The sequence below is a fragment of the Domibacillus sp. PGB-M46 genome (assembly GCF_022668875.1).
In the GTDB taxonomy this organism is placed as follows: Bacteria; Bacillota; Bacilli; order Bacillales; family Domibacillaceae; genus Domibacillus.
Map to the genome: position 1 here is coordinate 57672 of NZ_JAKGCR010000004.1, position 55907 is coordinate 113578.

Annotated in this window: 63 protein-coding genes (2 of these 63 cut by a window edge); 42 read left to right on the top strand and 21 right to left on the bottom strand. The window is 46.0% G+C overall.

The features are described from left to right. A protein-coding gene (gene trpA / locus L2D08_RS06145) for a tryptophan synthase subunit alpha (RefSeq protein WP_242232874.1) crosses the window boundary here: on the top strand, positions 1–470 show its 3' portion. Its footprint begins 295 nt before the window's first position; the window shows 470 of its 765 coding nt (coding positions 296–765); its start codon lies off the left edge, out of view; the stop codon is at positions 468–470. Between the two features lie 70 nt (positions 471–540). Here the strand turns inward: trpA and L2D08_RS06150 are convergent, their stop codons facing one another. Next, positions 541–1329: an ABC transporter ATP-binding protein gene (locus tag L2D08_RS06150; RefSeq protein WP_242232875.1), complete on the bottom strand. Its 789-nt coding sequence runs from the start codon at positions 1327–1329 to the stop codon at positions 541–543. 500 nt (positions 1330–1829) lie between these two features. Between L2D08_RS06150 and L2D08_RS06155 the strand changes: the two genes are divergently transcribed. Further along, positions 1830–4649 carry a 2-oxoglutarate dehydrogenase E1 component gene (locus L2D08_RS06155; RefSeq protein ID WP_242232876.1) on the top strand — a complete coding sequence of 940 codons (2820 nt, stop codon included), beginning with the start codon at positions 1830–1832 and terminating at the stop codon, positions 4647–4649. 72 nt (positions 4650–4721) lie between these two features. Next, complete coding sequence (gene odhB, locus L2D08_RS06160; protein ID WP_242232877.1) at positions 4722–5978, top strand: 2-oxoglutarate dehydrogenase complex dihydrolipoyllysine-residue succinyltransferase; 1257 nt, start codon at positions 4722–4724, stop codon at positions 5976–5978. Positions 5979–6018: 40 nt separating this feature from the next. Here odhB and sda read toward each other — a convergent pair whose 3' ends face one another. Next, positions 6019–6156 carry a sporulation histidine kinase inhibitor Sda gene (gene sda, locus L2D08_RS06165; protein ID WP_242232878.1) on the bottom strand — a complete coding sequence of 46 codons (138 nt, stop codon included), beginning with the start codon at positions 6154–6156 and terminating at the stop codon, positions 6019–6021. A gap of 192 nt (positions 6157–6348) precedes the next feature. Here sda and L2D08_RS06170 point away from each other — a divergent pair, with 192 nt between their 5' ends. From L2D08_RS06170 to L2D08_RS06190, 5 genes are all read left to right on the top strand, one after another. Further along, positions 6349–7797 (top strand): NAD(P)H-hydrate dehydratase, encoded by a 1449-nt coding sequence (locus L2D08_RS06170; RefSeq protein ID WP_242232879.1) that lies wholly within the window; start codon positions 6349–6351, stop codon positions 7795–7797. Further along, positions 7794–8003 carry a DUF6501 family protein gene (locus tag L2D08_RS06175; RefSeq protein ID WP_242232880.1) on the top strand — a complete coding sequence of 70 codons (210 nt, stop codon included), beginning with the start codon at positions 7794–7796 and terminating at the stop codon, positions 8001–8003. The genes L2D08_RS06170 and L2D08_RS06175 overlap by 4 nt, the downstream gene beginning before the upstream one ends. Positions 8004–8032: 29 nt before the next feature. After that, a complete protein-coding gene (locus L2D08_RS06180; RefSeq protein WP_242232881.1) occupies positions 8033–8485 on the top strand; it encodes a Rok-like winged helix domain-containing protein in 453 nt (150 codons plus the stop codon). An 88-nt stretch (positions 8486–8573) separates the two neighbouring features. Further along, on the top strand, positions 8574–9449 hold the full coding sequence (locus L2D08_RS06185; RefSeq protein ID WP_375337568.1) for an ATP-binding protein: 876 nt from the start codon (positions 8574–8576) through the stop codon (positions 9447–9449). 1 nt (position 9450) lies between these two features. After that, on the top strand, positions 9451–11337 hold the full coding sequence (locus L2D08_RS06190) for a vWA domain-containing protein (protein WP_242232883.1): 1887 nt from the start codon (positions 9451–9453) through the stop codon (positions 11335–11337). Between the two features lie 53 nt (positions 11338–11390). Here L2D08_RS06190 and L2D08_RS06195 read toward each other — a convergent pair whose 3' ends face one another. From L2D08_RS06195 to yidC, 4 genes are all read right to left on the bottom strand, one after another. After that, the gene (locus tag L2D08_RS06195) at positions 11391–11579 is read right to left on the bottom strand and encodes a hypothetical protein (protein ID WP_242232884.1); all 189 of its coding nucleotides are present in this window, start codon (positions 11577–11579) and stop codon (positions 11391–11393) included. A 352-nt stretch (positions 11580–11931) separates the two neighbouring features. Continuing rightward, positions 11932–13113 (bottom strand): toxic anion resistance protein, encoded by a 1182-nt coding sequence (locus L2D08_RS06200; RefSeq protein WP_242232885.1) that lies wholly within the window; start codon positions 13111–13113, stop codon positions 11932–11934. Continuing rightward, positions 13058–13759 (bottom strand): 5-bromo-4-chloroindolyl phosphate hydrolysis family protein, encoded by a 702-nt coding sequence (locus tag L2D08_RS06205; protein WP_242232886.1) that lies wholly within the window; start codon positions 13757–13759, stop codon positions 13058–13060. Before L2D08_RS06205 ends, L2D08_RS06200 begins: the two co-directional genes overlap by 56 nt. Before the next feature lie 150 nt (positions 13760–13909). Beyond that, positions 13910–14671: a membrane protein insertase YidC gene (yidC, locus tag L2D08_RS06210; protein WP_242232887.1), complete on the bottom strand. Its 762-nt coding sequence runs from the start codon at positions 14669–14671 to the stop codon at positions 13910–13912. Between the two features lie 173 nt (positions 14672–14844). Between yidC and bioB the strand changes: the two genes are divergently transcribed. The 6 genes from bioB (at position 14845) to L2D08_RS06240 (ending at position 18708) form a co-directional block, all read left to right on the top strand. After that, complete coding sequence (bioB, locus tag L2D08_RS06215; RefSeq protein ID WP_242232888.1) at positions 14845–15837, top strand: biotin synthase BioB; 993 nt, start codon at positions 14845–14847, stop codon at positions 15835–15837. Positions 15838–15916: 79 nt separating this feature from the next. Beyond that, positions 15917–16312 (top strand): FAS1-like dehydratase domain-containing protein, encoded by a 396-nt coding sequence (locus L2D08_RS06220; RefSeq protein ID WP_242232889.1) that lies wholly within the window; start codon positions 15917–15919, stop codon positions 16310–16312. Beyond that, a complete protein-coding gene (locus L2D08_RS06225; protein WP_242232890.1) occupies positions 16305–16655 on the top strand; it encodes a MaoC family dehydratase in 351 nt (116 codons plus the stop codon). Before L2D08_RS06220 ends, L2D08_RS06225 begins: the two co-directional genes overlap by 8 nt. Continuing rightward, on the top strand, positions 16652–17020 hold the full coding sequence (locus L2D08_RS06230; RefSeq protein WP_242232891.1) for a CidA/LrgA family protein: 369 nt from the start codon (positions 16652–16654) through the stop codon (positions 17018–17020). Before L2D08_RS06225 ends, L2D08_RS06230 begins: the two co-directional genes overlap by 4 nt. Beyond that, positions 17017–17688, top strand: coding sequence for an LrgB family protein (locus L2D08_RS06235; protein WP_242232892.1), 672 nt, complete (start codon positions 17017–17019; stop codon positions 17686–17688). The genes L2D08_RS06230 and L2D08_RS06235 overlap by 4 nt, the downstream gene beginning before the upstream one ends. A 177-nt stretch (positions 17689–17865) precedes the next feature. Continuing rightward, a complete protein-coding gene (locus tag L2D08_RS06240; protein WP_242232893.1) occupies positions 17866–18708 on the top strand; it encodes a formate/nitrite transporter family protein in 843 nt (280 codons plus the stop codon). Positions 18709–18721: 13 nt separating this feature from the next. On the opposite strand, the gene L2D08_RS06245 is transcribed toward L2D08_RS06240, so the two are convergent. Both L2D08_RS06245 and L2D08_RS06250 read right to left on the bottom strand, forming a co-directional pair. After that, the gene (locus tag L2D08_RS06245) at positions 18722–20065 is read right to left on the bottom strand and encodes a TrkH family potassium uptake protein (protein WP_242233169.1); all 1344 of its coding nucleotides are present in this window, start codon (positions 20063–20065) and stop codon (positions 18722–18724) included. 34 nt (positions 20066–20099) lie between these two features. Next, complete coding sequence (locus tag L2D08_RS06250; protein WP_242232894.1) at positions 20100–21263, bottom strand: aminotransferase class I/II-fold pyridoxal phosphate-dependent enzyme; 1164 nt, start codon at positions 21261–21263, stop codon at positions 20100–20102. 164 nt (positions 21264–21427) lie between these two features. On the opposite strand from L2D08_RS06250, the gene L2D08_RS06255 reads away from it, so the two are divergent. From L2D08_RS06255 to L2D08_RS06295, 9 genes are all read left to right on the top strand, one after another. Then, a complete protein-coding gene (locus tag L2D08_RS06255) occupies positions 21428–21982 on the top strand; it encodes a biotin transporter BioY (RefSeq protein ID WP_242232895.1) in 555 nt (184 codons plus the stop codon). A gap of 32 nt (positions 21983–22014) precedes the next feature. Beyond that, entirely contained in the window at positions 22015–23418 is a 1404-nt protein-coding gene (locus L2D08_RS06260) for an AMP-binding protein (protein ID WP_242232896.1), read from the top strand. Next, positions 23415–24479, top strand: a complete 1065-nt coding sequence (locus L2D08_RS06265; RefSeq protein WP_242232897.1) for an acetyl-CoA C-acyltransferase — start codon at positions 23415–23417, stop codon at positions 24477–24479. The genes L2D08_RS06260 and L2D08_RS06265 overlap by 4 nt, the downstream gene beginning before the upstream one ends. A gap of 71 nt (positions 24480–24550) precedes the next feature. Then, on the top strand, positions 24551–25990 hold the full coding sequence (locus L2D08_RS24260) for a phospholipase D family protein (protein WP_242232898.1): 1440 nt from the start codon (positions 24551–24553) through the stop codon (positions 25988–25990). A gap of 99 nt (positions 25991–26089) precedes the next feature. Then, positions 26090–26449 (top strand): replication termination protein, encoded by a 360-nt coding sequence (locus L2D08_RS06275; protein ID WP_242232899.1) that lies wholly within the window; start codon positions 26090–26092, stop codon positions 26447–26449. Positions 26450–26703: 254 nt separating this feature from the next. Beyond that, positions 26704–28029 (top strand): CitMHS family transporter, encoded by a 1326-nt coding sequence (locus tag L2D08_RS06280; RefSeq protein WP_242233170.1) that lies wholly within the window; start codon positions 26704–26706, stop codon positions 28027–28029. 93 nt (positions 28030–28122) lie between these two features. After that, positions 28123–29406, top strand: a complete 1284-nt coding sequence (locus L2D08_RS06285) for an ATP-binding protein (protein ID WP_242232900.1) — start codon at positions 28123–28125, stop codon at positions 29404–29406. Then, positions 29403–30083 (top strand): response regulator, encoded by a 681-nt coding sequence (locus L2D08_RS06290; protein ID WP_242232901.1) that lies wholly within the window; start codon positions 29403–29405, stop codon positions 30081–30083. The genes L2D08_RS06285 and L2D08_RS06290 overlap by 4 nt, the downstream gene beginning before the upstream one ends. After that, the gene (locus L2D08_RS06295; protein WP_242232902.1) at positions 30080–31027 is read left to right on the top strand and encodes a tripartite tricarboxylate transporter substrate-binding protein; all 948 of its coding nucleotides are present in this window, start codon (positions 30080–30082) and stop codon (positions 31025–31027) included. The genes L2D08_RS06290 and L2D08_RS06295 overlap by 4 nt, the downstream gene beginning before the upstream one ends. 29 nt (positions 31028–31056) lie before the next feature. On the opposite strand, the gene trhA is transcribed toward L2D08_RS06295, so the two are convergent. Continuing rightward, entirely contained in the window at positions 31057–31713 is a 657-nt protein-coding gene (gene trhA / locus L2D08_RS06300; RefSeq protein WP_242232903.1) for a PAQR family membrane homeostasis protein TrhA, read from the bottom strand. A gap of 151 nt (positions 31714–31864) precedes the next feature. Between trhA and L2D08_RS06305 the strand changes: the two genes are divergently transcribed. From L2D08_RS06305 to L2D08_RS06315, 3 genes are read left to right on the top strand one after another with little or no spacing between them, the layout of a single operon-like run. Beyond that, on the top strand, positions 31865–32146 hold the full coding sequence (locus L2D08_RS06305; protein WP_242232904.1) for a GNAT family N-acetyltransferase: 282 nt from the start codon (positions 31865–31867) through the stop codon (positions 32144–32146). Next, positions 32143–33465, top strand: a complete 1323-nt coding sequence (locus L2D08_RS06310; RefSeq protein ID WP_242232905.1) for an FAD-dependent oxidoreductase — start codon at positions 32143–32145, stop codon at positions 33463–33465. The genes L2D08_RS06305 and L2D08_RS06310 overlap by 4 nt, the downstream gene beginning before the upstream one ends. A 17-nt stretch (positions 33466–33482) precedes the next feature. After that, positions 33483–33902, top strand: a complete 420-nt coding sequence (locus L2D08_RS06315) for a universal stress protein (protein WP_242232906.1) — start codon at positions 33483–33485, stop codon at positions 33900–33902. Between the two features lie 36 nt (positions 33903–33938). Here L2D08_RS06315 and L2D08_RS06320 read toward each other — a convergent pair whose 3' ends face one another. Further along, a complete protein-coding gene (locus tag L2D08_RS06320) occupies positions 33939–35561 on the bottom strand; it encodes an ABC-F family ATP-binding cassette domain-containing protein (RefSeq protein WP_242232907.1) in 1623 nt (540 codons plus the stop codon). Positions 35562–35754: 193 nt separating this feature from the next. Between L2D08_RS06320 and L2D08_RS06325 the strand changes: the two genes are divergently transcribed. The 9 genes from L2D08_RS06325 to L2D08_RS06365 all read left to right on the top strand — a co-directional run bounded on the left by L2D08_RS06325 (position 35755) and on the right by L2D08_RS06365 (position 42300). Beyond that, positions 35755–36474 carry a phosphoadenylyl-sulfate reductase gene (locus tag L2D08_RS06325; protein WP_242232908.1) on the top strand — a complete coding sequence of 240 codons (720 nt, stop codon included), beginning with the start codon at positions 35755–35757 and terminating at the stop codon, positions 36472–36474. A 72-nt stretch (positions 36475–36546) separates the two neighbouring features. Further along, positions 36547–37686 (top strand): sulfate adenylyltransferase, encoded by a 1140-nt coding sequence (gene sat, locus L2D08_RS06330; protein ID WP_242232909.1) that lies wholly within the window; start codon positions 36547–36549, stop codon positions 37684–37686. Positions 37687–37700: 14 nt separating this feature from the next. Continuing rightward, positions 37701–38297: an adenylyl-sulfate kinase gene (cysC, locus tag L2D08_RS06335; RefSeq protein WP_242232910.1), complete on the top strand. Its 597-nt coding sequence runs from the start codon at positions 37701–37703 to the stop codon at positions 38295–38297. Between the two features lie 86 nt (positions 38298–38383). Continuing rightward, complete coding sequence (gene cobA, locus L2D08_RS06340) at positions 38384–39157, top strand: uroporphyrinogen-III C-methyltransferase (protein WP_242232911.1); 774 nt, start codon at positions 38384–38386, stop codon at positions 39155–39157. Next, positions 39154–39903 carry a sirohydrochlorin chelatase gene (locus L2D08_RS06345; RefSeq protein ID WP_242232912.1) on the top strand — a complete coding sequence of 250 codons (750 nt, stop codon included), beginning with the start codon at positions 39154–39156 and terminating at the stop codon, positions 39901–39903. Before cobA ends, L2D08_RS06345 begins: the two co-directional genes overlap by 4 nt. Next, positions 39888–40508 (top strand): precorrin-2 dehydrogenase/sirohydrochlorin ferrochelatase family protein, encoded by a 621-nt coding sequence (locus L2D08_RS06350; protein WP_242232913.1) that lies wholly within the window; start codon positions 39888–39890, stop codon positions 40506–40508. Before L2D08_RS06345 ends, L2D08_RS06350 begins: the two co-directional genes overlap by 16 nt. Before the next feature lie 17 nt (positions 40509–40525). Beyond that, positions 40526–41410 (top strand): sulfite exporter TauE/SafE family protein, encoded by an 885-nt coding sequence (locus L2D08_RS06355; protein WP_242232914.1) that lies wholly within the window; start codon positions 40526–40528, stop codon positions 41408–41410. A gap of 85 nt (positions 41411–41495) precedes the next feature. Next, positions 41496–41729: a hypothetical protein gene (locus L2D08_RS06360; protein ID WP_242232915.1), complete on the top strand. Its 234-nt coding sequence runs from the start codon at positions 41496–41498 to the stop codon at positions 41727–41729. Beyond that, positions 41716–42300, top strand: a complete 585-nt coding sequence (locus L2D08_RS06365; protein ID WP_242232916.1) for a nucleotidyltransferase — start codon at positions 41716–41718, stop codon at positions 42298–42300. Before L2D08_RS06360 ends, L2D08_RS06365 begins: the two co-directional genes overlap by 14 nt. 161 nt (positions 42301–42461) lie before the next feature. Here L2D08_RS06365 and L2D08_RS06370 read toward each other — a convergent pair whose 3' ends face one another. Next, positions 42462–42839: a DnaJ family domain-containing protein gene (locus L2D08_RS06370; protein WP_242232917.1), complete on the bottom strand. Its 378-nt coding sequence runs from the start codon at positions 42837–42839 to the stop codon at positions 42462–42464. Positions 42840–43203: 364 nt separating this feature from the next. Between L2D08_RS06370 and qoxA the strand changes: the two genes are divergently transcribed. The 4 genes from qoxA to qoxD are packed head-to-tail and all read left to right on the top strand — an operon-like array spanning position 43204 to position 46998. Next, the gene (gene qoxA / locus L2D08_RS06375) at positions 43204–44133 is read left to right on the top strand and encodes a cytochrome aa3 quinol oxidase subunit II (protein WP_242232918.1); all 930 of its coding nucleotides are present in this window, start codon (positions 43204–43206) and stop codon (positions 44131–44133) included. Between the two features lie 30 nt (positions 44134–44163). Then, entirely contained in the window at positions 44164–46110 is a 1947-nt protein-coding gene (qoxB, locus tag L2D08_RS06380; RefSeq protein WP_242232919.1) for a cytochrome aa3 quinol oxidase subunit I, read from the top strand. Continuing rightward, on the top strand, positions 46110–46706 hold the full coding sequence (qoxC, locus tag L2D08_RS06385) for a cytochrome aa3 quinol oxidase subunit III (protein ID WP_242232920.1): 597 nt from the start codon (positions 46110–46112) through the stop codon (positions 46704–46706). The genes qoxB and qoxC overlap by 1 nt, the downstream gene beginning before the upstream one ends. A gap of 4 nt (positions 46707–46710) precedes the next feature. Next, positions 46711–46998 carry a cytochrome aa3 quinol oxidase subunit IV gene (gene qoxD, locus L2D08_RS06390; RefSeq protein WP_242233171.1) on the top strand — a complete coding sequence of 96 codons (288 nt, stop codon included), beginning with the start codon at positions 46711–46713 and terminating at the stop codon, positions 46996–46998. A 30-nt stretch (positions 46999–47028) separates the two neighbouring features. On the opposite strand, the gene L2D08_RS06395 is transcribed toward qoxD, so the two are convergent. From L2D08_RS06395 to L2D08_RS06410, 4 genes are all read right to left on the bottom strand, one after another. Then, positions 47029–47259 (bottom strand): hypothetical protein, encoded by a 231-nt coding sequence (locus L2D08_RS06395; RefSeq protein ID WP_242232921.1) that lies wholly within the window; start codon positions 47257–47259, stop codon positions 47029–47031. A gap of 132 nt (positions 47260–47391) precedes the next feature. Continuing rightward, positions 47392–48030, bottom strand: coding sequence for an MOSC domain-containing protein (locus tag L2D08_RS06400; protein ID WP_242232922.1), 639 nt, complete (start codon positions 48028–48030; stop codon positions 47392–47394). A 12-nt stretch (positions 48031–48042) separates the two neighbouring features. Continuing rightward, the gene (locus L2D08_RS06405; RefSeq protein WP_242232923.1) at positions 48043–48504 is read right to left on the bottom strand and encodes a GNAT family N-acetyltransferase; all 462 of its coding nucleotides are present in this window, start codon (positions 48502–48504) and stop codon (positions 48043–48045) included. A gap of 71 nt (positions 48505–48575) precedes the next feature. Then, positions 48576–49148 (bottom strand): spore coat protein, encoded by a 573-nt coding sequence (locus L2D08_RS06410; protein WP_242232924.1) that lies wholly within the window; start codon positions 49146–49148, stop codon positions 48576–48578. Between the two features lie 158 nt (positions 49149–49306). On the opposite strand from L2D08_RS06410, the gene L2D08_RS06415 reads away from it, so the two are divergent. Beyond that, the gene (locus tag L2D08_RS06415) at positions 49307–49615 is read left to right on the top strand and encodes a hypothetical protein (RefSeq protein WP_242232925.1); all 309 of its coding nucleotides are present in this window, start codon (positions 49307–49309) and stop codon (positions 49613–49615) included. A 21-nt stretch (positions 49616–49636) separates the two neighbouring features. On the opposite strand, the gene L2D08_RS06420 is transcribed toward L2D08_RS06415, so the two are convergent. Then, positions 49637–50602 carry a cation diffusion facilitator family transporter gene (locus tag L2D08_RS06420; RefSeq protein ID WP_242232926.1) on the bottom strand — a complete coding sequence of 322 codons (966 nt, stop codon included), beginning with the start codon at positions 50600–50602 and terminating at the stop codon, positions 49637–49639. Positions 50603–50950: 348 nt separating this feature from the next. Here L2D08_RS06420 and L2D08_RS06425 point away from each other — a divergent pair, with 348 nt between their 5' ends. After that, positions 50951–51685 (top strand): hypothetical protein, encoded by a 735-nt coding sequence (locus tag L2D08_RS06425; protein ID WP_242232927.1) that lies wholly within the window; start codon positions 50951–50953, stop codon positions 51683–51685. A 75-nt stretch (positions 51686–51760) separates the two neighbouring features. On the opposite strand, the gene L2D08_RS06430 is transcribed toward L2D08_RS06425, so the two are convergent. The 4 genes from L2D08_RS06430 to L2D08_RS06445 all read right to left on the bottom strand — a co-directional run bounded on the left by L2D08_RS06430 (position 51761) and on the right by L2D08_RS06445 (position 54344). Then, positions 51761–51928 (bottom strand): hypothetical protein, encoded by a 168-nt coding sequence (locus tag L2D08_RS06430; RefSeq protein WP_242232928.1) that lies wholly within the window; start codon positions 51926–51928, stop codon positions 51761–51763. 347 nt (positions 51929–52275) lie between these two features. Continuing rightward, positions 52276–53061, bottom strand: a complete 786-nt coding sequence (locus L2D08_RS06435; RefSeq protein ID WP_242232929.1) for a glucose-1-dehydrogenase — start codon at positions 53059–53061, stop codon at positions 52276–52278. 22 nt (positions 53062–53083) lie between these two features. After that, positions 53084–53941: a GRP family sugar transporter gene (locus L2D08_RS06440; protein ID WP_242233172.1), complete on the bottom strand. Its 858-nt coding sequence runs from the start codon at positions 53939–53941 to the stop codon at positions 53084–53086. Between the two features lie 208 nt (positions 53942–54149). Beyond that, on the bottom strand, positions 54150–54344 hold the full coding sequence (locus L2D08_RS06445) for a hypothetical protein (RefSeq protein WP_242232930.1): 195 nt from the start codon (positions 54342–54344) through the stop codon (positions 54150–54152). Between the two features lie 194 nt (positions 54345–54538). On the opposite strand from L2D08_RS06445, the gene L2D08_RS06450 reads away from it, so the two are divergent. After that, a complete protein-coding gene (locus L2D08_RS06450; protein ID WP_242232931.1) occupies positions 54539–55237 on the top strand; it encodes a hypothetical protein in 699 nt (232 codons plus the stop codon). Between the two features lie 36 nt (positions 55238–55273). Here the strand turns inward: L2D08_RS06450 and L2D08_RS06455 are convergent, their stop codons facing one another. Continuing rightward, on the bottom strand, positions 55274–55907 hold the final stretch of the coding sequence (locus L2D08_RS06455) for an ABC-F family ATP-binding cassette domain-containing protein (RefSeq protein WP_242232932.1). It continues 1244 nt past the right edge of the window; the window shows 634 of its 1878 coding nt (coding positions 1245–1878); its start codon lies off the right edge, out of view — the gene reads right to left on this strand; it ends in the stop codon at positions 55274–55276.

Sequence of the window (55907 nt, forward strand, 5' to 3'; positions counted from 1 at the left end):
TGATTATGACCTATGCAAATCCAGTGTTTAAAGTAGGGGCAGAGCGTTTTGCCGAATTGTGCGAACAAGCAGGTGTGTCAGGCGTGATTATTCCGGACGTGCCAATGGAGGAAGAAGCGGAGTTTCGGGAGCCGCTGGCGAAGCGGGACATCGCGATGATCCGCTTTGTGACACTAACCAGCTCGGACGAGCGCATCGCCCAAACGGTGAAAGATGCAGAAGGGTTTATTTACGCGGTCACCGTTAATGGCATTACCGGTGCACGTGCCGGCTTTGCAGACGATCTCAGCGTTCACTTGTCCCGTATTGCGGAGCAAAGCCCTGTCCCGGTTCTGGCCGGATTTGGTGTATCGTCCAAAGAACAGGCAGAAACGCTGGGCGCAGCATGCGGCGGCGTCATCGTCGGCAGTAAAATTGTCCAGCTGCTTCATGAAGGAAAAGGCGAGGAAATCAAACAGCTCATCCCTTAAATCCCTTTTTAGAAGCAGGACAGCACGCAATCAAAAACCACCCTTTTTCGGAGGAAAAAGGGTGGTTTTTTTAATTGGACAGCACTTTCAGCCAGCACCGCTCGTTCTGCCATTCAAGCTCAACCGGCAGGCCGAATGCCTCGGAAAGAATACGGCTGGTAAGCACCTTTTTTTTCTCGCCCGCTGCGAGCATTCTTCCTTCTTTTAAAACAGCAACGTGTGTAATGGCCGGAAAAATTTCCTCAATATGATGGGTAACGTATAAAAGAGACGTCTTGTGCCGTCCGGCCTGTTGTTCGAGCGCCGTGAGAAGCTCTTCCCGCGCCCTTACATCCAGGCCGGAGCATGGCTCATCTAAAATCATGGCATCAGGCTCAGCCATAAAAGCACGGGCAATCAGCACCCGCCGCTGTTCTCCCTGGGACATAAACCGGTACGGCTTGTCCGCTAAATAAGATAAACGAAGCGATGCCAGCAGTTCATCTGCTTTTTCCCAATCCGCGGCTTCTGTTTTTTCATAAAGGCCGATGGAATTAAAACGGCCGCTCACGACAATCTCCCGGGCGCTCTCCGTATTCAGCGTTTCTAAAAAACGGTTTAATGTATTGCCGACGAAGCCGAGGCGCTTTTTCACATACTCCCAGTTATAACGCCCATATTCGTGACCAAAAACCCGAATCGTGCCGCTTGTAGGGAATTCGTACCCGCCCATCATATTCAGCATCGTTGACTTGCCTGATCCATTTAACCCTAAAACAGCCCAATGCTCGCCCTCTTTTACGGTCCAGTTTACATTGTTTAAAATGACTTTGTCCTGCCGGACGAAACGCACTTGCTCATATGAAATTAATTCTGTCATTATGTATCACTCCCACTTTTATTGTAACAGAAAAAAATAGATGCTATAAACGGTAAAAAAAGAAACCCGGTTATCTCATATAGGAATTTTCAAGATACTTTGACATGCTGTTTCGGCATCGGTTTGATGCCAAAACTGAAAGGGTTTTAGTATAAGATTTCACTAATGAACAGAGGGTATTCTATAACACTTTTTTATCGGTTTGAGGTGAAAAAAACCGCATAACGGCGCGTATTGGAGCGTTTTCATAAAATATGAAAAATAATTAAGTAAATTTGCAAAAAAGCTTGGTTTTTTGAAAAAACAGTAGTAAGATTGTACTTGAAAAAGGCAGTCTCCAGTCAACTGGAACTCATCAACAGAATCAGCCTTTTTCGTTTAAATTGCATTCAGAGTGGTAAGGATGTTCTGAAAGCGTTTTTAGATTTTTTTGTACATATTTTGGTAAAAGCGAACGTATACACGAAAATCAAATGGGCAACAAGTGGAGGTTTTTCAGTATGAACATGCAGATTAGCCAGGGAAACCCGTGGAAAAACTTTTCGGGTCCAAACCTTGGGTATGTAATGGAAGTGTACGAACAATACTTGGCCGATCCAGATGCAATCGACCAGGAGCTGCGCCAGTTATTTGATCAATGGGGTCCCCCGGAGTCGTTAACTGGAAATACAGCGCAGCATACCGCATCAGCGGGTGATCTTGATAAGCTGTTTCGTGCCGTGAAGCTTGCAGACAGCATTCGTATTTATGGTCATTTGGCAGCAGATATTAATCCGCTTGATGACAGCAAAAAAGACACACGCCGTATTGATCTTGAAACATATGAGCTCACAGAAGCAGATCTTCGCCAAATACCGGTAGAGTATATTTGCCCAGGCGCCCCGGCACACGTTCAAAACGGATATGACGCCATTATGCACTTGAAAAAAGTGTATACAGATAAAGTTGCTTTTGAATTTGCACAAGTACATGATCTGGAAGAAAAACAATGGCTTCGCCAGCAAATCGAATCGACAGATTACTATCCGACGTTTACAGACAGTGACAAGAAAAAGCTGTTAAAACGCCTTACACAGGTTGAAGGATTTGAGAAATTCATTCATAAAACATTTGTCGGCCAAAAGCGCTTTTCTATTGAAGGCTTAGATGCCATGGTGCCGCTTTTAGATGAGCTTGTTCACCATTCGGCTGTAAAAGGCGCCCAAACGATTAATATCGGGATGGCTCACCGCGGCCGCTTAAACGTCCTTGCCCACATTCTCGGCAAACCGTACGAAATGATTTTTGCGGAATTTGCTCACGCACCAAGCAAAAAAATGCTGCCTCTTGGTTCTATGAAAATGAACTATTACGGCTGGACAGGTGACGTAAAGTATCACCTTGGTGCAGATCGCAGCTATAAAGAAGAAGATACACAAACAGCGCGTATTACCCTTGCGAACAATCCGAGCCACCTTGAGGTAGTTAGTCCAATTGTCGCCGGTTACACACGCGCCGCACAGGAAGACCGTACACAAAAAGGAAAACCAGCGTTAGATGTTTCTAAAGCGATGTCGATTATCATTCACGGAGACGCAGCATTCCCTGGACAGGGAATTGTCGGTGAAACGTTCAATATGAGCCAGATTAACGGCTATAAAACGGGCGGATCGATTCATATTATTGCGAATAACATGATCGGCTTTACAACGGAAAGCTATGATTCACGTTCTACACGGTATGCGTCCGATGTAGCCAAAGGCTTTGAAGTGCCAATCGTCCACGTGAACGCGGACGACCCGGAAGCATGTGTGGCTGCGGCATTTATGGCGGTCAACTACCGGTCACGCTTCGGTAAAGACTTTGTCATTGACTTGATTGGATACCGCCGTTTCGGCCATAACGAAATGGACGAGCCGATGACAACAAATCCAAACATGTACAATATTATTCATAAACATAAAACCGTTCGTGAACTGTATGCACAAAAACTCGCTGACCGTGGAGTTATTGAAAACGGATATGCAGATCAAGTGTACCAAGAAAACGAGCAAAAGCTGAAAGACCTGTTTGAAACGGTTCCGAAAAAAGACGATAATCCGGATATTATTATGAATCCGCCGCAAGTCGTGGAGCAGGACCTGCCGTGCCATAAAACAGGTGTAAGTGAAGAAGACTTAAAAGCGATCAATCAAGAGCTTCTTCAATGGCCGGAAGGATTCCAGCCGTTTAAAAAGCTTGAACGGATTTTAAAACGCCGTGAGCAGCTGTTTGAGGAAGACGGCCAGGTTGATTGGGGTCATGCTGAAACACTGGCATTTGCTTCTATCCTAAAAGAAGGCACACCAATCAGACTAACTGGTCAAGATTCACAGCGCGGAACATTTGCGCACCGTAATCTTGTTTTGCATGATGAAAACAATGGCAAAGAATATAATACGCTGCACGGGTTAAGCAACGTATCGGCTTCATTTGATGTCATTAACTCGCCTTTAACAGAAACAGCTGTTGTGGGATTTGAATATGGCTATAACGTATTTTCTCCGGAAACACTCGTTCTTTGGGAAGCGCAGTTTGGAGATTTTGCCAATATGGCCCAGGTAATGTTCGATCAGTTTGTATCCTCGGGACGGGCAAAATGGGGTCAAAAATCAGGCTTGGTTATGCTTCTGCCGCATGGCTATGAAGGCCAGGGACCTGAGCATTCAAGCGGCCGCATCGAGCGCTTCCTGCAGTCTGCAGCTGAAAACAACTGGACGGTAGCGAATTTGTCATCAACGGCTCAATATTTCCATATTTTGCGCCGCCAGGCTTCCATCCTGCAAAAAGAAGAAGTTCGCCCGCTTGTCATTATGACACCGAAAAGCTTGCTTCGTCACCCGCTGGCTGCATCTAAAGCTTCCGAGTTTTCAAATGGAAACTTCAATATTATTGTGGAAGAGCCGAGAACAGGCAGCAAGCCGAAGAAAGTAGAGCGCATTGTGCTTTGCAGCGGAAAAGTGTCGATTGACCTTGCTGAGCAGATCGAGAAGTCAGAAGAAAATCTTGATTGGCTTCACGTATTGCGGGTAGAAGAGTTATATCCGTTCCCGAAAGAAGAAATTACGGCTATTCTTGAACGCTTCCCGAATGTAAAAGAAGTGATCTGGCTTCAGGAAGAACCGCAAAATATGGGTGCGTGGACATATATGGATCCAAGACTGCGTGATACAGTTCCAGAAGGCGCAACCGTCCGTTACGTAGGCCGCCGCCGCCGTTCTAGTCCATCAGAAGGTGATGCGATTGTTCATAAGAAAGAACAAGCCCGCATTCTGCGTACTGTATTAACGAAAGAACAGTAAAAATAACCGGCTCCACTCTGGGGCCGGAAATGTACATAAAACGACATGGAAATTACTGAGGAGGATTTTATCGTGGCTGAAATTAGAGTTCCTGAACTAGCAGAATCAATTACAGAAGGTACAATTGCGCAATGGCTGAAACAACCGGGTGATTACGTTGAAAAAGGCGAATATATTGTTGAGCTTGAAACGGATAAAGTCAATGTAGAAGTTATCTCTGAAGAAGCAGGAACCATCAAAGAATTGCAAGCGGCAGAAGGCGACACGGTCGAGGTAGGCCAGGTAATCGCTATCGTAGAAGCGGGAGCGGGCAGCTCTGCAGGAACGTCTGCACCAGCTGAAACGGAAGCTGCGCCTGTTCAAGCAGAGGCGAAAGCAAAAGAAGATATCGTAAAAGAAGAGCCTGCTCAAAAGCAGGAAGAAGCAGCAGGCCGTACGGTTGCTTCACCAGCTGCTCGTAAGCTTGCCCGTGAAAAAGGCATCGATTTAAATGCTGTTAAAACGGTTGATCCACTTGGACGTGTACGCGTGCAGGATGTAGAATCACATCAAAACACACCGGCTTCTGCACCAAAGCAGGCTGCTCCACAAAAACAAGCGGCTTCCGCACCGAAAGCACAGGACAGCGGCAAACCGGTTGAGCGCGAGCGCATGAGCCGCCGCCGCCAGACGATTGCAAAACGCCTGGTGGAAGTACAGCAGACAGCAGCAATGCTGACAACGTTTAACGAAATCGATATGACGAATATTATGGACCTTCGTAAACGTAAAAAAGACAAATTCTTTGATGATCATGATGTTCGCCTTGGCTTTATGTCGTTCTTTACAAAAGCAGTTGTAGCTGCGCTGAAAAAGTATCCATATGTAAATGCAGAAATTGACGGAGACGAAATTGTCTTGAAGAAGTTTTATGATATCGGCGTTGCCGTATCAACAGACGATGGCTTAGTTGTACCGGTCGTGCGTGACTGTGACCGCAAAAACTTTGCAGAAATCGAAGGCTCTATTATGGATATGGCTTTGAAAGCACGCGACAACAAGCTGGCGCTTGGTGACCTGCAGGGCGGTTCGTTTACAATCACGAACGGCGGTGTATTCGGTTCCCTTCTATCAACACCAATTTTAAACGGCTCGCAAGTGGGTATTCTTGGTATGCATACGATTCAAAGACGCCCGGTTGCGATTGGTGACGCGGTCGAAATCCGTCCGATGATGTATGTGGCTCTTTCATACGATCACCGCATTATTGATGGAAAAGAAGCGGTTGGATTCTTGAAAATGGTTAAAGAGTTAATTGAAAATCCAGAAGACCTTCTTCTTGAAGGATAAGAAAAAACCCGCAGCGCCTGCTGCGGGTTTTTCTTGTTTATTAGCTTTTTTCAAGTTTAGGAGAAAGACCTCGCTTATTCACTTCTGTTTTTAATGTTTCAATTTCAGATTTGTTTCGGTCCTGTTTCAATGCATCCCTGTAAGCAGCCACCAGCATCTCGTCACTCATAATTTTCATTTTATGACCTCCTTGGATATGGTGTTTTAAATAAAGAGAAAAAAGTTTCCCTTTATTTTCTGATTATTATACTAGCAATAGAATAAAAGGCAAATGATAACAGTGAAAGAACAAAAAACGATATAATATTCCTAAATAATATACTAGTTTTTGAAAATTTTTAAGTAAAATCATGATAAAGGAGGTATTTTGTTGTATATTTATAAGAGTAGTGATATAAGCAAAACAGACCAGTTGGCTGATGAAAACGGGATGTCTTCTTTTACGTTAATGGAGCTTGCCGGAGCCGGTTTATGGCAAAAAATAGCTTCTTCTTACAAAATAAGTGATCATTCATTTCTTATTTTAGCCGGGAAAGGAAACAACGGCGGTGATGGTATTGTGCTGGCACGTTATTTGAAACGGGCCGGGGCTGCCTGTCATCTTTTCTTTCCAGACGGACTGCCAGAAACGGGCGCGGCAAAGCAGCATTTAGCGTATTACAAAACATGCGGCTGCTCCTATGAAACAGGTCTGCCGGATACTTCGGCCTCTATTGTCGTCGATGCGCTTTTAGGCGCTGGCACGCGGCTGCCGCTATCAAAAGCAATCAGGGATTGTGCGGATTGGATAAATGCGCAAAAGGCCCATGTTATCTCGATTGACCTGCCGACGGGTACAGCTTCTGATAATGGGGACTGTGATGAATCCGTTCTTCATGCACACAAAACGTACGTCCTTCATGGGTATAAGCCGTCCCGATTTTTATACCCTGCGGCGGCTTGTTATGGAGAAACTGAAATGGTCGACATTGGACTTATACACACATCAAATTGGAAGGTGTACGAGCCGGCTCCTCGTTCCCGTTCTTTTTATCATCTTGCGCATAATACCCATAAAGGCACATTTGGCCATGGCCTTCTGGTGGCCGGAACCGGTGAAATGCCTGGGAGTGCGGCGCTTGCTGCATTAGGAGCTGTGTCATGCGGAGCAGGTAAGCTGACTGTGCAGACGGATCAAGAAGCCGTCCCGGTCATTGCTTCTCATGTGCCAGAAGCAATGTACAATTTTAAAAAAGGAATAGACGACAATCATCCATACGAGGCGGTTGCTGCCGGCTGTGGCAGAGCAGCAGACGGAGAAATGGAAGAGGTCGTTCAGCATTTATTGCAGCAGGAGAAGCCGGTCATTTTAGATGCAGGTGCACTGGGGCCGCGGAGCTACAAGGAAGCAAGGTGCCCGGTAATAGTAACGCCGCATCCTGGTGAGTTTGCGCGGATGACAGGAAAACCAGTTGGCTTTATTCAAAAAAACCGGCTGCAGGAAGCCTCGGCCTATGCAGTCGAACACGGCGTAACGGTTGTGTTAAAAGGGGAATATACCGTCATCGGATTCGCGGATGGAAGCGGCTTTGTTAATCAAACAGGAAATGAAGGGTTGTCTAAAGGCGGAAGTGGCGATACACTGACAGGTGTGATGCTGGCGCTTATCATGCGTAATCCTGATCTTAAGGCCGCTGTCGCGGATGCTGTTTATCTGCACGGAAAATGTGCGGATCATTGGAAACAGCTTCGTCCGGCCCAAGCGATGCGCCCCCTTGATATTCACGGGCTGATTCCGGATGCAATAAATGACATAATAAAGGAGACCAACGAAACATGATTCATTTAAACTGGGACAAAACAAAAACGATTAAACAGGTAAAATGCGTTCATACAGACGCCAAAAAGTATGTGGTTGAAAATGCGCTTACAAAAGGAAACGTTTATGAGGTAAAAAACGAAACCGAGGAATTTTATTTTGTATTAGATAATAAAGGCCGTGTTTCCGGCTTTTACAAAGATTATTTTGAAGAAGTAACGGGATAAACGAATGTTAGCTGTAAGGGGGCAGGAAAATGTTTAACGAGCGCATGGCCTTAAAGATCAGGCTGGATCAATTAGCGGATGCGGAAGTTCGAGTCATGCAGGAATTTAAAAAAGAACGGGAAGCGATTTTTGCGCGGCTTCAGGAGCTGGATGAAACAGAAGAGAATCACACGCCTGGCATAACAGCTGCTGCTGACATAACAGCTGCGGCCGATATAACAGCTGTTGCGACAGTTGGAGCACCGCCAAAAGTACGCAGAGGACGACGGAGCGAAGGGTTAACAGAGCTTCGCGATACAACCATCCGCATTTTGAAAAAGCAGAATACGCCTATTCGCGGCATCGAGCTGCAGCGTTATGTAGAGGAGCAGTCCGGCAAGAAAATTGCAAACATGACCACTTTTATGAATAGCCTTGAGCGCGAAAATGCACATGTCCGCAAGCTTGGGCGGGGTCTTTACATTTACGAATATGATTTATAATGCAAAAAAGCGGACGGACAGTCCGCTTTTTTGCGTTGTATGCCTTTTCAGGTGTATGATAAAGCGTGCACAGTTATGAGAAAGGAAGATTTATTTGAACATTACAACCTTGCCAGAATCGATTCAGTCGATCATTCATGAAAGAAAAAAACAGTTTGGACTCGAAGAAGATACACAGTCCACTTCTTATATAGCCCAAAGTGAGGAGATCGTATCAGATACGGTTATTTCTTTAGCGCTTGGCAAAAACATTTTGCTGAAAGGGCCAACAGGTTCCGGAAAAACAAAACTGTCAGAATCACTTGCTGCATTTTTTGGCCAGCCGGTTCACAGTATTAACTGTTCCATTGATCTGGACGCCGAGGCGATGCTTGGCTTTAAAACGATTGTCGAGGCAGAGGGCAAAACGCAGATTGATTTTGTGGAAGGTCCTGTTATTCAAGCGATGAAAAAAGGACATCTTTTATATATTGATGAAATTAATATGGCAAAGCCGGAAACGCTGCCGATCTTAAACGGTGTATTGGACTATCGCCGTCAAATCACGAATCCGTTCACAGGAGAAGTCGTGACTGCAAAGCCGACATTCAGTGTTATTGCCGCTGTGAATGAAGGATATGCAGGTACAGCGCCGATGAATGAAGCGCTGAAAAACCGTTTTATTGTATTTGAGATTCCGTACATTTCAGGAGATATCCTGCTGCAGGTATTAAAGCAGCAGTCTGTTCTCCAGGATCAGGCGATGCTTGAGAAATTCGTTTCTCTGTCCGGTGACTTAACGACACTTGTCGAAAGCGGCCGTCTGCCGGAAGAAGCTTCTTCGATCCGCGCACTGGTGGATGCATGCGACCTGGCTCTTTACATGCCGCCAATGCGGGCCGTGGAAAGCGCGATTGCCGGCAAGCTTGACGATGAACGCGAAAAAGCCGCAGTCCTGAACGCGGCGGAAACATGGTTCGCCTAACATGGAACGGTTCATACAGTTTAATGACGAAACAGTCAACTCCGCTTTTTGGATGGAACTGTCTGACCTTGCTGCGGCTCTGTCTCAAAATCCGGATTTAAAAGTGGAATTTGGCCCGCTTGCTTATTTGCAAAAAACGCCGGCCGTTTTGTTTGCCAGCCATTTCTGGCACCATCGTTCCAAAGAAGAAGAAACAGCGGGATTAAAAACGGACGTTTATCTGCGTGCACTTGGCACGATTCAGTGGACGGACGAAGCGGTCATCCGGTCATTCATGGCTCGGTTTAAAGGGGATTTCGCCCGGCAGTTGCTTGCAGCTGCCGAGGATATTCGCTTAGAGCCTATGTGTATGGGGGCGCGCCCTGGAACGAAAAGAGCTTTTCATATCCGCCGCCAGGTGCTGCGGCGTTACCATGAAGTACAGCTGTCGGTGAATCAATCCAAAGGCTTTTACATGGATGCCGTTTTTAATGCTCTGTTTGTTCTGTGGCAGGCAGATGCACCTTTTGAATGGCCGGCTATTCATCCAGCTGTAGACCGTGCCGTGCCGTTTATCGATCGTACTGCCAGAGAGCTGTTTGATGCACGGTCGACAAAAGATGCAGCCAGAGTGGCCGGGGAGATCGCTGAGGTATTAGAAGAGCTTGAGCTGCGCAGCATGGTAAATAAGTACAGCCATCTTCCGGATTACCGGGAGCCGTCGGCGGATGAAGCCGTGGTGGATCCAGGAAAGCGGCAGGATCCGCTTGTAAATGACGATGAGGCAGACGAAAAAGAAAACGAGCAGTTTGACGAACAGTTCTCTACCTGGCACCGCGAATCAGAGGAAACACGCGGTACCTTTATGCAGTTTGATCTTGACCAGGGAACGAAAACACCGATGATGGGCAACACAGCCCGTGAAGGAGACGAAGGAGATGCAGCCCTTGCTTCCGTGCAGGGACGCTCTAAGAAGTCCTCACGTGAGCAATATAACAGGCTGCTTGCCGAGCGGCGTGACGAAGAAAGCAAGGCAGATGAAGCGCATTACGGAAAAGAAAACATTGGCGCCAAAGCGATTTACGAAAAGCCGCGTACAGCAAGTGATACAGAACGGGAAGAGTACCGCCGGATGAGAGATGAAACGGCACCCGTTGTCCAGACGCTGAAGCGGATGATTCAAAAATCCATTGAAAAGAAAAAAACAAGTCCGCGTACGGATTTGTTAACAGGACGCCTGGGACGTAAGCTGACACGCTATTTTACCGATGAGAATCCACGGCTTTTTTACAAAAAGCAGGAGCCGTCCCGTGAAATTGATGCTGTTTTTTATTTGTTGATTGATAGTTCTGCGTCTATGTACGATAAAATGGATGATGTGAAAAAAAGCGCCGTACTGTTTCATGAAACATTGTCCTCTCTTCGAGTGCCGCATGAAATTACCGGCTTTTGGGAGGATACGTCTCCTCTTTCAAAAGAAGTGAAACCGAATTACTTCTTAACGGCTGTGCCTTTTCAAGCATCCCATCAAAAGGATGCAGGCTATGCCATTATGCAGCTTCGGCCTGAAGAAGATAACCGGGATGGCTTTGCCCTCCGTTTGGCCATTGAAAAAATGGAGCGCCGGAGTGAAGCGCGAAAATTTCTTATTGTTTTCTCAGACGGAGAGCCGTCCGCTGCTGATTACGATAAAAACGGTGTACTTGATACCCATGAAGCCGTAATGATGGCACGCAAAAAAGGGATGACCGTGTTTAATCTGTTTATTGGAGAAGAGGCGCTTGATGAAGCACGCCGCCAGACAATGAAGACCATTTACGGGCATGGCTCTATCATGGCCCCGGATGTATCAGAGCTTCCTCACGTGTTAACCCCGATTTTAAAAAAGCTGCTGTTTGAAAGTATTTAAGCGATCATTGGACTAAAATTCAACAAAAAAGATGTTCCATTGCGGAACATCTTTCAGGCGGTTGACAAATTATATTGATAACCGTGCACATGAATGGGATGGATCAGCGGCGTCCAGGCAGCTCCGCTTTCCATGGGGCAGGCGCTGAGCCCGACCTCGCCTGGCGGCTCCACCTGTCTCAGCTGCCCGCTAGTCCCATAGGAGTCTGCGCCGCCCTCCCGCCGCCAAGTGGCTCGCGTCAAGATTGTATAGAGCTAATAAGGGTCATATTTTTCTGTTTAAAAAAGAGAAAATCTCAATTCGGTCCTTGCTTATTGGTCTTCAATACTACTTAGCGAAGCCTGCCGGACGAAGACTCCTGCGGGAAGTACAGTGAGTCGGGAGACCCCGCAGGCGCAGCCGAGGAGGCTTCCGCACTGCCCTAAGGAACACGAAGTCCGGCAGGCTTCACTTATCGGCTCTTTTTAAGAAAGAATGTTTCCCGAAAAGTCTCCTGCCTGTTTTCGACGGTAAAACTTTCATAAAAAAAAGACTGACGACTTTGTCGACAGTCTCAAGCTGCTCCATTGTGGAGCAGCTTTTTTGTATTTGAATCTATTGTTTTAAACGCAGCAGCTGTTGTTTTAAATCGTCTTCCATCACAAGCAATTCGTCTTCCGCTGCTTTTCGTTTTGCACGCCCGTCCTGCTGGATGCGGATTGTTTCTTCAAGCGTTGTAATTAAGTTTTCCTGTGTTTTCTTTAATGTTTCAATATCAACAAGGCCGCGCTCATTTTCACGGGCAGTCTCGATCGAGTTGACTTTCAGCATTTCAGAGTTTTTCAGCAGCAGGTCATTCGTGGTTTTCGATACCTCTTTTTGTGCCTTTACAGCTTTTTGCTGGCGGACCAGCGTTAAAGCAATAGCGATTTGATTTTTCCAGAGCGGCACAGCCGTTAAAATGGAAGACTGGATTTTTTCAGCCAGCGCCTGATTTGTATTTTGAATCAAACGGATTTGCGGCGCGCTTTGAATCGTAATCTGGCGGCTCAGCTTCAAGTCGTGCAGACGCTTTTCAAGCCGGTCCGCAAAAGCGATCATATCATTGACTTCCTGGAAATCCATTTGATCACCCGTCTGCTCTGCTTTTTGGCGCAGCGCCGGGATCGTTTTCGTTTCGATTTCTTCAAGCTTTAATTCTCCAGCAGCGATGTAAATATTGAGCGCCTGAAAATATTCTTTGTTTTTTTCATAGAGCTGCTCAAGCATCCGGATATCCTCGATAAGTCCGCGCTTGGAATGCTCAAGCTTGACCCCGATGCGGTCGATTTGAGCACCGACTTTTTGGTAGCGCGTCATCACTTCCTGCACGGAATCCGATACTTTGCCAAACATACGGGAAAACACATTTCGCTTTTCCTCCCGCAATTCATCTGGATTTACATTTTTTAAGTTTTTCATCAAATCATTTAAAATATCGCCAACCGGCCCGATATCCTTGCGCTGTACATGATCAAGCATGTGGTGTGAGAAATCAGACAGCTTTGTTTGGGCAGCAGTCCCGAAGGAAAAAACGGCCTGCTGGTTTCCAGCTTCAATTTGCGCGGCCAGCTGCTCTGCTTTCTGGCGGTGTTCAGCTGGAAGCAGATCGACAAGCCGCTTAGATTGTGGAGAAGGGGCAGCTGTGCTCGGGGCAGAAGGCATGTCCCCAAATGGATCGGCAAGAAGGTCATTTAATAAATCATCGTTTTTTGCGCCCGTAACGGGTGCCTGTTGTGACTGTAGTTCGTTGTTCATCTTCGTTGTCTCCTTTCAAAGCAGGTTGTTCAGGTTCGATTAGTTTCTTCGTTTGAGCCGAGCGCTGCCGGGCAACATCGAGCTCGATCGTTAAATGCTCAATATCACGGGCAAGCACTTGACGAAGATCCGCTTCTAATGTTTGGGACAGGTCACCAAGTGTTTCAGTCGTTTCAAGCAAGGATCGTTTCATATCCGGGCCTTTTACTTTTTTACTTGAGAGAAGTGCTGATTTTTCAGCCAGCTCCACCACTGAATCCAGATGAGAATAGAAAAAAGGCTCAATCTCGTAAAACCGCTTCGGTTCTTTTTTGACAACCGAATAAATACGTTTTACCAGACTGTTTAATTCAATCATTTGTTTAAGAGAACGAAGGCTCCGTACCTTTAAAAACAAATGCTGCAGCCGGGACAGCTTCGCTTTCGCTTCTTTTAGCTGATCAAGTATATAGTAATATTCTCTACGGCTTAATCCATATTTTTTTTGGATTCGTCTGTTGCCGAAATTGGTATACAGCATAAACATTCCTGCAAAACCGGCTGCGAATGCCGCCCATGCCAGCCATCCATCAAACGGCATGGTCAGCACGAGGGCTGCTGCGAGTGAAACGGCCAGGCGGCGGGACCAATAAAAAGAATATCGCATCGTTCATCCACTCCATTTTATCATTTTGCTCTTTTGCATGAGCGTATTTTGTTTCTTTATACGGACGAGCCGCAGAAAAAGTTTCATCTATAGTCCATTGTTTACGTTTTTTTCTATGAAAAAACCCCTTTTTGAAAAAAGGGGCATTTCTTATTTTGCTGATTCTTCGGCCGGCGGGTGGTTCTGATAATATTTGCGCCCGATCCATGATTGGAAAATAAGAATCAGTCCGCTGACGCTCCAGTAAATAGGAAGGGCAGCCGGCGCATTAAAAGAGAAAATTAAAATCATGATCGGAGACAGCAGGCCGATAAATTTCATTTGCTGCTGCTGTTCGGCCGGCATTGTCTGCATGGACAGGCGGAATTGAATATAGTACATAATACCCGCAATAATGGCCATGGCAATGTCAGGCTGCCCGAGGCGGAACCAAAGGAATTCATGCGTTTTTATATCTTCTGAGACGGTAATGGCGTAATAAAGGCCTGTCCAGACCGGCAGCTGTAAAAGCATCGGCAGGCAGCCCATGGCCATTGGATTGATGCCATTTTCTTTGTAAAGAGTCATCATTTCCATTTGAATCTTCCGCTGTTCTTCCTGTGTTTTAGCCGCTTTTAATCGTGCCTGAATATCAGTCATCTGCGGTTTTACTTTTTCCATCTTGTGGCGCATGGCGGCCTGCTTTTTCATCGAATTCAGCATAGACGGCATCAGAATCAATCGTACCGCAATCGTAATGACGATGATTGCCATCCCATAGCTGCCAAACATTTCGCCGAGCCAGTGAATCAGTTCAACGAACGGATTCACGAGGTAATCATGGAAAAAATGGCCTTCTGTTTGTGCGCTTTGACAGCCGGACAACAAAACGGCCGATAAAGCAGTAAGCGCAATTGTTAATTGTTTTTTCAAATTTGTTCCTCCTGCGCCTGCTAGCAGGCTAGTTGCTTTAGACAAAAAAAGTATACTCCTTTTTTCCTGCAAAAACAATTAATCAATGATAAGACGAAATGTAAACCTTATGTTTTATGAGGTTGACAAAACGAAGACCAATCCTTTAATCTGGAAAAAAAGGAGGGATTACCATGTCAACATGGAATCAATTAGCTGTACAGATTTTAGAAGGTTACAAGCTTTCAGAAAGGGAAGCTGAGAATATTTTAACGTGTCCCGATGAAGACGTTTTGCTGCTGCTCGAGGGCGCTTTTCATCTTCGCCGCCATTATTACGGAAAGAAAGTCAAACTGAATATGATCATCAACACAAAATCCGGCTTATGTCCGGAGGATTGCGGCTATTGTTCTCAATCGTCCCAGTCAACGGCTCCCATTCAAAAATACCGGATGATGAGCCGCGAACAAATTGTGGCCGGTGCCGAAAAAGCCCATTCCCTTGGCGCAAATACCTACTGCATCGTGGCGAGCGGAAGAGGACCGTCTAAAAAAGAACTTGACACTGTTACAGAGGCGGCAAAAGAGATAAAAAGCAAATACGGGATGCGCATTTGTGCATGCCTGGGACTCCTGAAACCAGAGCAGGCTGTACAGCTGAAAGAAGCAGGAGTGGACCGGTACAACCATAATATAAATACATCCAAAAACCATCACGAGTCGATTACGACTACTCATACATACAACGATCGTACAGAAACAGTCGGCCGCGTAAAAGAAAGCGGCATGTCCCCATGCTCCGGTGTCATTATCGGCATGGGTGAAACGAATGAAGATATTATCAATATGGCTTTCAGCCTGAGGGAGCTTGATGCCGACTCAATTCCCGTTAATTTCCTGCATGCCATACCGGGTACAAAGCTTGAGAACGCTAAGCCGCTTACGCCGCTTTTTTGCTTAAAAGTATTGGCGTTGTTCCGTTTTATCAATCCATCAAAAGAAATCCGGATTTCAGGCGGCCGGGAAGTGAATTTGCGTTCCGTCCAGCCGCTTGGCTTGTACGCGGCCAATTCTATTTTTTTAGGAAGCTATCTGACGACTCCCGGCCAGGAGGTCACAGCAGATCATAAAATGATTGAGGATATGGGATTTGAAGTAGAGCAGGCGCACGAGCAGGCTCCTGTTTAATAGATCAAAAAGGTTCATGAATTCATGGACCTTTTTTACATACAGATATGGTAAAATCATTCAAAGAAAGGGTGAGAGTATGAAAGAAAAACAAGAGCTGTACCGGTATTCCTGCACGGTGGATGAGGGGAAAGTTTTTGCATTTAAACAAGCGGTTTCAGCTGCCGATACGGGGAGTGGGATCCCGCCTACGTTTCTCACTGTACTTGATTTTCACGGCGGGTTGTCTTTTCAAAAATTAACGGAGCTTCTCCAGTTTGACCCCGCTTGTGTGCTGCACGGCAGCCAGTCTTATAAATACATAAAACCCATTTTTCCAGGTGACCGCATTGAAGCCGTTGTGTATATGACAGGACGGACGTCCAAAAGAGGCATGACGTTCGCAAAGCTTGAAACCGTTTATTTAAAAGAAAACCATCCAGCCGTTACATCGCGTTCGACCTTGATTGAACAGAAAGGAGCAGCCTATGTTTAAACCCCTTTACTGGACGATTACCGCAGAAGAAATTCGTGAGTATGCAGCCGCTTCAGGTGATTTTAACCCGATTCATACAGACCCTGATTATGCACAAAAAGCCGGGCTGAAGGGCTGTATTGCACACGGGATGCTCGTAATGGCGCTTGGAAGCCGTGCGATCCGTGAATGGGAGGCAGGCGATTTAACGTCCTACGAGGCCCGTTTTCAGGCGATGACGTATCCCGGCGAGCCGCTTGTGGTCAAAGGCAGCTGGACGGATGAGGAAGCAGGCAAAGGCAGTGTAACAGTTCAAAACGAGAAAGGCGAAATAAAAATGAAAGGCACCTTTACAGTGAAGTGAAGAAAGCGGCCGCTTTTCTTTTTCAGCTTGCGTTTCTGTCCGCTTTATATTATGGATCTGAGTTTCTTGTTTCCTGGCTGCATATCCCGATTCCAGCCAGTGTTACCGGCATGGTGATCCTGCTTTTTCTTTTATCAAAAGGCTGGGTTCCTGTTCAAATGATCGAAAGTGGAGCTGCTTTTTTAAACAAGCATTTAGCTTTCTTTTTTATTCCAATTGCAGCCGGATTAATCACCTACGGGGATCTGATCCGATCAGACGGTGCTGCCCTTATGGCAGTGATTGCTGGCAGTTCGGTGATAGGCCTTCTTATTACCTCCGGACTTTCTAGTGCATTGGCAAAAAGAAGCAGGGAGAAAGCATGACTATTATTTACATAACTGTAACCATTGCAATTTATCAACTGGCGCGGTGGGCCGCTTTGCGGTTTCCATCCCCTTTCACAACGCCCGTTTTTACATCGACTGTGGTGATCATCAGCCTGCTGGCTGCCTCGGGCGTATCGTATAAAGAATATACACCGGCGAAAGAGATCATGACCTTTTTGCTCGGTCCGGCAACCGCAGCACTGGCTCTGCCGCTGTATCATAACCGGGCTGTACTGCGTGAGCGCTTTTTTCCAGCCGCCGCCAGCTTGATTGTCGGTACATTCGCAACGATTGTATCGGCTGTTTGGATGGCTTCTGCATTTGGCCTCTCCCGAACCATTCAAGCGACCGCCGCTGTAAAAGCCGTGACAACGCCCGTGGCGATGGAAGCAGCTGTGATTATTGGCGGCGATCCAGCCCTGGCCGCTGCTTTTGTTATTACAGCCGGTATTTTCGGAGCTGTATTTGGCCCGCCTTTATTAACGATGTTCAACATAAACGATCCTTTTTCAAGAGGACTCGGTATCGGCACCATTTCTCATGGTATTGGAACAAGCCAGGCTGTACAGGAAGGACCTGTTCAAGGAACGGTGTCCAGCGCTGCAATGGGCGTCTCTGCCATTATTACCTCGCTTGTTCTGCCCTGGCTGTTCCCTTTTCTTTAATAAAATGACGAGCCCGGCTCGTCGTCTTTTTTTGCGGAATAAATGTGAGAACGCTTTAAAAACAGACGAAAAGTTGTGACAACTTTTCTATAGACTTTCCATAAAGAGGGCGTATAATAAAAGTATAAATCAATTGTGAAGTGTTTCACAAATTACCCCGAATGGTGAGTGAGAACAGTGAATAAAGAAGCGTATGAGGAAATAAATGCATGGGCGGTTAAAAAGTCAGCGATTTTGCGCCATAACCCTCTTCAATATCTTATAAAAGCGATGCTGGCAAGCTTTTTTATCGGCTTTGGCATTATGCTGTCCTTTAAACTGGCGGAACCCTTTTTTGATGCAGGATCACCAGCCACAGTCTTAATGCTCGGTGCGTTTTTCGGCATTGCCCTTGTGTTAATTCTTTACGGAGGAGCGGAACTGTTTACGGGCAATACGATGTATTTCACAATGAGTACAATGAGCGGCAAAACAAATTGGAGAGAAGCACTGGCTGTTCTTGGGGCGTGCTACACAGGAAACCTGCTCGGTGCTTTATGCTTCGCCCTATTTATCAGTGGAGCAGGAATTTATCATGATACGGCGAATTCTCAATATTTAATGGATGTTGTTTCTCATAAAATGCATTACCCTGCGTCTCAATTATTTTTTAAAGCAATTTTATGTAATTGGATCGTCTGTCTCGCTGTCTGGATTCCTATGCAGATGAAAGGGGACATGGCGAAAATCGTGACAATGCTGCTGTTCGTTATGACATTTGTTGTGGCCGGCTTTGAACACAGTGTGGCGAATATGGTTTTGTTCAGCCTGGCTCTGGCGGTGCCGCATCCTGAAGCGATTTCTGTAGTGAGCGCTGTTCACAATTTAATTCCTGTTACTTTAGGAAACATCATTGGCGGCAGCGTGTTTGTCGGCATGGTATACATGTACCTGGCAAAACCAGTCCAAAAAAGCATACCGGGAGAAGCAAAGAAACGCATGACTGTTAAGCTTCTTGAAATGAATAAAAGCCGTCGCTGAGCGACGGCTTTTTTTAACCAATTAAAATGCGTTCCTTCGGATAATGGTAAGAGTCTTTGATTTCTTTGCCGCGAATGAGGAAAAGAAGGGAAAACAGCCCTACCCGGCCAATAAACATAAGGACAATCAAAATCATTTTAGCCGGTGTGCCGATCACGCTTGTTACGCCAAGGGTTGAACCCGTTGTACCAAATGCGGATGAAACCTCATAAATAATAGGAAGCAGCGCGAGCTCCGGCTCTAAATAAGCAAGAGCAATAACGGAAACAGCCCAGATAAACGTTCCGGTCGCAAGGACGACAAACGACCGGTGCGCGTCAATGGGATGTACTTCCCGGTGAAACACTTTAATGGTGTTTTTTCCGCGCGCAAATGTAAATACACTGAGTGCCGCAATTGCAACCGTTGTGGTTCGCAAACCGCCGCCTACACTTGAGGGTGAGGCGCCGATAAACATGAGCACCGACAAAAGCAGCAGGGACGGCGATGAAAAGTCATTTAAATCCAGTGTGGCCAAGCCGCCGCTTCTCGATGCAACCGATTGAAACAAAGCATAGAAAAACGATTCATGCCATACTTTATCCGCTAAGAAATGGTTTCGCTCAAACAAAAGCAGTCCCGCTGTGCCGATGACAGCCAGCAGCACGTACATGGTAACCGTTAATTTTGTAAACAAGCTGAACGCAAATTTACGCGATCCGCGGTAGGTTAAAAAATCTTTGATTTCAATCAATACGGGAAATCCGATTGCCCCAAGAATAATCAGCACCATATTCACAACTTGAACAAAATAGTCATTTGCGTACGGAATAAGGGAAGCGCCGGTAATATCAAAGCCGCCATTGGTTGTGGCACTGACCGAAGCGAACAGGCCGTGCAGGAACGCTTCGCTGATCGTCGGGTAGTACTGAATAAAATGAATGCCGAGTACGAGAGCTCCAACTGCTTCAATAGCAAGAATAAGGAGAAAAATTTCCCTCATTAATTTAACGAGGCCGCTTAAATCGGTCCGGTTCTGGTCCGCCATAATGAGCTGCCGCTCCCGCATGCCAATCCGTTTACCAAAAAGGAGCCACACCATGGAACTAAACGTCATAATGCCGACGCCGCCTACCTGTAAGATAAGGAGGATAAAAAAGTACCCGGTCGTGCTGAAGGTGTCAACGGTGCTGACCGGGGTCAAGCCCGTTACACTGAGGGCACTGACCGCTACAAAAATCGCATCTATAAACGAAATATCTACGCCTGGTTTGTGAGCGGCCGGCAGCAGCAATAAAATACTGGCAAACACAGCACCGCTTAAATAAAGCAGGAAAATAACCTGAAAAGGAGAAAGCCGCAGCTGTTTTAACTTCATGCCCGGCACCTTCCCCATTGTGTGTTTCTCTTCGTCATACAATCACCTTTTTAAGCCTCTCTGCAGCCTGTTTTAATAAGGGAACAGGCTGTACAAGGGCGATACGCACATAGCCCTTGCCCGCTGTGCCAAATGCGCTTCCCGGCACCATTACAACGCCGGCTTTATCAATCGCTTCGAAAACAAAAGCGCGGTCATCGCTGCCGGACGGAATTTTCGTCCATAAAAACATGCCGCCCCCAGGCTGCTCAACCGGCCATCCGATCTCTTGAAGCCCCAATGAGAGTGCTTCAGCCCGTGCCCGGAATTCCATCCGGAGCTTGTTTGTGATTTCCTCCGCATGATCAAGGGCAAAAATAGCTGCTTTCTGAACCGGAGCGAACACCCCATAATCCAAATTGGATTTGAGCTGCTTCAGCACACGAATCATGTCAGCATTTCCGGCAATATACGCAATGCGTGCCCCGGCCAGACTGAAGGTTTTAGAAAGAGAATTGATTTCCATCCCTACTTCCATTGCACCGGAAATAGAAAGAAAACTAAACGGTTCCCCGCCTTCAAAGTAAAACTCTGAATAAGCCGCGTCATGCAGTACAATGATATCGTGCTTTTTAGCAAAATCAATGACCTGCTCAAAAAATGCACGATTCGGCATTGCCGGTACAGGATTGCCAGGCAGATTGAGCAGCATTAGCTTTGCTTTTTGAGCGATATCTTCTGGAATAAGAGATAAATCCGGCAGAAATTGATTTTCAGGCAGAAGCGGCATAAAGTACGGCACCGCACCAGCGAGAGAAATGCCGGCTTCATACGCAACATAAGCAGGGTTCGTCGTTAACACGATATCACCGGGATCACAAAAAGCAAGAGGAAGATGCACGAGCCCTTCCTGAGATCCCATCGTTTGAACGATTTCTGTTTGCGGGTTTAAAAGGACCCGTGTGCGCCGCTTGTAATAATCGGCTACGGATTGATAAAACTGTGCGGTTCCGCCTAGTGTATAGCCGTAGGCATCCGCTTTCGCACTTTCATCGGCTAGAACGGTCCGAACACGTTCATCCGGCGGCAAATCCGGGCTGCCAAGGCTTAGATCAATTAAAATATCGCCTTGCTGCTTTTTTTGATCCGTATAGGCTTTTAAGTCACTAAAAATGGATGGGCCAAAGGCCGCCATTCTTTTAGAAGGTTGAATCTTCAAGACAAGCACCTCGTTGCATGAAAATATGTATGTACGCGCCCTATTTTACCACATCAAATCAAAAAAGTATGCGGCTTGATTTGTTAACTATATTAAAAACAGGTTGACAATAGAGGGAGCCGCCTTTTACAATAAAAAAAACAATTCACTGGAGGGTTACATACATGAAAACAGTTCACTGGATGCAGGCGGCTATGTTTGCTGCTATGATGGCCGTGCTTGGATTCCTGCCGCCTATTCCGCTTTCTTTTACGCCTGTGCCGATTTCCTTTCAAACAATCGGTGTGATGATTGCGGGGGGCATACTCGGTGCCCGGCTGGGTGCACTCAGCCAGGTTATTTTTCTGCTGGCTGTCGCAGCAGGAGCTCCTATTCTTGCCGGCGGGCGGGGCGGTCTTGCTGTTTTTGCAGGACCAAGTGCCGGTTTCCTGATTTCCTGGATTGCGGGCGCATTTGTGGTCGGCTTCCTGGTTGAACGCGCCGCAAAACTATCAGCTAAGCGTACATTTGCTGCTAACGTCGTTGGAGGCGTTCTCGTTTTGTATATTATCGGCATTCCCGTTCAGTCACTTTTGACAGGGGTCGGGCTGAAAGAAGTCACGCTGGCAAGTGCCGCTTTTATTCCGGGTGACCTGCTGAAAGCGGCGGCGGCGGCCCTTCTTGTTCCAAGACTGCGTACTGCCCTGCAGGCTGTACCGTCTTTTCGCCGCGCCGCATAAATTTTGATATAGTACCAGTGGGGGGATAAAAGATGAATTTAACGTCCACACAATCGCTCCGGGCACATTCGTGTCCGGAGCATATTTGTTTGCAAACGCCGGATCGAACCTTTACATACCGGGAGTGGGAGGAGATCACAAAGCGCGCTGCCGCCTGGCTTTTATCACACGGGCAGCCGGGAGAAACCGTTGCGTTAACCGCTCAAAACAGATGGGAAACGCTCGCCCTATTTTGCGGTGCGGTGCGGGCTGGGTTTGTTTTTATGCCGCTTGATCCGCGGATGACGGAACCAGAACAGGCTGAGCGGCTTCGGCTCGCAAAGCCGGTGCTGTTCATTCCGGCAGAGCAGCTTGAAAAAACCGGCTTTTTGATTGAGCAGACCATCCCTTCTTCTTACTGCCATGAGGATGTTCATTGTATGTTTTACTCTGGATTCACTTCTGGTTCAAGCGGTACGCCAAAGCAATTTATCCGCAGCCAGCGGTCCTGGCTGAAAAGTTTTGAAGCAGGGATGGCCGATTTTCCGCTAACCGGGCTCGAAACGGCCGTGATCGCCGGTCCTATTCACCATTCACTGTTTTTATATGGAGCCGCATTTGCTTTTTTTAGCGGACAGCCGGTTCTTTTAATGGATAAGTTTGTGCCGCAGCACACGGCTCAAGCATTAAACCGTCTGGATTCGTTTGTTTTTTACGCGGTTCCGACGATGCTTGAAGCGCTGTACAATCGCTTTTACATTGCTTCAAAAGGAATTGTTTTTTTATCCGGTGCAGGGTGGACGGCGGAGCGGAAGCAGCAATGGACTGATACATATCCCGCGGCACCGCTTTATGAGTTTTACGGTGCCTCCGAGCTCAGCTTTGTGTCTTATATGACACCAGAGGATTACAGAGTGCGTCCTGCTTCCTCCGGAAAACCGAGCACGGGTGTAACGGTGGATATTCGGTCAGGAGGTAAAAGTCTTTCTCCGGGACAAATCGGATCCATTTATGTGAAAAGCCCGATGCTGTTCAGCGGCTATGTGCATGAAGGCCGGTACGAGCTTGACATTGGTCAAGACGGCTTTTATACGGTCGGAGATGCGGGCTATGTAGATGAAGCTGGCTGTTTATATGTGGTAGGCAGAGAGCAGTTTATGATGATTACAGGCGGCGTAAATGTTTATCCGGAAGAAATAGAGCGGGTCGTTGTAAAATGTCCGGATGTACATGCGGCTGCGGTCACGTCTATTGAAGATGTGCACCTTGGCGACCGGATTGTCTGCTTTTATACAGGCGGGGCAGACAAAGGAGCCGTCCGCTTTTTTACAAAGCAGTTTCTATCTGTCCAAAAGCTGCCAAGACATTGGATTCAAACAAACAGTCTTCCACTCACAACGAATGGAAAAATCGACCGGAAAGCCCTTCGAGAAAAAGCAAAGGAGGTCCTGCAGTGACTGTTTACATTACGAATGCGAAAAGAACGCCGGTAGGAGTAAAGAATGGGATTTTTTCAACAATAGAAGCAGCCCATCTTGCAGCACCTGTTATCAAAGAGCTGGCAGACTGCTCCACAGCTTTGCCCGACGAAGTGATTTTAGGCAATGTCACGGGGCCGGGCGGAAATATTGCGCGCTTGTCGGCTCTTTTGGCCGGGCTTCCCCGGTCGATACCCGGCTTCACAGTGGACAGGCAGTGTTCATCAGGGCTGGAAGCGATTCGGCTTGGTACAGGGCTTATTGCTTCCGGCGAAGCACAGCATGTCATTGCCGGCGGCTGTGAAAGCTCCAGTACTTCATTGCGCCCGGAAAAAGCCGTGTTTTCTCCGCAGTCGATTGGAGATCCGGAAATGGGCATAGCAGCAGAATGGCTTGCTGAGCGGGAAGACATTTCAAGAAAGGATCAGGATGATTACGCTGTATTAAGTTATCGGCGGTTTGCCGAATCGATCGCGGCAGCGCGGTTCACTCATGAAATCGTCCCGGTCGGCGGATGCCCAGTAGATGAGGCAGCTTTGAAAAAACGGCAGATTGAAAGGATGGCTCCGCGGGCAAAAGCAGCTTTTCAGCCGGGCGGAACGGTGACCGCATTAAATGCATCTGCTTTTAATGATGCGGCTTGTGCAGTATTCATGACGTCTGTAGAAGCACCAGGCTTGAAAGTGATAGCCAGCGCTGCCAGTGGTGCCGATCCGAACTTTCCAGCCGCTTCGCCTGTGCCGGCGATTGAAAAGCTGCTCATGAAAACGGGGCTCTCTGTATCAGATATTGATGTATGGGAAATAAACGAAGCATTCGCTGTGAAAATCATTTATGCAGCACGAAAGCTCGGTATTCCTTTTGAGAAAATAAATCCGGACGGGGGCGGATTGGCACTTGGCCATCCGTACGGAGCATCCGGCGCCATGCTTGCACTGCGGCTGTTTTACGGCATGCAGCGGCGGAATGAACAATTCGGCATTGCCGCAGTAGGAAGTGCAGGAGGCATCGGAGTAGCCATGCTTTTTGAACGCGTTTAAAACCTCCAAATCGGTTTTTACCAGTACATGCACGGGTATAAAACGGGAAAGAAGAGAAGGAGGAAAGCACGGTGAAAAAAGAGTTAGATCGGAGAGGGAAATGGCGCTTGTTCGCCATTCTTTTTTTGTCTTTATATGTAGTGATCATGCTTTACAATGTGTACCGGCCGCTGCCGGAGCATATTTCGTATGCGGGCAAAGAATGGGCGGTTCCGAGTGAAGATGTTGATTTTTTCTACAACCTGTCCGGTGAAAAAAACGGGGAGAAATTTTATAAGGAAGAAATTTTCACAAGGACCCTCGACATTATAGACGAAGCAGAACAATTTATCGTTTTGGACTTCTTTTTATTTAATTCCTACCATGAAAAAGAACAAGAATACCCAGCTATAACAAAGAAAATAACGGATGCACTGCTGGCAAAAAAAGCGGAAAATCCGGACATGCCGATTATCTTTATTACAGATGAAGTAAATTCATCGTACGGCTCTCATACCGTACCCGAGTTTGAAGCGATGAAAAAAGCAGGGATCGAGGTTGTCGAAACAAACTTGGATGCGTTCCGGGACCCGAATCCCATTTACAGCGGATTTTACCGCATGCTGTTTACGTGGTGGGGTGAGAGCAAGGAAGGCTGGCTGCCGAATGGATTAACGGATATGGCGCCGGATATGACCGTACGTTCTTATTTAAAACTCATGAATGTAAAAGCGAATCACCGAAAAACCATTACAACCGAAAAAACGTCCTTGATCAGTTCAGCGAATCCGCATGACGCAAGCTATTATTTCGCGAATACAGCGTTTGAAATAAGAGAAGCGCTCGTGGGAGATATGCTGCAAAGCGAAAAAGCCGTTGCCAATACAAGCCGGAACATCTCTTTTCCAGAATGGACGAATGCGGCCGAAAAAAGCGGGGAAGTTCGTGTCCAGCTTTTAACAGAAGGCAAAATACAAGAAGCAATTGAAAAAGAATTGGATCGTGCCCAAAAAGGAGACGAAATTTGGCTGGCTATGTTTTACTTAGCCGACCGGAATATGATTGAAGGACTGACAGACGCGGCAGAGCGGGGAGCAGATGTCCGCTTAATTTTAGATACAAATAAAAATTCGTTTGGACGCAAAAAAACAGGCCTGCCCAATATTCCAATGGCAGCTGAACTGCGTGAAGACACACATAACAGGGTAAAAGTTCGCTGGTCCGCCCAGTCCCCGGAGCAATTTCATTCAAAAATGATGTATATAAGGCATGAAAATGAATCGGTTGTCATCAGCGGGTCCGCCAATCATACGTCCCGCAACTTAAACAACTATAATCCGGAAACAGACCTGAAAATAAGAGCCGCCCACAATCAGCCTATTATAAAAGAAGTAGATGCGTATATGCATATGCTTTGGGAAAATAAAGGAGCTATTTACACAGATCCATATGAAAAGCATAACGAAAAAATATCGATTATAAAACGAACCATTTACTCATTTCAAAAACTGCTTCATTTTACAACCTTTTAGAAAAAAACAAAATTTTCAACTAATTGCATTATGTGCAAAATTCAAATTTGACATTTTTAAAAGAAAGAATTAAAATAAAAGAAAAAAGGTCGTGACAAAATGCCAAGAGGTGAAGGAAAGTTTTTAATCAAGCAGCGTGCATTCTTAAAACTGTATATGATTCGTTTTGTGGAAGAACATAAAATGTACGGTATGCAGGCAATGGATGAACTGAAAGCATCGTTTAAAGCATTTGGATACGAGCCAAACCATTCGGAAATTTACCGCTCTCTTCATGAACTGATTGATGATGGCATCTTAAAGCGGCAGAAAAAAGTGCAGGAAGGCGCAAAATACAAAGAAATCGTCATCTATCAATTTGCCGACTATGAAAAAGCAAAGTTATATAAGAAACAAGTGAAAACCGACCTCGACCGCAGCATGTCTTTGTTACGGAAAGCGCTGGAGGATGTATACTAAGCTGGATAACTACCTGTTAAGAAACCGCTTCTTTTATAAAAGAAGCGGTTTTTTGCCGTATTCTAGCAGGGAAAGTAATGTGTTTTGGATTTTATGAACACAATTCACTTTAAAAATAAAATGTTTTTATTTTTCTTTTTATATACGTTTCTAGTTAAATTATTTAAATTATTCAATAATAAAGCGTTTTCAAAAAGCGAATGTAAAAAATGAAAAAATGAGAAAAAGAAAAAAAGGAGTTGGTTTCTATGACAATGCTCGCCATTCTTGGATTTTCGATGGTAGCTGTTTTTATGTATCTGATAATGAGCGGAAGATTATCCGCATTGATCGCACTGATGATTGTCCCGGCTGCATTTGCTCTTTTTGCCGGATTTGGATCCAAGATTGGAGAAATGGCTTTAACGGGTATTACGGATCTTGCACCAACCGGCGTTATGCTGATGTTTGCGATTCTTTACTTTGGCATTATGATCGATGCCGGCTTGTTTGATCCTGTAGTAGGAAAAATTTTAAAAGCGGTTAAAGGAGATCCAATGAAAATTGTGGTCGGTACCGCTGTACTGGCTATGATTGTTTCATTAGACGGAGACGGAACCACAACCTACATGATTACGATCTCAGCTATGCTTCCGCTTTACCAGCGTTTAAAAATGAATCCGCTTATTCTTCCGGCTGTAGCGCTTATGGCTGTAGGGGTAACCAACCTTACACCTTGGGGCGGGCCGACTGCCCGTGCAGCAAGTGCCCTGAGCCTTGATATGCAGGAGCTGTTTAATCCTCTTATTCCAGTTATGGCTGCCGGCGCTCTTTGGGTGATTGCCGCTGCTTACTGGATGGGTAAAAAAGAACGGAACCGCCTTGGTGTCCTTTCATTGGAAGAACTCAATCAGCCGGTTGAAGGAAAAAGCTATTTAACGTTTTTCGGAACAGCTGCTGTTTCAGAAGAAGATGCAAAATGGAAGCGTCCAAAGCTTCTTTGGTTTAACTTTGCGCTGACTATTGCACTTATGGTGATGCTCATTCTAGGCGTTATGCCGCTGCCAATCCTGTTTATGCTTGCTTTTGCTGTTGCCATTACGATCAACTACCCAAATGTAGCCAATCAAAAAGAACGTATTGCAGCACATGCAGGCAATGTGCTGGCTGTCGTATCACTCGTGTTTGCAGCCGGTATTTTCACAGGTATTTTATCTGGAACAGAAATGGTTGATGCGATGGCGAAAAGCTTGATTGCCATTATTCCAGATTCGATGGGCCCGCATCTTCCTGTTATCACAGCGCTTGCGAGCATGCCATTTACATTCTTCATGTCTAATGATGCTTTTTACTTCGGTGTTCTGCCTATTATCGCAGAGGCTGCTTCCAATTATGGTGTAAGTGCTGTTGAAATTGGACGTGCTTCACTTTTAGGCCAGCCGGTCCACTTGCTCAGTCCGCTTGTAGCTTCCACGTATCTGCTTGTCGGGATGGCAAAAGTAGATTTTGGCCAATATCAGCGCTTTACGCTTTTATGGACAGTCGGAACAGCCGTTGTCATGACGGTAGCTGCTATTTTGCTAGGTGTTATTTCTCTATAAGAAAAAATCCCGGATCAAACCGAATCCGGGATTTTTTCTTTTATTCTGGCCTGTTTTTTCGTACAATTTGGTAAAAAGAAGATAGGAGTTCACATGAAAAGAAAAATCGTGCCGCTTCGAACGAAAATTTTTACACTCGTTTTTTGTCTGCTTTTTTTCATCGTAGCCGGCATGTCTGCGGTTTTTTACTGGATTCAGGCAAAAGAAACCGCCGATCAGGTACACCAGCTTTCGTTGCAGACTGCTCAAACGATTTCTTTTATGCCGGAAACGAGTGCTTTCTTAACCGACGACCGCAAATCGGATACACTGCTTCCCGTCTTAGAGCATATTCAGGAAAGAACCGCTGCGCAGTCCATATCGATTGCGGGCCGAAACGGAACCGCCTTATCTACGTATCAAAACGCACAGCCGCTTCATGAATCAGACAGCCGCTCTCTTATTTACGGAGGTTCCTACACAGTAGAGGAAAAAGGAACAGACGGCGAAGCCATTATCGGCAAAGCTCCGATTGTCCAAGCAGCAGACGGCCATTCAGAAGTAATTGGAACCGTATCTGTTGAATTTTCCAAAAAATCGATTGCAGCCCAAATTGCTTCCCAGACGGGAAATATCCTGCTTGCCGCCGCGTTAGCGCTTTTAGTCGGGATTGCCGGCGGTTTATGGCTCACTAGAAGCATTTTATCTGATACACTTGGATTTGAGCCTGTAAAAATTGCATCCTTGTATAAAAAAACGATTGATGAAATACGGCTGTATTCTGATGAGCTCCGGGCTCAGACGCATGAATTTATGAACAAGCTGTATGTTTTATCCGGTCTCTTGCAGCTCGGCCGCCATGAAGCTGCCCTTGAGTTTATTCAAAGGGAAGCTGATAGTGTTTCCCTGCAGCAGCATATCGTTTTTAAACAAATTAAAGACGACTTGATTCAAGCTGTACTGCTCGGCAAAACTGCTAAAGCATCAGAAAAAAAGATTTCCTTTTCGATCGAACAGGAAAGCGTGCTGTCCGGTATCCCTTCCCATATGGACGGTCATGCGCTTTTAACCATTATCAGCAACCTAATTGATAATGCATTTGAAGCCGTCAGGCAAAAAGAAAGCCCCTGTGTTTCTTTTTTGATCACAGATGCGAGTCCAACTTTAATTATTGAAGTGACCGACAATGGGACCGGGATTGGCGAACAAACGGTTTCATCCCTGTTTGAAAAAGGAGTATCGACAAAAGGGGAAAACCGGGGGTTTGGCCTTTATAATGTAAAAGAAGCCGTTGATGCTTGCGGAGGCGTGATTGAGGTGCTGCCAAATGACCCTTCCGGCACTATTTTTACGATTTACATACCGAAGAACGCAGTTAAAGGAGATGGACATGGATGATACACGTTGCGATCGCGGAAGACGACTTTCGTATTGCCAGCATACAAGAAGAGTTTCTGAAACAATTAAGCGGGTTTACGCTTGCAGGAAAAGCATTAAATGCAGAAGATACGCTTGCCATGCTCGAAAAAAAGAGAGTAGATGTTTTGCTGCTTGATATTTATATGCCGGATATGCTCGGCACGGAGCTACTGCCGATCATAAAAAACCGTTTCCCGAAAACCGATATTATTATGGTTACCGCAGCTTCCGAAAAAGAAATGCTTGAAGAAGCACTTCGTTACGGCGTTTTTCATTATTTAATCAAGCCGGTTTCTCTTGAAAAGTTCACATCGGTGTTAAACGAGTATAAAAAGAAAAAACAGCTGCTTCAGGACACAAGCCAGGTTACCCAGGATATAGTCGATGCTTATTTTGCGGGAACCGCCCAGGCATTGCCTCAAGCGGCCCAGCTGCCAACCGGTATCGACAGCGTGACGCTAAACCGGGTGTCAGAAGTATTGGAAAACCTGCGGGACGGCGTATCGATTGAAGAAATGGGCACCCAGATTGGCGCTTCCCGGACGACGGCACGCCGCTACCTTGAATACCTTGTTACAGTGGGGAAATGCCGGGTTGAACACGAATACGGCATCGTCGGAAGACCGGAACGCCGCTATTTCAAGGTTGGGTCATGAAGCAGCTTCTTTTGCTTGTCTTGATTTTTTTTACGGCCGGCTGTGCGGCGTCTTCTCCACCGCTTGAAGAAAAGGAACTGACCTTTATTGTCCCCGGCTCTCCAAACGGCGGCTGGGATGCACTCGCCAAATCGATTAAAACGGTTATTGAAAGGGAGCAGCTTATCAAACAGCCGATACATATTGTGTACGAAGAAGGCGATGGCGGAAATGACGGCTGGGCCCGCTTAAACGAAGAAGACTCTAGCACGATCGCCATTAACTCAAGCCTGCTGCTCACAAACAACCTGCTCGGTCACAGCAATCTTCAATACGAAGATTTTACGCCGCTTGCCACGATGGCCAGCGAGTGGCAGGCCGTGATCGTTTCCAGTGATTCTTCTATCCAGTCGATTAATGACTTAATGGACAAGCTGAAAACGGAGCCCGGGCGCTATCCCATTGGCATTGAGCCGCAATTTGGCAACGATGACCAAATTGCTTTCGCGCAGGCAGCACGTACAAAGAGCATATCGGCGGCTTCCCTTCGTTTTTTTCGCTATCCTGACGGAAAAGCGCTCCTCAAAGCGCTTCAAAACGGAAAAATCGCTGCCGCTTCTCTGTCCTCCTCTCAGTCAGAAGATTTTGCGGCAAATGGAAACGTCCGCATTATCGCCATTTCCTCGCCGAAGCGGCTTGGTCATCTCCCGGATGTGCCAACATGGAAGGAACAAGGCATTAATGTCGTGTTTCCGCACTGGCGCGGCGTGATGGGGCCTGGCGATTTAACAGAAGCGGAGCGGAAATGGTGGGGCGAGCTTTTAAACGCAGTTCAATCTTCTCCTTATTGGAAAGAAGAGCTGAAGAAAAATCATTGGACTCACTTTTATCGGAACAGCGAGGATACAGAGGCCCTGCTCCGGTCTGATACGAAAAAATACCGCTATATCATGAATCAAAAATAAAAGCTGTCTCTATTTATTAGAGACAGCTTTTACGCTGGTTGCGGCAAAAGGCCAAGAACCGCAAAAAAGTGAAACACGGTGCCTGCCAGTACAAATAAGTGCCAGATCATGTGATGATACGGAAAACCGCGCCAGACATAAAAAATGGCGCCTGCTGTATATAAAATCCCCCCGGTAACCAGAAAAGAAAGCGTCATGGGGGAAAGAGCGGCTGTAAGCGGACCCCAGGCAAAAACAATCAGCCAGCCCATCAGCACATACAAGAGGGTAGACAGCCCGACAAACCGCTTTACAAAAAAGCATTTAAACACCGTGCCTGCTATGGCCATACCCCATACTAAACCAAACAGTGTCCAGCCGAGCGTTCCCTGGACGGCCACAAATAGAAATGGCGTATACGTCCCTGCTATAAACAAATAAATAGACGCGTGATCAAAAATTTCAAACAGGTCTTTTACTTTTCCTTGAGGAAAACTATGAACAAGCGTAGAAGACACATATAAAAGCAGCATCGTGATGCCAAAAATCATAAATCCTGCTAAATGCCAGCCGGTTCCGTAAATGGCCGAAAAAACAATCAATAAAACAAGAGCGGCTAAGCTGAGCAGGGCGCCAATTCCGTGGGTAATGGAGTTGGCAATTTCCTCACCTCTGGAAAATACATGTGTAGTCGAAGATTCTTTCATATGCGGCAGCTCCTCCCATTGGGTAAATGTCACAGTCGTATTGTAGCATATTCATTTCGAATTATTCTCGTTCCGCCTTTTAAAAAGGTTAGGACATACTGGAAAAACGGGTATACTGATAAAGACAATCGATGAAAGGGGTTTTTTTGAAATGGAACCAATTAAACATGAAAACGGCATTTTTTACATGGAAAAAGACGGCCGGCGTGTTGCGGAGATTACCTACGTCCCGGCCGGGGAAGGAAAAATTAATGCCAACCATACGTATGTCGCACACGAGCTGCGCGGCGGCGGTGTAGCCGAACAGCTGCTCGATACGCTTGCTGATTATGCAAGAGAAGAAAACCTGAAAATTATTCCTTCCTGCTCCTACGTCGTCGCAAAGTTTGCAAGAGGCGGCAAATATGACGATGTAAATGCCCAGTCTACATGAAATATGTGGTGATTGGGGGAGACGCGGCCGGCATGAGTGCTGCCATGCAAATCGTGCGCAGTAACAGCGAAGCAGAGATTACTGTGCTTGAAAAGGGATCTATTTATTCCTACGGTCAGTGCGGGCTTCCTTATGTGGTCGGCGGCCTTATTCCCTCAACGGATAAAGTGATTGCCCGAAGCATTGAAACATTTCGCACGAAGTATGGGATCGATGCCCGCATTTTGCATGAAGCTACAGCGGTAGATCCGGTAAAACGGACTGTATCCGGCGTGAATCACGAAACGAAAGAAACGTTTACCGTTTCCTATGACCGGCTTTTAATTGCAACCGGAGCCAGCCCGGTTCTGCCGTCCTGGAAAGGAGCAGGGGTAGAAAGGGTGCACGTCGTCAAAACCATTCCGGATACCGAGCGTTTAATGCGTCATCTCAGCCTAAAAGAGGTAAACGAAGTTGTCATTATCGGCGCAGGATATATCGGCCTTGAAATGGCTGAAAATATTCACCGGCTCGGAAAACAGATTCGGATTGTTCAAAGAAGCAGCCGAATTGCCGGCATGCTTGATTCGGATATGACCGGGGCGCTTCACCAGGAAGCCGAGCAGCACGGTGTGATTCTATCGTTGAATGAACACGTTGAGGCAATTGAAGCGGGACAGGTTGTAACGAGCAGGGCCGCTTATCCGGCGAATCTCGTCATTGCTGCTGTCGGCATTCGTCCTAATACCGCTTTTTTAAAGAAAACAGGCATTCATATGTTTGAAAATGGCGCGCTTATCGTCAATGACCGGATGGAGACCTCGATACCCGGTATATACGCAGCCGGAGACTGTGCCACACATTTTCATCTCGTAAAAAGAAAACCCGATTATATTCCGCTCGGCACAACCGCTAACAAGCAGGGAAGAATAGCCGGACTGAACATGGCTGGCCGGACAAGGTCCTTTAAAGGTGTTACCGGTACGTCCGTTTTTAAATTTTTTAACCTGGTGGCTGCATCAACCGGCTTAACGGAGAGAGAAGCGGAAAGGGAAGGGATTTCCTATCGGGTCTCTGCGGTTGAAACAAAAAACAGAGCCGGCTATTACCCGGATGCTTCTCCTCTTCGCGTGAAAATTTTATATGATCCGGAGTCCGGGCTGCTGCTCGGCGGCCAGGCAGTGGGCGAACGCGGGGCAGAGAAGCATATAGATGTGCTGTCGGCGGCCCTGTTTAACAACATGACCATCGAAGAACTGGAAGATTTGGATTTAAGCTATTCTCCGCCGGTTAACAGTGTATGGGATCCTATTCAGCAAGCGGCGCGCCGGGCCAGATAAAGCGGGAGGGAGCGCGTATGTATTCACATATTATTTTGGCAGCGGACGGTTCAGAGCACTCCTATCGTGCCGCCGAGCATGCTGCAGCGATAGCGGGTGCTTCCCCTTCATGTACGGTTACGATTGTGTTTGTTCCAAGGCCTGACGAATCAAAAGGAGCTGCTTTACAGCAGGAACGCATGAATGCGGTTCAGTGGGAACGGCGGGACAAACTGGCTCGTCATGAATCCCTTTTTACGGGAAAAGGCATTCCATATTCCGTCTTGGTGCGGGAGGGAGATCCAGGCCCCGCTATTGTGAAGTACGCCAATGCCCAAAAGGCAGACCTGATTATTCTCGGCAGCAGAGGACTGAACCATCTTCAGCAGTTCGTTCTTGGCAGCGTAAGCCACAAAGTGATGAAACGGGTGAATTGTCCCGTCATGATCGTAAAATAAAAAATGGCACCTCCCTAGGGAGATGCCATTTTTTGTTTAGGAAGCGTACATTTCTTTTACACGTTTTTGAAGCTCTGTATCTTCTAAAAACTCGTCATACGTCATCATCTTATCGATGATTCCGTTCGGTGTAAGATCGATAATACGGTTCGCCGTTGACTGAACAAACTGATGGTCATGAGACGCGAAGATCATGGCGCCTTTAAACGCAATCAAGCCGTTGTTAAGAGCCGTAATAGATTCCAAGTCCAAGTGGTTGGTCGGTTCATCCAATAAAAGAACGTTTGAACCGGACAGCATCATCTTAGACAGCATGCAGCGGACTTTTTCGCCCCCGGAAAGCACGCTTGCTTTTTTCAGCGCTTCTTCACCAGAGAAAAGCATCCGGCCAAGGAATCCGCGCAGGAAGCTTTCGCTTTCATCCGCCGGCGAAAATTGGCGCAACCATTCTACAAGCGTCATCTCCGACCCCTCAAAGTATTCGGAGTTGTCTTTCGGGAAGTAAGCCTGTGATGTTGTGACGCCCCATTTGAATGAGCCTTCGTCCGGCTCCATTTCGCCAGCTAAAATTTTAAACAGCGCCGTTTTGGCTGCTTCATTTGTGCCGACAAGCGCAATTTTATCTTCCCGGCTCATAATAAAGCTTACGTTGTCAAGCACTTTCACGCCATCAATTGTTTTGGACAATCCATCTACACGCAGGACATCGTTCCCAATTTCACGCTCAGGCGTAAACTGTACATATGGGTAACGACGGGAAGAAGGCTTGATATCATCCAGCGTGATTTTATCCAAAGACTTTTTCCGTGAGGTCGCTTGTTTTGACTTTGAAGCATTGGCGCTGAAGCGAGCGATAAATGCTTGCAGTTCTTTGATTTTCTCTTCTTTTTTCTTGTTCGCATCTGACTGTAACTTTTGTGCAAGCTGGCTTGACTCATACCAGAAATCATAGTTACCGGCATAAATTTGAATTTTTCCAAAGTCAAGGTCTGCCGTGTGCGTGCATACTTTATTTAAGAAATGACGGTCATGGGATACGACAATAACGGTATTTTCAAAGTTAATTAGAAATTCTTCCAGCCAGCGGATCGCTTCAATGTCAAGGTGGTTGGTCGGCTCATCCAGCAAAAGAACGTCCGGCTTGCCGAATAAGGCCTGGGCAAGAAGCACTTTTACTTTGTCTGATCCATCAAGCTCTGACATTTTTTTGTCATGCAGTGCTTCTTGAATACCTAAACCAGAAAGGAGAATCGCGGCTTCGGATTCTGCTTCCCAGCCGTTCATTTCAGCAAACTCACCTTCGAGTTCCGCTGCGCGCATGCCGTCTTCATCCGTAAAATCAGCTTTCATGTAGATCGCATCTTTTTCTTTCATTACTTCATAAAGACGGGCATGGCCCATAATAACCGTTTCCATTACACCGAACTCTTCATATTCGAAGTGGTTCTGCTTTAATACGGCAAGACGCGCATCTTTCGGCATGGACACATGACCGGTCTGAGGCTCCAGGTCACCGGATAAAATTTTAACAAATGTAGACTTGCCGGCACCATTTGCGCCGATGAGTCCGTAGCAGTTCCCCGGTGTAAACTTTAAGTTAATATCTTCAAACAATTTTTTGTCGCCAAAGCGCAGGCTGACGTCTTGTACTGTAATCAAATGTTTTTTCCTCCCAATATGAATTCATCGCCTCTGATTATATCATTCTTGGGAGAAAAAAAGAATAAACAGTAAATTGAAAAAGCGGGCAAATCTTTTTTAATTCCGAGTAAGCAAATAGGATTGACTTTGCATTATTTTCTGATAAACTAAACTCATTCGAAAAGAACAGATAATAAAGAGGGGGACATCAATGATTACCTTTGAATCGTGGAATGATATGCAGGATCAGATCCCTGACTTTCCGGCTGATTCAGAAACAAAAGGAGCACTTGAAGTGCTTCGGTGGGCATATGAGACGTATGGCGACAAGCTTGTTTATGCCTGCAGCTTCGGAATTGAAGGCATTGTTTTGATTGACTTGATTGCTCAAGTAAAGCCGGATGCAGAAATCGTTTTTCTAGATACTCATTATCATTTTAAAGAAACATACGAGACCATCGATAAAGTAAAAGCTCGTTATCCGCAGCTGAATATTCGTATGCAGCAGCCAGAGATGACAATTGAAGAGCAAGCGGCCAAGTTTGGACCAGACTTGTTTGCTACAAACCCAAATAAATGCTGTGAAATCCGGAAGATTATTCCGCTTCAAAAAGCATTGGCTCCGTCAACAGCTTGGATTTCCGGGCTGCGCCGTGAGCAATCGGAATCAAGAGCAAACACAAATTACTTAAATCTTGATAACCGATTCCAAAAAATTAAAGTGTGCCCGCTCATTCACTGGACGTGGAAAGAAGTGTGGCGTTATGTAACAAAGCATGAGCTTGACTATAATGTACTGCATGACCAGGGTTACCCAAGCATTGGCTGCGAACCATGCACAAAGCCTGCTTTTTCAATGGAGGACATTCGTTCCGGACGCTGGAGCGGATCCGGTAAAACAGAATGCGGCCTTCATACAACCAATCCGTAAGATCTTAAATTTTTTTAAAAATAATACCAAGTGTTTATCTATGAATTTTAACCTATTCGGAGGGACCTATACATGACGAACATTGCTGCCCATGGAGGCCAACTTATCAACCAATACCAACCGGATTTTGACCTATCCGGCATTTCAAAAGAAGTCGAACTTGATGCGACGGCTTTAAGTGATCTTGAATTAATCGCCACGGGCGCATTCAGCCCGCTTACCGGCTTCCTTACACAAAAAGATTATGACAGCGTCGTAAAAGATATGCGCCTCGCAGACGGCACAGTTTGGAGCATTCCAATTACGCTCCCTGTACAGGATGCATCTGGATATGAAAAAGGGGACACAGTCCTGTTAAAACAAAACGGCACGGTATATGGCGTGCTCAACATTGAAGACATTTATGAGCCTGATCAAAAGCTTGAGGCACAAAACGTATACAAAACAACAGAAGAAGCCCATCCAGGCGTGAAAAAAGTATACAGCCGCGGTCCGGTTTACCTGGGCGGCCCGATTACACTTGTGAAACGCATTGAGCGCGAGCAATTCGCAGAGTTCTACTTTGATCCAGCTGAAACACGCCGTATTTTCCGTGAAAATGGCTGGAACAAAATTGTCGGTTTCCAAACACGCAACCCGGTTCACCGTGCACATGAATACATTCAAAAATCAGCGCTTGAAATTGTAGACGCGCTTCTTTTAAACCCGCTTGTTGGCGAAACAAAGTCCGATGATATTCCAGCTGATATCCGTATGGAAAGCTATCAGGTGCTTCTTCGCGATTATTACCCGGCAGACCGTGTAAAGCTTGCTGTATTCCCGGCAGCTATGCGCTATGCGGGACCGCGCGAAGCGATTTTCCACGCGATTGTCCGCAAAAACTATGGCTGCACACACTTTATCGTCGGCCGTGACCATGCAGGTGTTGGTGACTACTACGGCACGTATGAAGCACAGGAGATATTCTCAAACTTCACAGCAGAAGAAATCGGCATTACGCTTCTGTTCTTTGAACACAGCTTTTTCTGCAAAAAGTGCGGAAACATGGCTTCTTCCAAAACATGCCCGCATTCAAAAGAAGATCATGTGATTCTTTCCGGTACGAAAGTGCGTGAAATGCTTCGTGCAGGAGAAATTCCACCGGCAGAATTCAGCCGTAAAGAAGTGGTAGAAGTTCTAATCCGTGGAATGAAAGAAACATCAAACGCATAAGGGAGAGAAGAAACATGACGAACAACAATATCGTCTGGCATGAACAGTCACTAACAAAAGAAGAACGTCGCAAGAAAAACGGACACCACAGCGCGGTACTATGGTTTACCGGGCTGTCCGGTTCCGGCAAGTCAACGGTCGCAAATGCTGCGGCCCGCCGCTTGTTTGATCTTGGCGTAAGCACGTATGTATTAGACGGCGACAATGTGCGCCATGGCTTAAATAAAGACCTTGGTTTCTCAGATGAAGCACGTAAAGAAAATATCCGCCGTATTGGGGAAGTATCTAAACTGTTTGTAGATGCAGGCCAGCTTGTATTCACAGCTTTTATTTCTCCATTCCGTGAAGATCGTGATACCGTTCGCGCACTTCTTGAAAACGACGAGTTTATTGAAGTATTCGTTGAGTGCCCGATTGAAAAATGTGAGCAGCGCGATCCAAAAGGCTTGTATAAAAAAGCAAGAGCAGGCGAAATTCCTGAGTTTACTGGTATTTCATCTCCGTATGAAGCACCGGAAAAACCGGAGCTTGTGTTAAATACGGATCAATATTCCGTTGAAGAGTGCGTGGACCAGCTTGTTGAGTACTTAAAGAAAAACAACTGGCTGTAAAGAAGCACCTTGCCTGAGTTTTTCATTCAGGCTATGATAAAAAGCATCAGATAGAGAGAAATGCATGATGAACGGGAGGTGGCACGATGGGCAAAATATGGCTTGTCGGTGCAGGTCCGGGGGATCCGGATTTAATTACGGTAAAAGGGTTACGGGCAATACAGGAGGCGGATGTGATTTTATATGACCGCTTAATCAGCATGGAGCTTCTTGACCATGCCAAAGAAGGAGCCGAGCTTCTTTTTTGCGGAAAGCTGCCAGACCGTCATTTCGTCCAGCAGGAAAACATTAACGAGCTTCTCGTTGAGCATGCCAAGCAGGGCAAGCAGGTCGTCCGGCTAAAAGGCGGCGATCCATACGTATTTGGCCGTGGCGGCGAGGAAGCGGCGTTTGCTGTACAAAACGGCGTGGACTTTGAAGTGATTCCAGGTATCACATCTGGTATCGCAGCGCCTGCGTATGCCGGTATTCCTGTAACCCACCGTGATTACGGCGCATCTTTTGCCATCGTAACCGGCCACCGCAAAGAAGGCGCAGATGAAGAAACAAAATGGGCGTCTCTTGCAAAAGGAATTGACACGATTGCCATTTATATGGGTGTCAAAAACCTTCCTTATATTCAGGAAAAATTAATTCGCTACGGAAAATCTCCCGAAACACCGGCCGCTCTAATTCATTGGGGAACAACGGAAAAGCAGCAGACGGTAACAGGCACACTCGAAAACATTTATAATGTTGCACAAGAAGAAGGGATTACCAATCCAAGCATGATCATCATTGGTGAAGTGGTGAAAATGCGAGGAGAATTGCAATGGTTTAAAGAAAATGCGATAAAGGTACAGGGGGGTGCAAAAGGATGAAAGCAGTTCTTTACATTTGCCATGGAACACGCATAAAAGAAGGCGCCAAGCAGGCGGCAGATTTTATACGTGAAACCATGCCGCTTGTTGACATGCCCATCCAGGAGATTTGCTACCTTGAGCTGTCTGCCCCTTCCATTGAAGAAGGACTTCGCACCTGTGTAGAAAGAGGAGCAACGGATATCACTGCGATTCCGTTTCTCCTCCTGACAGCAGGCCATGCAAAAGAAGACATTCCAGAAGAGCTTGCAAAAGCAGCCAAGCTTTTTCCTGACGCTGTAATTCGTTACGGACGCCCGCTGGGTGTACAGGAACAAATTATCGATGTGCTCATCGACCGGATGAAAGAAGCCGCGCCGATTTCAGCGGATGCGTCGGTTCTGCTTGTAGGACGGGGAAGCAGTGATCCGGCAACAAAGGAAGACTTCGGCCACATTCTCGATCTTTTTCAATCTAAAACCAAGTTAACTGATGTGACTATTGGATATATGGCAGCTTGTGAACCTTCTTTTGAAGACGCTCTTCGCCAGGCGGTAGACAGGGAGCCTCATCAGCTGTTTATCGTCCCTTACCTGCTTTTTACCGGTATATTGACGAAAACGATGGAACGAGCTGTGAAAAAACTGAATTCAGCGAGCGAGATTCATCTTTGCCGCCATCTCGGGTATGACCCGGTTATTGGCCGTATTTTAGCACAGCGCGTAGCAGAAGCTGCCCAATCGGAGCCTGTATGTTTCCCATCATGATTGACTTGATCGGACAAAAGGTTGTCATTGCAGGCGGCGGTCCGATCGCTTTTCACAAAACCGAGAATTTACTCCGGTTTGGTATACGGCCGCACATTGTCAGCCCCGATTTTCACCCGTCTATTGAACAATTGGCTCTTGAAGGAAAAGCAGTGCTTCATCGTAAGAAAGTCGAGTGGAGCGATCTTGAGGATGCCTTTTTAATTATGCTTGTCACAGACGACAAGCAGGCAAATGCCAAAATGGCTGAGCTTGCTGTCCATCATGGAAAACTCGTTGTCCATGCAGAGCATAATGATCTTGGCAATGCACAGATTCCTGCTGTCATGATGCGCGGAAAGCTTATGATCAGTGTGTCTACAAGCGGCGCAAGCCCATCTCTCTCCACCCAAATCCGTAATCACCTGGAAGAAGAATTTGACGAGCGTTATGAAGCGTATGTAGATTTTTTGTATGAGGTCCGCCAGTATATTAAACGGCATATTCCTGAACGCCCTGAACGGCGAAAGTGGCTGAAAAGGGCAGCAGAGAATGATTATTTGGAATATCCAGAGAAAAGAAAACAATACATGGCGGATCTCAAAGAGGAGTATCCCGCCCTGTAGACTACAGGAGGAACGGAATGGAACGTTTTATCATCTTTGCACTCGTCGGGCTTGCTGCCCAGCTTGTGGACGGGGCCCTTGGAATGGGCTACGGCCTGACATCAACAACGCTGCTTTTATCTGCGGGAATTGCTCCGGCGGTTGCCTCGGCTTCTGTTCACATGGCAGAGGTCGTGACAACGGCAGCATCGGGCATTAGTCACCGGAAATTTGGAAATGTTGATAAAGCCATGCTGAAAAAACTCATTATCCCTGGCTCTATTGGTGCGTTTGCCGGTGCAACTTTTCTAAGCAATCTGACGGGAGAATATGTACGTCTTTACGTTTCTACGTTCCTGCTTTGTCTCGGGCTGTTTATACTAGGCCGTTTCCTTTTATTAAAGAATGCACAAAAGCAAGCGCCAAAAGCGCCAACGAATCGCTTTTTTATCCCTCTGGGACTTATCGGCGGTTTTTTTGACGCCAGCGGGGGCGGAGGCTGGGGACCTATTGCAACACCGGCTTTGCTTTCAAAAAAAGGCATGGAGCCCCGAATCGCTATTGGAACAGTAGCGGCCAGTGAATTCGCTGTTGCGCTGTCCGCCACAATTGGATTCATGATTTCACTTGGCCCTGAGAAAATCAACTGGCTGTGGGCAGGAGCGATTATGCTTGGCGGTATTATCGCAGCGCCGATTGCCGCCTTTATTGTGAAAAGCCTGCCAACACGCGTGTTAGCGGTCATTGTAAGCGGCATGCTGATTTTCACAAATTTAAATGCCATTTTTAAATATACGGATATCCCTGGTTCAGCCCAATCTGCAGTATTTATTGTGCTTATTATGATCTGGATTCCACTAACGGTTTATATGGTTCGAAAAGAAAAGCAAATCGCCCGCAGTGAACAAAAAAGAGTATCTTAAAAACAAGGCCTGTGACAGGCCTTGTTTTTTTATAACCAAATCAGAAAAATCGGGTATACTAAAAGTAAACAAAGGAGGGAGCCACATGAAAATTCAGTTTGCTGCACTGGAGTCGTTTGTCAATGAAAAACGTCCTTCGGTGAACGCACAGCTGTATGCAGCTCAAAAAAGCGGTCCTTCTATTAAACGATCCCGCATTCGTTCTAAAGGAGAATCGGAGGCGCTTACCGCTCTTGTTTTGGCCAAAAAACAACGTGCTGTGCAGGAAGGTACTTTTGTTATTAAAGAAGCGGGGAAGATTTATTTTGACGCCTATTGATGCCTTACGCGCCCAACTAGAGACTTTAAAGAAGCTGCCGATCCGTGAGCGCATGTTTGAATTTGCGGGCCTTGTAACGGAATATATGAGCGCATTCGGCATTAAGCCTGTAGTCGTCGGCGGCCTGGCGGTGGAGCTATATACGCTAAACCATTACACGACACACGATATTGATTTTATTTCCAGTGGATGGGAGCAATTTAACAAGCTGCTGACAGATGAATTGGCGTTTAAGCGGACAGCGCGCGAATGGTACCATGAAGAACTTGAAATTGCTATTGAAATCCCTTCCAGTGATTTGGAAGGAAGCGCGGAAAAAGTGGTTGAAATCGAATTAAAAAGCGGCCGCAGCATTTTTGTGATTGCTGTGGAAGATATTATTATACACAGACTTGAATCGGTGCTCGTCTCCAATGTCCAGTTTCCTGAAGACCATGAAGATTATCAATGGGCATACCGGATGTTTTTGCTGCACAGGGATGATTTAATCGACCGCGAGTACTTAAAGCAAGAATCGCTTAAAACAAAAACAAATAAATGGATCCAGGACTGGATAAAAACTGAAGTGTAAAATTTCTCTTTTTTCTCATTGTTACAAGTTTACTTCTGAAATGAGAAAAAAGATATCTGACTTTCTATAATAAATATTATGTTAACTTTAAAATAAAAAAAACGAAACAAGCCTTTTATATATTCCCCCTTTTTTCCTTCCTTTCACTTCATATCCAGATTTTACTTATCAAACAGTTTTCGTTCGATTTTGTCCTCGTATTGCTTAAACATCGCGGAATTCGTTTTAATTCTTCTTTTAGACAGCAGCTGATTGTAACGAAGCCTTTTTTCATTCAGCTGCTCGTTTAACGACCGTACCTGGTCTGGATCGTCACAATTGCTTACTAACCGTTCGAGCTCGCGGATATCCTGGCGCAAATGAGCATCTTCCTGTGTAAAACCAGCATTTTTCAGCATTCTTGCAGCCATTCGCATTTCCGGCGGCAGTGATGCAAATTCATCCTTCGGCAGCGGTTTTCCAGCACCTGGCAGGCGGTCAAATGCGCCTTCCTCCATTGCTTTCTTGATCCGTTCTTCAGCAATCCGGAATGAATCCATGTATATTCCTCCATTTTCAATTGAGTGATCTTTATTATAGCAAGATCCGAAACAAAACACCGGAAATAAGCCCTTTTTTAACTTGGCAGTACTTTACATACAGCGTTCTGTAAAACAGTTTTATAGACATATTTTCACGAAAGAATCTACTAAGAATTTTCATTTTGTACAAACAAAGGCGAAAACTGTTGAATTTTTTGTGACACTGTCGTGAAAATATTGTTTTTTGCGGCTAATAGGATTAGCATAGAGAGTGGTGAAAAGATCGTTACAACTAGGTTTATCTACTGAAAACAAGCAATTGTGAAGTTGTTAACATTCTTTACGCTTTGAACTACGGAACTACATAAGAAAGGGGTACAGCATGAAAAAGAAATGGTTGTTATTATCAGCGATTTTCACTATTGCTACAGTGCTTGCAGGATGCGAAAATCCGCTAATGGTACTTGATCCAAAAGGGCCGAATGCCAAAACGCTATCTGACACCATTATTATGTCAATCATCGTGATGTGCGGTATTTTGTTTGTTGTTTACGTGTTGTATGCGTACATGCTTATCAAGTATCGGGCGTCCAGAATGGGAGAGGATTACGAGCCTCCTCACGAACATGGGAGCACAAAACTAGAAATTATTTGGACGGTTATTCCGATCATAATTGTTGTGTTTTTGTCCGTTATCACAGTTCAATCAACAAGTAAGGTGGAAAGCAAGCCGGTTGGCTATGAAAATGAAGAGCCGCTTGTGATCTATGCAGCATCGTCTAACTGGAAATGGCATTTCAGCTATCCAGAGGAAGGCATTGAAACAGTTAACTATGTAAACCTTCCGGTAGATCGTCCAGTAGAGTTCCGTTTGTATTCATACGGACCAATCACGAGCTTCTGGATTCCACAGCTGGCTGGTCAGAAGTATGCGATGAGCGCCCACGTTACAAAGATTCATATGGCAGCAGATGTGCCGGGATCATACATGGGCCGTAACTCAAACTTCAATGGTCAAGGTTATGCTCAAATGGAATTTGAAGCACAGGCAATGACACAAGCGGATTACGACGAATGGGTAAATGACGTCAAAACAACAGCACCGAAGCTGACTGACGCTGATTACGATAAGCTGCTTGAAACAGATTTCGTAGGCCGTAAATCGTACTCATCTACTCATCTTGAGTTTAACCCGCCGCCAGAAGGACAGCATCATGGAACACCTAATGAAGGAACACCTAACACAGAAGAAGATGGAGACAAAACAGCTCCTTCTTCAGAGCCGCACACCCATCCGAATCATACTGAGTGATGGACACAACAATGAAAGGAGACACTTAACATGGAGTCGCATGAGCAACAATTTCTCATTCTTAACGAACCCATGATCGTCGGAGCGATGATCAGTATTGTGGTCGGTGCGCTATCCCTTTTTATTGGGATAACCTACTTTAAAAAGTGGGGCTACTTATGGCGTGAATGGATCACAACGGTTGACCATAAAAAAATCGGCGTTATGTACATCTTAGTCGCCCTTGTAATGCTATTCCGTGGAGGCGTTGACGCCCTCCTCATGCGCGGACAAACAGCGATGCCGGAAAACGGCCTGCTTGATGCGCAGCATTACAACGAAATCTTTACAACACACGGCGTTATCATGATCCTATTTATGGCGATGCCATTTATCATTGGATTAATGAACGTTGTCACACCACTTCAAATTGGTGCGCGTGACGTAGCATTCCCGCGCCTGAACTCCGTCAGCTTCTGGCTGTTCGCGGTTGGGACAGGCTTGTTTAACATTTCATTTATCATCGGGGGATCACCGGATGCCGGCTGGTCTGCTTACTTCCCGCTGGCGAGCTTGGAATTCAGCCCGACAGTCGGAAACAACTATTACGCAATTTCCCTGCAAATCGCAGGTCTTGGTACATTGGCAACAGGGATTAACTTCCTTGTAACGATTTTGAAAATGCGTGCACCAGGCATGACATTAATGAAGATGCCAATGTTTACGTGGTCTATCTTGATCACAAACGTTATCATCGTGTTCGCGTTCCCTGTTTTAACAGTAGCACTTGCATTGATGACAATGGACCGTCAGTTTGGAACGAAGTTTTTCGCCATGCAGGACGGCGGAATGGACATGCTCTGGGCCAACCTATTCTGGGTTTGGGGACATCCTGAAGTATATATCGTTATCCTTCCTGCTTTCGGTATTTACAGTGAAATTATTTCAACGTTTGCTCGTAAGAACTTGTACGGCTACAAATCAATGGTTATTAGTATGGTGGCGATTTCCCTTCTTTCTTTCGTTGTTTGGGCGCACCACTTTTACACAATGGGCCACGGCGTTATGGTCAACAGCGTATTCTCCATCACAACGATGCTGATTGCCGTTCCAACCGGTGTAAAAATATTCAACTGGCTGCTTACCCTTCATAAAGGGAAAATTAGTTTTACGACACCAATGCTTTATTCGCTTGCATTTATTCCGATTTTCACAATCGGTGGTGTTACTGGGGTTATGCTTGCGATGGCAAGTGCCGATTACCAGTACCACAACACAATGTTCCTAGTGGCGCATTTCCACTATGTATTGATTCCAGGTACGGTATTCGCCGTTATTGCCGGCTTCCATTTCTGGTTCCCGAAAGTCTTCGGTTTCCGCTTAAATGAAAAGCTTGGAAAACTTGCTTTCTGGTTTATTACAATCAGCTTTAACGTGGCGTTCTTCCCGCTGTTCATTCTTGGACTAAACGGTATGACTCGCCGTATGTACACATATTCTGAAAGCACTGGCTACGGCCCGCTTAACATGCTTTCATTCCTTGGCGCGGTTGGCTTGGGGATCGGCTTTATCATCCTCGTGTATAACCTGTACTGGAGTATCCGTTACAGCCCGCGCGATGAAACAGGCGATCCATGGGATGCCCGCTCTCTTGAATGGGCAACACACGGTCCTGTGCCGTTCTACAACTTTGCACGCATTCCACAAGTGAACGATCTTGATGCATTCTGGTATGCGAAAAAACACAACAAACCGCTTTGGAGCGGCCCAATTGAAAAAATTCACATGCCAAACAATAGCGGCATGCCGTTCCTTATGAGTGGCGCGTTTTTCGGTGCTGGCTTCTGCCTCGTATTCAGCTGGTGGATTCCAACCATTATTTTCACAATCTTGATCTTTGTCTTTATGGCCCTTCGTTCATTTGAACAAGATCACGGCTACTACGTTTCTGTCGAAGAAGTTGAACGGATAGAACGGGAACTTGGAGGTGAAAAATAATGAAAATTGATGAATCGCTGCCGCTTGAGTACAGTACAGAAGAAAACCGGCTGAAGATTCTCGGCTTCTGGATTTTCCTTGGCGCCGAGATCGCCCTTTTCTCCACGCTGTTCGCGGTTTACTTTACGCTTCATAACGGCCACGGAGATGGACCGAGCGCAGAGGAACTGTTTAAGATTACGCCGGTTATGATCGAAACCGTTTTGCTTTTAACAAGTAGTTTTACGATCGGTCTTGGTATCCATGCGATGCGTCTTGGCTTGAAAAAAGCGATGATGACTTTCTTTGTGATCACCCTTGTACTCGGCCTTGGATTCCTTGGTACGGAGATTTATGAGTTTGTAGAATATATCCATGAAGGTGCCACAATTCAAACAAGCGCCTTTACATCAAGCTTGATGACACTGCTTGGCACGCACGGTGCGCACGTAACGTTCGGCTTTTTCTGGGGAGTAGCCATTCTTATCCAGGTAGCAAAACGCGGCTTGACACCGGAAACAGCGAACAAATCGTTTATCTTCTCGCTTTACTGGCACTTCCTAGACGTTGTCTGGATCTTTATCTTCAGCTTCGTTTATTTGAAAGGAATGATGTAAGATGATGAAGCAATTGTTCCCGAAGCAGCACGTGATGGGCTTTGTGTTTTCAATGGTCCTCTCGATTGTTGCCTTGGCGGTTCTCGCTTTTGATATGTCATACAAGATGGGGATGGCGATCCTGCTTGTTACCGCTATTGCGCAAGCCTTGGTTCAGCTTCTTCTCTTCATGCATATCGGAGAATCAGAAGACAAAAACACACTTTACACAAACATCATTTACGCTTTGTTTGTTGGTGTTGTAACGATCCTTGGAACATTGTTCACCATGATCTGGGGTTATATGTATTAAGAAAAAACCGGAGCGATTTGCTCCGGTTTTTTATATCTTCTCATACCTTGAACTTACTTTCTCTATTAAAATGAATACTAGCCATATGCCAAAGATCCACATTGAACTCACAAGGATGGTTGCACCGATAATGGACATCATGTACCCTTCATTGTAACCGCTTGCAAAAAGACTCACAAGAAAGATTAATCCGCCAATAACACAGCCCGCGCCTGAGAAATACTTGATAAACGAAAGTATTTTCACTTGCTCTTCTGTCATTTTTTATCAGCTCCTTCTTACTATCTATTTTACGCATGTTCACAAAATTGTCAAATATTTTTCTTGAAATGTTCAAAATTATTTCAAAAAATAAACACAAAAAAACAGGAAGAGGCAAATCTTCCCGCCGGGTTATAATGTATGAAGCCTTTTAAGCAAAGGTTTTTTCCAGCTCTCGGCCAGTTCTTCAAGATCAGCAAGCTTTTTGATATCTTCTTGTGAGGATTCTTTTTTCTTCATAATCTGGTTGGCTTCTTCAACGGTTATAGCAGCTGGATGAATGTGTATACGTTCCAGGCGGCTTTCTGCTCCTACCTTTCCTTCTGTTAAAACGCGAAAGTAAAAGCCTGTATAGCCTGTTTCATCCACCAGCGAAACAAGCGTTGGTTCACTATAGCGTGCAGCCAGTTTAAAACACGGCTGCCGCGGCTGGCTGATTTGCACTACCGCTTCACCAAGCTGAAAAATATCCCCGATATGGACGTCTGTTTCAAGCAGTCCGGCTGCTGTAATATTTTCACCAAACGCAGCTTGCGGCATCGGCCTGCCCAGTGTTTCCGCCCAGTATGTATAGTGCTCATACGGGTATACACAAACCGCTTTGTCTTCCCCGCCATGATGAACAAGATCTGCCTGTCCATCTCCTTCGAATCCTGTTCTCGATAAAAAAATGGCCTGTTGCACAGGTGCCTTTTGAATGCCGGATTGAACAATTTTTTTTCCATACGGCAAATCAGCCGGTTTGCCGACGTTAACAGATAGAACTTTCATGTATATCCCACCTTAAAAATAATCAGGAATCGGCTCCTGCAGTATGCGCTCATATAAAAACTGATCTGCCCGGACCATACATAAGCCATGGGCATGATGCTGATAAGCAGGAGGCAGCGCTTGAAAGCCAAGCCTTTCATAATAAGCTGTGCCGATTTCACTGTAAAGCATAAACGCAGCAGCCGGGTGCTTGTCCATGCATTGTGTAAGAAGAGCTGTACCAAGCCCCTGTCCCCTGAAACCAGGTTCAACGACAACAGAGCCAATGCCGTACAAGTAAGGGCGCAGCCGAAGCAGCATTAATGAGGCCGCAATCTCCCTGTCCGCGCCTTCTAACACATAACGGGTACCGTAAGCTTCCTCTTTTTGATTGTCTTCTATGTACTCGGCAAGCGACCGTCCTTTGGGCCATTCCCGGTGCCCAAGCTCATAAAGTTTTTGCCGTTCCTCTGGCAGTGCTTCACGCAGCAGCATCTATTCTTTCCTCCTTTCTTTTCCATCGTACAAAAAAACCGTCCCCAAACGCAAGGACGGTTTTTTGTTCTTTAGACGCCTACAGGCTGCATTGCTGGCGCGTATGTTTGCTGAATGATCTTCATATCCGCTTCAGCCAGCTGCGGTACTTGATAATAGCCGTTTTTATTTTGATAAATCGAAATTTCATATGCCATCTCAATGCAGTTCGGAAGAGAATCCGCTAAAACGCGGCGGACAACCGGGTTTGTACATTCAAGAGCGGCCATTGTTTTAAATGTAGATGCCGATTTATGAGCGCCGAGAAGAAAGGTTGAAATCACTTGGTCATTAATTTCATTTTCCGACCCAACCGGAGCTATTGGCTCTTTTGATTGAAGGCCGTATTGGAAGTTGTTGTCCTGTTTCATTTTATAGCTTTTTGTTGGAACGGCAGGATCTTTTCCGGAACGGAAACAGTCAAGTGTCGTATTGTATTCCTGCTCGATAAATGTATACTGGCGGTTTAGGATATCAAGCAGTTCTGAATCCTTTACCATTGGGCGCAGCATTGTGATTTTGTTTAATGTGCTGACTGTCATAGTGAGTACTTCGCGAACATCAAGCAGCTCGTGTGCGCTATGGTTAAATTGCGGTGAAGTCATCTAAATCGCCTCCTGAATAAAGTGTGATGCTCAAATAGTGTGTGGCATCCAACTCGATTTATTCAGAAATGAGCATGGTTGATGTTGTCACTTGCGACCTGAACGTGTAAAAATGGTATATATTAAAATAAAAGATCCAAACTAAAGGAGTATGCCTTATGAATAAAAAAGATCTTGAGGAACACATTATAAATCAATACAAACAGGATGAGCATATGATGGTGCTTGTGTTTGCGCAGTGGTGTGTAAACCATGACCTTGATCCAGCCGACTTATATAAGCGTGCGTATCCAGGCCAAAAGGAGAACGATGTGTTAAACCAGGCAATCGAATTAACCGTGCCGAAAGAAGAAGCCGGCCATATTTCGGATGAAACCCTCCTGAATGTCTTATCTCTTTATGGCAACGACGACCTTGCTTTTGTGGTAAGCGAGGAAATGAGAAAATGCACGAAAAAACCGGATTGAGCTACTCAATCCGGTCCTTACTTATGTTAACCCTGACTCGGGGCGCCAGGTTGCCCGGTTATCATCTTCGATAATGCCGAGTGTCACATCACTGATTTCACTTTCCTCTAAAAGCCGATTTTTTACGCGGAATTTAATATCATCGGCTTCGGCAAGGGAAAGGCCTTTTCGAAGCTCTATCACCCCATCTACATGATAAAAGCGGCCTTCCTGTATAATACGCAGGTGGTGGATATCGACTGTATCTTCATCCTGTAAAATGGTATTGGCTGTTTTTTGTTCAATTTCAACCGGTGCCGCTACGCCAATTAAGCCAATCATATTATCATACCCAACACGAAATGCTACACCTACCATTAATAAACCGATCAAAATGGTAATCACGCCATCCGCGGCCAAAATGCCAAAAAACTGAGCAAGCGTAATGCCAATAATCGCTAAAATCGCTCCGGAAGTGGCTACAAGATCTTCATAAAAAACAAGCCGGGTTGCCGGCGACGCTTTACCAACGTTTTTAAATGCCTGTATAAAAACATTTCCTTTTTTCTCTACGCGTGCTTCCTCTAAAATTTCCTTCATGGCTTTAAACAAAATAAAGCCATCGATGATAACCGCGGCTAAAAGAACCATCACATTCAGCCAGAAGTCTGTTGCCTGTTCAGGATGCTGAAGGAGCTTCCAGCCTTTTAAAATGGTCTCATACGCCATAATTGAAACGACAATCACGGCAATCATGCAAAAGATATTCACCAGCCGGCCAAATCCTGTTGGAAACCTTTTTGAAGGCCGCATTTCAGCCAGTGCACTTCCGAAATAAACAAATCCTTGATTAATGGCGTCTGCCAGTGAATGCATGGCAGAAGCAAACATCGTTCCGCTTCCGCTAAAAGCAGCGGCGATAAATTTTAAAACCGCTAACACTGTATTGCCCAATGCTGCAATACCCGATGACGTGTTTCCTTTTCGCATTAATGAACCAATTCCCATAAGCCGCCTCCTTTTTTCTATATCTATACCCGATAAAAAGGATACCTACTCTTGAAAGATAAACAGCACACTTCCATCCTTTCTTCTTTAGAGAAATAATTTTTATGGACATATAACGGCCGGCCGCCGCCCCTGCAAAATCGAAAACAAGCTTCCCTGCATTCTTTTTTCATTTCCTATCTCCGCCATTCTCATGAGTCAACATCCTTATACGAGCTTTTGATGAAAAGGAAGGGCCATTCTGAAAGAGCCAGGCCTCCATTCTTTTAAAAAGGACAGCGTTTGATTGGCGTTCTTTAAGGTAATAGGGTAAGAAATAAAAAGCTTTGAGAAGAAAGAAGGGATAGGATGTTTTTTTGGTGGAGTTTCGTTTTGGCCATTGGATTGGCCCTCCTTCACTTTTTTTCGAAAAACATGGCGTTTCTGTCAGTGAATCCGCGCAGCCGGTTTCTTTCTATTGCTGGCGGAATTGCCGTCGCGTATGTGTTTATTCATCTTCTTCCCGAATTACACCGCTACCAGAATGAAATCGAAAAAGAGATGAAACAGGGCGTGCTCGGCTATATGGATAACCATATTCTGTTCGTTTCCCTGCTGGGCCTTGTTGTTTTTTATGGATTGGAGCGCCTCGTGAAAGTGTCCAAACGGAAAGGAGCAGGCAGGGAAGCAAATAAAGCGTCTGCCGGTGTATTTTGGCTTCATATGGCTTCATTTTTTCTTTATAACATGGTGATTGGCTATCTTTTAATTCGTGAGGAGTATGAGAGCACTTGGGGCATGTTCTTTTTCTTTTTAGCCATGGGTGTTCACTTCGTTATTAATGACCACAGCCTTCGTGAAGCCCATGAAGCTGTGTATGATCGATATGGAAGGCTGCTTTTAACAGCTGCTATCCTGATCGGATGGTGCATCGGGGCCGTAGCAGAGGTGAATGAATTAATTATCTCGCTCCTTGTTGCCTTTATTTCCGGAGGCGTGATTTTAAACGTAATGAAAGAAGAGCTGCCGGAGGAAAGAGAAAGCAGCTTCGGTGCTTTCAGCATGGGGATCGCAGCATATACTGCGCTTTTATTGCTCATTTAAGGAAGCAAAGCGGCCGGTCATTTCTTTTAAACGTGATCCAGGCGGACACAAAAAAAGCCGGGAAGACCCGGCTTTTTATTTTACGATATTTGCTTTTTCGAGCGTGTTCATCATACTTTGTATGTAGCTTGCCTGCTGCTTTCTTGCCTGTTCTTCCTTGCTGCTTGTACTAAAAGCAGCGTACATTGCGACCTCGTCATTCACAGCGTCCTTTAGTTCTTCCCACATCTTTTTGTAATCCATTTTCGAACCACCTTTTGTATGGTAATAAACTGTTAACTTATTTTATAACGGACGCCCTTATGCTCGCAATCCCTTTTTACTGTTTATGCCAGATTTCTTTCCTGTTTTTTTATAAAAATGCTCGTTAAAATAAGCTTTCTTAACGGACGTAAGACGTTTCCCGGGGGGTGGATAATTAGGTGTATTTTTTCGATTAGAGTTTGAGAAAAGGGAAAGGTACATACAGAACCCTGTACCATCTGTCCAATATCCTTCTTTCCCGTCTTGTTCTTTTTTGTAAAAACAAGAAAAAAGAGGATGTACGCCATAAAGCTGCTTCCCTTTCTAGGAAAGCAGCTTTATTGGGTTCAGCCTCTGCCCGCTTGAAAACCGGGATACTTCGTCATGCCTCCGTCCGCAAAAAGCGTGATGCCTGTTACGTAGCTTGATTCTGAAGAAGCAAGCCAGGCGGCAGCAGCCGCGATTTCTTCCGGTTTTCCGATATAACCCATTGGAATGAGCGATTCGACGTCTGCTTTTGCCTTCGGATCCGAAAACTTCTCGGCATTAATCGGCGTATCAATGGCTCCAGGTCCGATGCTGTTCACACGGATGCCTTTCGGGGCATATTCAAGCGCCAATGTCTGCGTCAGCATGTTCACGCCGCCTTTACTAGCCGCATAATGGACAAAATGCGGCCATGGGATCACTTCATGAACGCTGGACATATTAATGACATTTCCTTTAATCCCGTGATCGAGCATATAAGAGATGGCTTCACGGCAGCCGAGAAACATTCCGGTTAAATTGGTGTCTATGACTTTGTTCCAATCATCCAGGCTCAGCTTTTCGGATGGAACCTCATTTTCAATTCCGGCGTTGTTAATCATGATATCAACAGAGCCGAACGCTTCTGCTGTTTTTGTAATCAAGGCTTTTACATCCTGCTCCTTTGACACATCTCCCTGCAGCCAAATCGCTTCCCCGCCGGCTTGCTGTACTTCCTGGGCTACCTTTTTCCCGTCTTCTTCATTTTGATAATAATTTACGGCTACCTTCGCGCCTTCACGCCCAAAGCGGACAGCCATCGCCCGGCCCAGCCCTGAAGAAGCGCCGGTAATCACCACTGCTTTTCCTTTTAAGTCAGGATACATGCTTCTTCCTCCTTTAGTGATATTACGTTTTTGTAAAACCGACGAGCACGCCGCCGGCTGCGATAAGCAGACAGCCCGCGAGCACAAGGACAAGCTGCTTTTTCGTTTTCTTTTCTCCTAATAGAAAAATGCCGCCCAGTGTTGAAATGATGACACCCGTTTGAGACAAGGAGAAGCTGGTGGCCACGCCGATCCGGGGTACGGATAAAAGCAGTCCGAGATTGCCGATGCCCCAAAGAATGCCAGACAAAGTATTGCGTAAAGCATACTTGTTAAAGGGCTTATGTTTAAGCGTCAGCAGCACGGCTCCAATAAACATACCGATCGCTTGAGGCAGAATAGCGGCCCAGCTGTCGATGTTGAACCAGCGGATAATCACAACATAGAGCAGGTATCCCGCTGTCGAAATGAGCAGCAGAAGCAGCCCTTTTCGCCGGCTGCCCGATCTTTTACTTGGGTCTTCTCCGCCTCCTGTAATCGATGTCAGTACGACCCCTGTGATAATCAGTACGATCGATATAATCCCTAGTAAAACCGCTGTAGCAGTCGTCCACTCTTTAAAGACAATAACGCCAAAAAGAGTCGTAGCGGCCAGCTGCATACCAGTAGAAATCGGAACGGCTTTTGAAACGCCAAGATGCGGTACACTGCCGAGCTGGTTTTTCTGGCCAACTGCCCAGAAAAGGCCGGAAACAACACCCGCCATCCAGGCCGTTGTATTCACAAAAGGCTGGGCCCACAGATACATACCGAAAGCAAACACAAGCGCTCCAATGGTAATGCCGAGAGTCTGGCTATGAGAATCGCCGCCTAATTTTACGCTCACCAATACGATACTTCCCCATGTCAAAGCAGGAAGAAGTGCAATTAAAATCGTTATCATTCTAAGTCCCTCAGTTCTTCTGTTCTTGGGCATCTACAGGTTATGAGCGCTCTATCTATACAGAAGATAGCTTTTGTCCAATGCAAAACGATTATACGCAAAAAAACGCTTAGTCTTAAACTAAGCGTAATCGGCAGAACCACATTTTTATGAAAGCGTATACAAAAAACCTGTAAAGAATGGGACCCTTGCTGTTCACGGCAGCTCAGGCGTGCCGTTGATCTGATGTTTCATCATTCATAACCTGCTCAGCCCGGCCAATATAGTGCACACCCTCCATCAGCTGCGAAGCATCACAAATTAAATGAACCAGTGTTTCTTTTTTCGTCCATGCAATTAAATCATTCGCCAGAATAGGCTTTTGGCACTTGCTGCAGCACCAATTTATGTTTCGCTTCATTTTGTCCACGCACCCTTTTTTTCTTTCTATCATACCGTTCCATAAAAGAAAAGCGTGTCAAACGACAACCGATTTTTTTGGCATGTTTTGTCGAATGCTTTTCCTTTGTTCTATATCGCCATGCGGACACATTACCTTCGTGATACATATGATGAAGAGCAGGATTTAAATTTAATGGGCGGAGGGGAAGCAATATGTATCCATACTGGCATCCTTATTATGGTTTTTATGGCATGATGCCTTACGAAGCTGTCCCAGCTGACGTGATCAGCGCGCAGGGGCAGCCAGACAGATTAGGACGTCGCTGGATTGTTCAAGAAGGTGCCTGGCGGGCCGTCTGGACGCGGCGTGGAAACAGTAACGTGTTTGATGGAAGATGGTCGCTGGCAGGTCAGCCGGATATCACGGCCGTTCTAACCATTTATACAGCTGGATCCTTTGTTTTTGTGCTGCGCCGAAACAGCAGCGATGGGAACAACTGCAATTATACAGGAAACTTCGGTGCTGACGGCCGGACGGTAAGCGGACAATTTATTTGTAACCGCGGCGGCGGCACGTGGAGTGCCGTAATTGAACGGCGCCAGCAGCCCGATGACCGGGACCGGCTCGGCCGGAGATGGGATGAGCAGGAAGGCGCCTGGCGCGGGGTATGGACACGTCGCGGGAATAGCAACATCTTTGATGCAAGATGGACACAGCCCGGTCAAACGCCTGTTACCGCTGTTTTAACGATTACACTGCAAGGAAATAACGTCCGCATTCAAAGACGAAACAGCAGCGACGGAAACAACTGTGACTACAGAGGCACACTGTCTGCAGACGGCAGAACAGCGTCCGGCCAATTTACCTGTGACCGCGGCGGCGGCAGCTGGAGCGCTACGATTACGCGGTAACGCAAAAAGGCTTCCGGATAACCGGAAGCCTTTTGATTATTCGCCTGCTTTTTCTGCCAAGTATTCCCATCTTTCCATCATGTGATCAAGCTTTTCTTTAAGTTCTGTTTCTTCTGCCATTAACAGATTTAATTTCTCAAAATCACTGCCAGCAGTCGCCATTTCCTCTGAGATCGCTGCCAGCCGCTGCTCTGCGGCTTCCATGTCATCCTCAATCGTTTCCCATTCGCGTGTTTCCGAATACGACATTTTCTTTTTTCGTTCCGGGCGCGGCGGTGCAGCTGCCGCTTTTGGCTTCGCTTCTTCAACAGGTGCCTCCTGCTTTTCTTCCAAAAACTCAGAGTAGCTTCCGTAGTAAAAATCGACGGTACCCTGCCCTTTGAAAACAAGCAGCTGGTGACACACTTTATCAAGGAAGTAGCGGTCATGGGATACCGTTACCACTACACCGGAAAAGTGTTCCAAATAGTCTTCTAAAATCGTCAGGGTCTGCGTGTCGAGATCATTCGTTGGTTCGTCTAGTAAAAGAACGTTTGGTGCGGACATTAAAATATTTAATAAATAAAGGCGCCGCTTTTCCCCGCCTGAAAGCTTTCGGATCAATGTGCCATGCGTATGCATAGGGAACAAAAACTTTTCCAGCATCTGTGCAGCTGAAACGAAGCTGCCG

What these genes read in the sequence shown, in the direction of transcription:
- L2D08_RS06150 (WP_242232875.1), bottom strand. Translation starts at nt 1,329, where the DNA reads ATGACAGAATTAATTTCATATGAGCAAGTGCGTTTCGTCCGGCAGGAC.
- L2D08_RS06155 (WP_242232876.1), top strand. Translation starts at nt 1,830, where the DNA reads ATGAACATGCAGATTAGCCAGGGAAACCCGTGGAAAAACTTTTCGGGT.
- sda (WP_242232878.1), bottom strand. Translation starts at nt 6,156, where the DNA reads ATGAAAATTATGAGTGACGAGATGCTGGTGGCTGCTTACAGGGATGCA.
- L2D08_RS06175 (WP_242232880.1), top strand. Translation starts at nt 7,794, where the DNA reads ATGATTCATTTAAACTGGGACAAAACAAAAACGATTAAACAGGTAAAA.
- L2D08_RS06180 (WP_242232881.1), top strand. Translation starts at nt 8,033, where the DNA reads ATGTTTAACGAGCGCATGGCCTTAAAGATCAGGCTGGATCAATTAGCG.
- L2D08_RS06190 (WP_242232883.1), top strand. Translation starts at nt 9,451, where the DNA reads ATGGAACGGTTCATACAGTTTAATGACGAAACAGTCAACTCCGCTTTT.
- L2D08_RS06200 (WP_242232885.1), bottom strand. Translation starts at nt 13,113, where the DNA reads ATGAACAACGAACTACAGTCACAACAGGCACCCGTTACGGGCGCAAAA.
- L2D08_RS06205 (WP_242232886.1), bottom strand. Translation starts at nt 13,759, where the DNA reads ATGCGATATTCTTTTTATTGGTCCCGCCGCCTGGCCGTTTCACTCGCA.
- bioB (WP_242232888.1), top strand. Translation starts at nt 14,845, where the DNA reads ATGTCAACATGGAATCAATTAGCTGTACAGATTTTAGAAGGTTACAAG.
- L2D08_RS06220 (WP_242232889.1), top strand. Translation starts at nt 15,917, where the DNA reads ATGAAAGAAAAACAAGAGCTGTACCGGTATTCCTGCACGGTGGATGAG.
- L2D08_RS06225 (WP_242232890.1), top strand. Translation starts at nt 16,305, where the DNA reads ATGTTTAAACCCCTTTACTGGACGATTACCGCAGAAGAAATTCGTGAG.
- L2D08_RS06235 (WP_242232892.1), top strand. Translation starts at nt 17,017, where the DNA reads ATGACTATTATTTACATAACTGTAACCATTGCAATTTATCAACTGGCG.
- L2D08_RS06245 (WP_242233169.1), bottom strand. Translation starts at nt 20,065, where the DNA reads ATGAAGTTAAAACAGCTGCGGCTTTCTCCTTTTCAGGTTATTTTCCTG.
- L2D08_RS06255 (WP_242232895.1), top strand. Translation starts at nt 21,428, where the DNA reads ATGAAAACAGTTCACTGGATGCAGGCGGCTATGTTTGCTGCTATGATG.
- L2D08_RS06260 (WP_242232896.1), top strand. Translation starts at nt 22,015, where the DNA reads ATGAATTTAACGTCCACACAATCGCTCCGGGCACATTCGTGTCCGGAG.
- L2D08_RS06275 (WP_242232899.1), top strand. Translation starts at nt 26,090, where the DNA reads ATGCCAAGAGGTGAAGGAAAGTTTTTAATCAAGCAGCGTGCATTCTTA.
- L2D08_RS06280 (WP_242233170.1), top strand. Translation starts at nt 26,704, where the DNA reads ATGCTCGCCATTCTTGGATTTTCGATGGTAGCTGTTTTTATGTATCTG.
- L2D08_RS06285 (WP_242232900.1), top strand. Translation starts at nt 28,123, where the DNA reads ATGAAAAGAAAAATCGTGCCGCTTCGAACGAAAATTTTTACACTCGTT.
- L2D08_RS06290 (WP_242232901.1), top strand. Translation starts at nt 29,403, where the DNA reads ATGATACACGTTGCGATCGCGGAAGACGACTTTCGTATTGCCAGCATA.
- L2D08_RS06295 (WP_242232902.1), top strand. Translation starts at nt 30,080, where the DNA reads ATGAAGCAGCTTCTTTTGCTTGTCTTGATTTTTTTTACGGCCGGCTGT.
- trhA (WP_242232903.1), bottom strand. Translation starts at nt 31,713, where the DNA reads ATGAAAGAATCTTCGACTACACATGTATTTTCCAGAGGTGAGGAAATT.
- L2D08_RS06305 (WP_242232904.1), top strand. Translation starts at nt 31,865, where the DNA reads ATGGAACCAATTAAACATGAAAACGGCATTTTTTACATGGAAAAAGAC.
- L2D08_RS06310 (WP_242232905.1), top strand. Translation starts at nt 32,143, where the DNA reads ATGAAATATGTGGTGATTGGGGGAGACGCGGCCGGCATGAGTGCTGCC.
- L2D08_RS06315 (WP_242232906.1), top strand. Translation starts at nt 33,483, where the DNA reads ATGTATTCACATATTATTTTGGCAGCGGACGGTTCAGAGCACTCCTAT.
- L2D08_RS06325 (WP_242232908.1), top strand. Translation starts at nt 35,755, where the DNA reads ATGATTACCTTTGAATCGTGGAATGATATGCAGGATCAGATCCCTGAC.
- sat (WP_242232909.1), top strand. Translation starts at nt 36,547, where the DNA reads ATGACGAACATTGCTGCCCATGGAGGCCAACTTATCAACCAATACCAA.
- cysC (WP_242232910.1), top strand. Translation starts at nt 37,701, where the DNA reads ATGACGAACAACAATATCGTCTGGCATGAACAGTCACTAACAAAAGAA.
- cobA (WP_242232911.1), top strand. Translation starts at nt 38,384, where the DNA reads ATGGGCAAAATATGGCTTGTCGGTGCAGGTCCGGGGGATCCGGATTTA.
- L2D08_RS06345 (WP_242232912.1), top strand. Translation starts at nt 39,154, where the DNA reads ATGAAAGCAGTTCTTTACATTTGCCATGGAACACGCATAAAAGAAGGC.
- L2D08_RS06350 (WP_242232913.1), top strand. Translation starts at nt 39,888, where the DNA reads ATGTTTCCCATCATGATTGACTTGATCGGACAAAAGGTTGTCATTGCA.
- L2D08_RS06355 (WP_242232914.1), top strand. Translation starts at nt 40,526, where the DNA reads ATGGAACGTTTTATCATCTTTGCACTCGTCGGGCTTGCTGCCCAGCTT.
- L2D08_RS06360 (WP_242232915.1), top strand. Translation starts at nt 41,496, where the DNA reads ATGAAAATTCAGTTTGCTGCACTGGAGTCGTTTGTCAATGAAAAACGT.
- L2D08_RS06370 (WP_242232917.1), bottom strand. Translation starts at nt 42,839, where the DNA reads ATGGATTCATTCCGGATTGCTGAAGAACGGATCAAGAAAGCAATGGAG.
- qoxA (WP_242232918.1), top strand. Translation starts at nt 43,204, where the DNA reads ATGAAAAAGAAATGGTTGTTATTATCAGCGATTTTCACTATTGCTACA.
- qoxB (WP_242232919.1), top strand. Translation starts at nt 44,164, where the DNA reads ATGGAGTCGCATGAGCAACAATTTCTCATTCTTAACGAACCCATGATC.
- qoxC (WP_242232920.1), top strand. Translation starts at nt 46,110, where the DNA reads ATGAAAATTGATGAATCGCTGCCGCTTGAGTACAGTACAGAAGAAAAC.
- qoxD (WP_242233171.1), top strand. Translation starts at nt 46,711, where the DNA reads ATGAAGCAATTGTTCCCGAAGCAGCACGTGATGGGCTTTGTGTTTTCA.
- L2D08_RS06395 (WP_242232921.1), bottom strand. Translation starts at nt 47,259, where the DNA reads ATGACAGAAGAGCAAGTGAAAATACTTTCGTTTATCAAGTATTTCTCA.
- L2D08_RS06400 (WP_242232922.1), bottom strand. Translation starts at nt 48,030, where the DNA reads ATGAAAGTTCTATCTGTTAACGTCGGCAAACCGGCTGATTTGCCGTAT.
- L2D08_RS06405 (WP_242232923.1), bottom strand. Translation starts at nt 48,504, where the DNA reads ATGCTGCTGCGTGAAGCACTGCCAGAGGAACGGCAAAAACTTTATGAG.
- L2D08_RS06410 (WP_242232924.1), bottom strand. Translation starts at nt 49,148, where the DNA reads ATGACTTCACCGCAATTTAACCATAGCGCACACGAGCTGCTTGATGTT.
- L2D08_RS06415 (WP_242232925.1), top strand. Translation starts at nt 49,307, where the DNA reads ATGAATAAAAAAGATCTTGAGGAACACATTATAAATCAATACAAACAG.
- L2D08_RS06420 (WP_242232926.1), bottom strand. Translation starts at nt 50,602, where the DNA reads ATGGGAATTGGTTCATTAATGCGAAAAGGAAACACGTCATCGGGTATT.
- L2D08_RS06425 (WP_242232927.1), top strand. Translation starts at nt 50,951, where the DNA reads ATGTTTTTTTGGTGGAGTTTCGTTTTGGCCATTGGATTGGCCCTCCTT.
- L2D08_RS06430 (WP_242232928.1), bottom strand. Translation starts at nt 51,928, where the DNA reads ATGGATTACAAAAAGATGTGGGAAGAACTAAAGGACGCTGTGAATGAC.
- L2D08_RS06435 (WP_242232929.1), bottom strand. Translation starts at nt 53,061, where the DNA reads ATGTATCCTGACTTAAAAGGAAAAGCAGTGGTGATTACCGGCGCTTCT.
- L2D08_RS06445 (WP_242232930.1), bottom strand. Translation starts at nt 54,344, where the DNA reads ATGAAGCGAAACATAAATTGGTGCTGCAGCAAGTGCCAAAAGCCTATT.
- L2D08_RS06450 (WP_242232931.1), top strand. Translation starts at nt 54,539, where the DNA reads ATGTATCCATACTGGCATCCTTATTATGGTTTTTATGGCATGATGCCT.